The sequence below is a fragment of the Stenotrophomonas sp. CASM106 genome (genome assembly GCF_049384825.1).
Classification (GTDB): domain Bacteria; phylum Pseudomonadota; class Gammaproteobacteria; order Xanthomonadales; family Xanthomonadaceae; genus Stenotrophomonas; species Stenotrophomonas muris.
Map to the genome: position 1 here is coordinate 1 of NZ_JBMRFS010000016.1, position 46,022 is coordinate 46,022.

43 protein-coding genes are annotated in these 46,022 nt (G+C 68.1%); 29 read left to right on the top strand and 14 right to left on the bottom strand.

Annotated elements, in window-relative coordinates:
• Positions 1-570 precede the first annotated feature (570 nt).
• Complete coding sequence (gene tyrS / locus VG556_RS21490; protein WP_032961398.1) at positions 571-1,782, bottom strand: tyrosine--tRNA ligase; 1,212 nt, start codon at positions 1,780-1,782, stop codon at positions 571-573.
• A gap of 167 nt (positions 1,783-1,949) precedes the next feature.
• On the opposite strand from tyrS, the gene VG556_RS21495 reads away from it, so the two are divergent.
• On the top strand, positions 1,950-3,422 hold the full coding sequence (locus tag VG556_RS21495) for a M23 family metallopeptidase (RefSeq protein ID WP_032961400.1): 1,473 nt from the start codon (positions 1,950-1,952) through the stop codon (positions 3,420-3,422).
• 66 nt (positions 3,423-3,488) lie between these two features.
• Positions 3,489-4,616 carry an anhydro-N-acetylmuramic acid kinase gene (locus VG556_RS21500; RefSeq protein ID WP_100449251.1) on the top strand — a complete coding sequence of 376 codons (1,128 nt, stop codon included), beginning with the start codon at positions 3,489-3,491 and terminating at the stop codon, positions 4,614-4,616.
• Between the two features lie 106 nt (positions 4,617-4,722).
• On the opposite strand, the gene VG556_RS21505 is transcribed toward VG556_RS21500, so the two are convergent.
• The 3 genes from VG556_RS21505 to VG556_RS21515 form a co-directional block, all read right to left on the bottom strand.
• A complete protein-coding gene (locus VG556_RS21505; protein WP_014645678.1) occupies positions 4,723-4,953 on the bottom strand; it encodes a hypothetical protein in 231 nt (76 codons plus the stop codon).
• Between the two features lie 78 nt (positions 4,954-5,031).
• Complete coding sequence (locus tag VG556_RS21510) at positions 5,032-6,336, bottom strand: AmpG family muropeptide MFS transporter (RefSeq protein ID WP_014645677.1); 1,305 nt, start codon at positions 6,334-6,336, stop codon at positions 5,032-5,034.
• Positions 6,333-7,133, bottom strand: a complete 801-nt coding sequence (locus tag VG556_RS21515) for an exodeoxyribonuclease III (RefSeq protein ID WP_049405785.1) — start codon at positions 7,131-7,133, stop codon at positions 6,333-6,335. Before VG556_RS21515 ends, VG556_RS21510 begins: the two co-directional genes overlap by 4 nt.
• A gap of 162 nt (positions 7,134-7,295) precedes the next feature.
• Here VG556_RS21515 and pyrE point away from each other — a divergent pair, with 162 nt between their 5' ends.
• The 8 genes from pyrE (at position 7,296) to VG556_RS21555 (ending at position 16,791) form a co-directional block, all read left to right on the top strand.
• Positions 7,296-7,955, top strand: a complete 660-nt coding sequence (pyrE, locus tag VG556_RS21520) for an orotate phosphoribosyltransferase (protein ID WP_032961411.1) — start codon at positions 7,296-7,298, stop codon at positions 7,953-7,955.
• Positions 7,956-7,973: 18 nt separating this feature from the next.
• The gene (locus tag VG556_RS21525; protein ID WP_032961414.1) at positions 7,974-8,636 is read left to right on the top strand and encodes a hypothetical protein; all 663 of its coding nucleotides are present in this window, start codon (positions 7,974-7,976) and stop codon (positions 8,634-8,636) included.
• A gap of 220 nt (positions 8,637-8,856) precedes the next feature.
• The gene (locus VG556_RS21530; RefSeq protein WP_005407770.1) at positions 8,857-8,949 is read left to right on the top strand and encodes a potassium-transporting ATPase subunit F; all 93 of its coding nucleotides are present in this window, start codon (positions 8,857-8,859) and stop codon (positions 8,947-8,949) included.
• Positions 8,950-8,960: 11 nt separating this feature from the next.
• Positions 8,961-10,670, top strand: coding sequence for a potassium-transporting ATPase subunit KdpA (kdpA, locus tag VG556_RS21535; protein ID WP_100449249.1), 1,710 nt, complete (start codon positions 8,961-8,963; stop codon positions 10,668-10,670).
• A 10-nt stretch (positions 10,671-10,680) separates the two neighbouring features.
• The gene (gene kdpB / locus VG556_RS21540; RefSeq protein ID WP_049441858.1) at positions 10,681-12,738 is read left to right on the top strand and encodes a potassium-transporting ATPase subunit KdpB; all 2,058 of its coding nucleotides are present in this window, start codon (positions 10,681-10,683) and stop codon (positions 12,736-12,738) included.
• Positions 12,735-13,385 (top strand): potassium-transporting ATPase subunit KdpC, encoded by a 651-nt coding sequence (gene kdpC, locus VG556_RS21545; protein WP_100449248.1) that lies wholly within the window; start codon positions 12,735-12,737, stop codon positions 13,383-13,385. The genes kdpB and kdpC overlap by 4 nt, the downstream gene beginning before the upstream one ends.
• Before the next feature lie 51 nt (positions 13,386-13,436).
• Complete coding sequence (locus tag VG556_RS21550) at positions 13,437-16,097, top strand: sensor histidine kinase (protein ID WP_014645670.1); 2,661 nt, start codon at positions 13,437-13,439, stop codon at positions 16,095-16,097.
• Complete coding sequence (locus tag VG556_RS21555) at positions 16,078-16,791, top strand: response regulator transcription factor (protein WP_032961423.1); 714 nt, start codon at positions 16,078-16,080, stop codon at positions 16,789-16,791. Before VG556_RS21550 ends, VG556_RS21555 begins: the two co-directional genes overlap by 20 nt.
• Positions 16,792-17,186: 395 nt before the next feature.
• Here VG556_RS21555 and VG556_RS21560 read toward each other — a convergent pair whose 3' ends face one another.
• From VG556_RS21560 to coaBC, 3 genes are read right to left on the bottom strand one after another with little or no spacing between them, the layout of a single operon-like run.
• The gene (locus VG556_RS21560; protein ID WP_100449247.1) at positions 17,187-19,535 is read right to left on the bottom strand and encodes a phosphomannomutase/phosphoglucomutase; all 2,349 of its coding nucleotides are present in this window, start codon (positions 19,533-19,535) and stop codon (positions 17,187-17,189) included.
• Between the two features lie 12 nt (positions 19,536-19,547).
• Positions 19,548-20,021 (bottom strand): dUTP diphosphatase, encoded by a 474-nt coding sequence (gene dut, locus VG556_RS21565; protein ID WP_069118577.1) that lies wholly within the window; start codon positions 20,019-20,021, stop codon positions 19,548-19,550.
• A complete protein-coding gene (gene coaBC, locus VG556_RS21570) occupies positions 20,018-21,307 on the bottom strand; it encodes a bifunctional phosphopantothenoylcysteine decarboxylase/phosphopantothenate--cysteine ligase CoaBC (protein WP_014645667.1) in 1,290 nt (429 codons plus the stop codon). The genes dut and coaBC overlap by 4 nt, the downstream gene beginning before the upstream one ends.
• Before the next feature lie 199 nt (positions 21,308-21,506).
• Here coaBC and VG556_RS21575 point away from each other — a divergent pair, with 199 nt between their 5' ends.
• From VG556_RS21575 to VG556_RS21590, 4 genes are all read left to right on the top strand, one after another.
• Positions 21,507-22,133 (top strand): response regulator transcription factor, encoded by a 627-nt coding sequence (locus VG556_RS21575; RefSeq protein ID WP_014645666.1) that lies wholly within the window; start codon positions 21,507-21,509, stop codon positions 22,131-22,133.
• A 70-nt stretch (positions 22,134-22,203) separates the two neighbouring features.
• The gene (radC, locus tag VG556_RS21580; protein WP_014035697.1) at positions 22,204-22,908 is read left to right on the top strand and encodes a RadC family protein; all 705 of its coding nucleotides are present in this window, start codon (positions 22,204-22,206) and stop codon (positions 22,906-22,908) included.
• A gap of 112 nt (positions 22,909-23,020) precedes the next feature.
• Positions 23,021-24,709 (top strand): arginine--tRNA ligase, encoded by a 1,689-nt coding sequence (gene argS / locus VG556_RS21585; protein ID WP_032961431.1) that lies wholly within the window; start codon positions 23,021-23,023, stop codon positions 24,707-24,709.
• A 21-nt stretch (positions 24,710-24,730) separates the two neighbouring features.
• On the top strand, positions 24,731-25,627 hold the full coding sequence (locus tag VG556_RS21590) for an SPOR domain-containing protein (RefSeq protein ID WP_032961433.1): 897 nt from the start codon (positions 24,731-24,733) through the stop codon (positions 25,625-25,627).
• Positions 25,628-25,717: 90 nt separating this feature from the next.
• Here VG556_RS21590 and VG556_RS21595 read toward each other — a convergent pair whose 3' ends face one another.
• Positions 25,718-26,470, bottom strand: coding sequence for an SDR family NAD(P)-dependent oxidoreductase (locus tag VG556_RS21595; RefSeq protein WP_014035694.1), 753 nt, complete (start codon positions 26,468-26,470; stop codon positions 25,718-25,720).
• 160 nt (positions 26,471-26,630) lie between these two features.
• On the opposite strand from VG556_RS21595, the gene VG556_RS21600 reads away from it, so the two are divergent.
• Positions 26,631-27,098, top strand: coding sequence for a DUF1456 family protein (locus VG556_RS21600; protein WP_014645662.1), 468 nt, complete (start codon positions 26,631-26,633; stop codon positions 27,096-27,098).
• On the opposite strand, the gene VG556_RS21605 is transcribed toward VG556_RS21600, so the two are convergent.
• On the bottom strand, positions 27,067-27,954 hold the full coding sequence (locus tag VG556_RS21605) for a LysR family transcriptional regulator (RefSeq protein ID WP_014645661.1): 888 nt from the start codon (positions 27,952-27,954) through the stop codon (positions 27,067-27,069). The two genes, VG556_RS21600 and VG556_RS21605, sit on opposite strands and share 32 nt — an antisense overlap.
• Before the next feature lie 143 nt (positions 27,955-28,097).
• On the opposite strand from VG556_RS21605, the gene VG556_RS21610 reads away from it, so the two are divergent.
• Complete coding sequence (locus VG556_RS21610; protein WP_329768298.1) at positions 28,098-29,246, top strand: MFS transporter; 1,149 nt, start codon at positions 28,098-28,100, stop codon at positions 29,244-29,246.
• Here VG556_RS21610 and VG556_RS21615 read toward each other — a convergent pair.
• Entirely contained in the window at positions 29,243-29,941 is a 699-nt protein-coding gene (locus VG556_RS21615) for a TorF family putative porin (protein WP_100449250.1), read from the bottom strand. The genes VG556_RS21610 and VG556_RS21615 overlap by 4 nt on opposite strands.
• Positions 29,942-30,119: 178 nt before the next feature.
• On the opposite strand from VG556_RS21615, the gene VG556_RS21620 reads away from it, so the two are divergent.
• Positions 30,120-30,509 (top strand): DUF6165 family protein, encoded by a 390-nt coding sequence (locus VG556_RS21620; protein WP_010486915.1) that lies wholly within the window; start codon positions 30,120-30,122, stop codon positions 30,507-30,509.
• Between the two features lie 6 nt (positions 30,510-30,515).
• On the opposite strand, the gene VG556_RS21625 is transcribed toward VG556_RS21620, so the two are convergent.
• Both VG556_RS21625 and VG556_RS21630 read right to left on the bottom strand, forming a co-directional pair.
• The gene (locus VG556_RS21625; RefSeq protein ID WP_032961444.1) at positions 30,516-31,199 is read right to left on the bottom strand and encodes a response regulator transcription factor; all 684 of its coding nucleotides are present in this window, start codon (positions 31,197-31,199) and stop codon (positions 30,516-30,518) included.
• A gap of 198 nt (positions 31,200-31,397) precedes the next feature.
• Positions 31,398-31,970, bottom strand: a complete 573-nt coding sequence (locus tag VG556_RS21630; RefSeq protein ID WP_014645657.1) for an Ax21 family protein — start codon at positions 31,968-31,970, stop codon at positions 31,398-31,400.
• Positions 31,971-32,180: 210 nt separating this feature from the next.
• Between VG556_RS21630 and VG556_RS21635 the strand changes: the two genes are divergently transcribed.
• A complete protein-coding gene (locus tag VG556_RS21635) occupies positions 32,181-34,583 on the top strand; it encodes a S9 family peptidase (protein ID WP_100449246.1) in 2,403 nt (800 codons plus the stop codon).
• A 91-nt stretch (positions 34,584-34,674) separates the two neighbouring features.
• Positions 34,675-35,034: a DUF1428 domain-containing protein gene (locus VG556_RS21640; protein WP_014645655.1), complete on the top strand. Its 360-nt coding sequence runs from the start codon at positions 34,675-34,677 to the stop codon at positions 35,032-35,034.
• A 15-nt stretch (positions 35,035-35,049) separates the two neighbouring features.
• Here VG556_RS21640 and VG556_RS21645 read toward each other — a convergent pair whose 3' ends face one another.
• On the bottom strand, positions 35,050-35,736 hold the full coding sequence (locus tag VG556_RS21645) for a hypothetical protein (RefSeq protein WP_014645654.1): 687 nt from the start codon (positions 35,734-35,736) through the stop codon (positions 35,050-35,052).
• 107 nt (positions 35,737-35,843) lie between these two features.
• Positions 35,844-36,725: a histone gene (locus VG556_RS21650; protein WP_100449245.1), complete on the bottom strand. Its 882-nt coding sequence runs from the start codon at positions 36,723-36,725 to the stop codon at positions 35,844-35,846.
• 490 nt (positions 36,726-37,215) lie between these two features.
• Between VG556_RS21650 and VG556_RS21655 the strand changes: the two genes are divergently transcribed.
• The 10 genes from VG556_RS21655 to VG556_RS21700 all read left to right on the top strand — a co-directional run bounded on the left by VG556_RS21655 (position 37,216) and on the right by VG556_RS21700 (position 45,721).
• A complete protein-coding gene (locus VG556_RS21655) occupies positions 37,216-38,649 on the top strand; it encodes a Do family serine endopeptidase (protein WP_100449244.1) in 1,434 nt (477 codons plus the stop codon).
• Between the two features lie 101 nt (positions 38,650-38,750).
• Positions 38,751-39,116 (top strand): hypothetical protein, encoded by a 366-nt coding sequence (locus VG556_RS21660; protein WP_004153835.1) that lies wholly within the window; start codon positions 38,751-38,753, stop codon positions 39,114-39,116.
• A gap of 8 nt (positions 39,117-39,124) precedes the next feature.
• Positions 39,125-39,595, top strand: coding sequence for a phage holin family protein (locus VG556_RS21665; RefSeq protein ID WP_014645651.1), 471 nt, complete (start codon positions 39,125-39,127; stop codon positions 39,593-39,595).
• Positions 39,592-40,047: a protein sip-5 gene (locus VG556_RS21670; protein WP_100449243.1), complete on the top strand. Its 456-nt coding sequence runs from the start codon at positions 39,592-39,594 to the stop codon at positions 40,045-40,047. Before VG556_RS21665 ends, VG556_RS21670 begins: the two co-directional genes overlap by 4 nt.
• Positions 40,048-40,114: 67 nt before the next feature.
• On the top strand, positions 40,115-41,224 hold the full coding sequence (locus tag VG556_RS21675; RefSeq protein ID WP_032961455.1) for an AI-2E family transporter: 1,110 nt from the start codon (positions 40,115-40,117) through the stop codon (positions 41,222-41,224).
• Positions 41,225-41,315: 91 nt separating this feature from the next.
• Complete coding sequence (locus VG556_RS21680) at positions 41,316-41,783, top strand: hypothetical protein (protein WP_032961458.1); 468 nt, start codon at positions 41,316-41,318, stop codon at positions 41,781-41,783.
• Between the two features lie 74 nt (positions 41,784-41,857).
• Entirely contained in the window at positions 41,858-42,577 is a 720-nt protein-coding gene (locus tag VG556_RS21685) for an HAD family hydrolase (protein WP_014645647.1), read from the top strand.
• Between the two features lie 3 nt (positions 42,578-42,580).
• Positions 42,581-43,948 carry a leucyl aminopeptidase family protein gene (locus VG556_RS21690; protein WP_100449242.1) on the top strand — a complete coding sequence of 456 codons (1,368 nt, stop codon included), beginning with the start codon at positions 42,581-42,583 and terminating at the stop codon, positions 43,946-43,948.
• A gap of 136 nt (positions 43,949-44,084) precedes the next feature.
• Positions 44,085-45,188, top strand: coding sequence for a catalase family peroxidase (locus VG556_RS21695; RefSeq protein WP_032961465.1), 1,104 nt, complete (start codon positions 44,085-44,087; stop codon positions 45,186-45,188).
• Positions 45,185-45,721 (top strand): cytochrome b, encoded by a 537-nt coding sequence (locus VG556_RS21700; protein ID WP_032961466.1) that lies wholly within the window; start codon positions 45,185-45,187, stop codon positions 45,719-45,721. Before VG556_RS21695 ends, VG556_RS21700 begins: the two co-directional genes overlap by 4 nt.
• The last annotated feature ends 301 nt before the right edge of the window (positions 45,722-46,022 follow it).

Sequence of the window (46,022 nt, forward strand, 5' to 3'; positions counted from 1 at the left end):
TAGGCCTACCGCCAGCGTTCACTCTGAGCCAGGATCAAACTCTTCACTTAAAACTACATGATCCGAAGATCAAAATTTAAAGCTGCAGATGATTGATTCTGGCAACGTATCGCTTGCTTTAAAACAATTAATAGTTGCTTGATCAAACGTCTGCAAGATGGACAATCATCCTTCCTGCAGGCGCCTTCACAAGATACCTGCGCATACTTTCAAAGATCCGGGGAAGTGGCCTCAGCGCCACTCCCATGTGCTGCGAAGTTTCCTTCGTAGCGAGCCGCCCATTATGCCAGACTTTTTCAGTCCGTCAACACCTTCGTTCGATCATCTCGTTCGGCGGTGGTGGGCACCCTGTTGTCGCTGAAGCCCCTTGGTGGCGACCCCTGCGACGGGGGAGGAGAAGTATGGCCCCATCCACATCGTTTGTGAAGGGGTTGTGGCGATTTTTTTCACCGGATGTTGCATCTGTTCATCCGTCGCGCTGCGGTAGGAACCCGCGAAGCGCAGCCAAGCGTAGGCTTGGCTCTACAAGAGCATAAGGAAGGGCCGGCTGGCGCCGGCCCTTCCCTGCTGTCAGGCAGTGACCAGGCGCACGCGGGCGAAAGTACGCTTGCCGACCTGCAGCAGGCCTTCGAAGCCCGGCTGCAGCACCTGCTGGCCATCTTCGACCACTTCACCGTCGACCTTGACCGCGCGCTCCTTGAGCTTGCGGTTGGCTTCAGAGTTGCTCGGGGTCAGGCCGGCCGCCGTCAGCAGCGCAGCGATACGCAGGCCTTCGGCCGGAATCGCCACCTCCTGCAGCGGCAGCTGGGTAATGTCACCCTGCCCGGTCACCGCTGCTTCCCAGCCTGCAATGGCCTGCTCGGCCGCGGCGGCGTCGTGGAAACGGGTCGCCAGTTCACGCGCCAGGCGCAGCTTGACCACACGCGGGTTCAAGCCGCCATTGGCCACCTGCTCGCGCAGCTGCACGGCTTCGGCCTGGCTGATGTCGAAGGACAGCAGTTCGATCCAGCGCCACATCAGGGTGTCGTCCACCTTCATGGTCTTGGTGACGATGTCGATGGCCGGCTCGCTGATACCAATGTAGTTGCCCAGCGACTTGGACATCTTGTTGACGCCGTCCAGGCCTTCCAGCAGCGGCATGGTCAGCACCACCTGCGGCTTCTGGCCGTGGTGTTCCTGCAGGCCGCGGCCCATCAGCAGGTTGAACTTCTGGTCGGTACCGCCCAGTTCGACGTCGGCCTCCAGGGCCACCGAATCGTAGCCCTGCACCAGCGGGTACAGGAACTCGTGGATGGCGATGGACTGCTGGGCGGCATAGCGCTTGGCGAAGTCGTCGCGCTCGAGCATGCGCGCCACGGTGTGCTGGCCGGCCAGGCGGATCATGTCGGCCGCGCCCATCTTGCCGAACCACTCCGAGTTGAAGCGGACTTCGGTACGGCTGCGGTCGAGCACCTTGAACACCTGTTCCTCGTAGGTACGGGCGTTGGCGAGCACGTCATCGCGGCTGAGCGGTTTGCGGGTCAGGCTCTTGCCGGACGGGTCGCCGATCATGCCGGTGAAGTCGCCGATCAGGAAAATGACCTGGTGGCCCAGGTCCTGGAACTGGCGCATCTTGTTCAGCAGCACCGTATGGCCCAGGTGCAGGTCGGGCGCGGTAGGGTCGAAGCCGGCCTTGATCCGCAGCGGGCGGCCTTCCTGCAGGCGCGCACGCAGATCCTCGAGCTTGAGGATCTCGTCGGCACCACGGCCGATCAGGGCAAGGGCTTCTTCAATCGAGGACACGTGACTACTCCCGGCAACGCCGATTCTTGTGTGGGGTGTTAAAGCGAAGTTAACCCGATTGGCTTCACAAAAGCCAATGGGCACAAGGGTTTGACGCCGTTTTCTCAGGTGTCTATGGTAACCGGCGATCAGGCCCGCACTCCCAGGCCGCCAGGAAAAAACCGCCGATGCACAATTCCGAACAAGGGCGCGCACGCAAGCAGCGCTTCCAGGAACGCCTCCACGTCCTGCACGACAACACCCTGCATCGGAAGCTCAGGCAACATCTTCCCGCCGCCTTCAATGAGCGCTGGACCCGCCGCCATTGGATGCACGCCAGCCTGTTTGCGACCATCGGCGCCCTGGTGGCGACGATCGTCCCCGGTTTCTCGCACACCATCGATGCGCCTTACGCCGACAGCCACACCAGCCTGGCGCTGCCGTTGCCGCCGCTGACCATGGCCCGCCAGCAGCAGGTGCCGGGTGACAGCTGGCAGGTGCTGCGCGTGCAGCGTGGCCAGACCCTGAGCGACCTGTTCGACAAGGCTGGCATTCCGGCCACCACCCTGCACCGGGTGCTGGACCACCCCGGCGCGCGTGAGGCGTTGACCAAACTGCGCCCGGGTGCCGAGATCGCCTTCGACATGCCGCTGTCCGGCGACCTGCGCAGCATCCGTTTCGACCGCGATGCCGACAACCGCGTGGAACTGAGCCTGGCCGGCGATGACATCAAGGAGAAAGTGACCAAGCGCGAGTCCTCCACGCGCACCGTGGTCACCAGCGGCGAGATCACCAGTTCGCTGTATGCCGCGGCCCGACGGGCCGGGCTGTCGCCGTCGGCGATCGCGACGATGACCGACGACATCTTCAAGTACGACATCGACTTCTCCAAGGACCTGCAGCCGGGCGACCGCTTCAGCGTGGTGATGGATGAAACCTGGCGCGAAGGCGAGAAGGTGGACACCAGCAAGATCCTGGCGGCGACCTTCACCACCGGTGGCAAGACCTATTCCGGCTTCCGCTTCGACCGCAACGGCAAGTCCGAGTACTACGACATCAACGGCCGTTCGCTGAAGAAGAGCTTCATCCGCATGCCGATCCCGTTCGCGCGGCTGAGTTCGACCTTCGGCGCACGCAAGCACCCGGTGCTGGGCAAGATGCGCATGCACAAGGGCGTGGACTACGCCGCGCGCACCGGCACTCCGATCATGGCCGCGGGCGATGCCCGCGTGCAGTTCGCCGGCGTGCAGCGCGGCTACGGCAACGTGGTGATCCTCGACCATGGCCGCGGCCACACCACCCTGTACGGCCACATGTCGCGCTTTGCGAACATCAGGACCGGCCAGCGCGTGGCCCAGGGCACGGTGATCGGCTACGTCGGTTCGACCGGCCTGGCGACCGGGCCGCACCTGCACTACGAATTCCGCGTCAACGGCGAGCACCGCAACCCGCTGACCGTGACCATGCCGCCGCCGGAACCGCTGAAGGGCGCCGAGCTGGTCGCCTTCCGCGCGCAGACCGCGCCGGCGATGGCGCGCATCCAGGGCATGGAGAAGCTGATCTACGCCGACGCCAGCCCGGCACCGACCAGCCGCGACGAGGCTGCGCCCGAGGTGGCCAGCGCCAAGGACAAGCAGGCGACCGGCCGCAAGCGCGGCTGAGCGTCTTGCGTTGACGAAGAAGGACGCGGCAGCCCAAGCTTGCCGCGTCCTTTTTTTATGCCTGCCATGAACACGACTGCCGACGCTGACGCCCCCCTGTACCTTGGCCTGATGTCGGGCACCAGCGCCGATGGCATCGATGCCGCGCTGGTGCAGTTCCCCGCCGGCGGTGGCTGCCGCTTCGTGCACGGCCTGACCGCCCGCTGGGAGCCGGTGCTGCGCGCGCGGCTGGTGGCGCTGGGCGAAGGTGGCCCGCTGGAGTCGCTGGAGGAACTGGGCGAACTGGACGCGCGGATCGCGATCAACTTCGCCGGGGCCGCCAATCAACTGCTGGCCGAGGCCGGCGTGGACCGCAGCCAGGTGCGCGCGATCGGCTCGCACGGCCAGACCGTGCGCCACCGCCCGCTGGCCGACCCGGCGTTCACCGTGCAGCTGGGCGACGGCAACCGCATTGCCGAACTGACCGGGATCACGACGGTATCCGACTTCCGCCGCCGCGACGTGGCGGCCGGGGGCCACGGTGCGCCGCTGATGCCGGCCTTCCACCTGGGCATGCTGGGCACCGCCGACGAAGACCGCGCGGTGCTCAACCTGGGCGGCATCGCCAACCTGACCCTGATCCCGCGCGAAGGCGCGGTGCGTGGCTTCGATACCGGCCCGGCCAATGCGCTGATGGACGCCTGGTGCCAGCGCCATACCGGCCGCACCTTCGATGCCGATGGCGCTTACGCTGCCATTGGCACGTTGGACGAGGGCCTGCTGGCCGGCTGGCGCTCGGACCCGTGGTTCGCGCTGCCGCCGCCGAAGAGCACCGGGCGCGAACAGTTTCACCTGTCCTGGGCCGAAGCCCACATGGGGGAAGGCGAGTACGCCGCTGCCGATGTGCAGGCCACCCTGCTGGAGCTGACCGTGGCGACCGTGGCCGATGCGTTGCTGGCGCAGCAGCCGCAGACCCGGCGCCTGCTGGTCTGTGGCGGCGGTGTGCGCAACCGGCAGCTGATGAAGCGGCTGGCGGCGCGGCTGCCGGAGGTGCAGGTGGAGTCCAGCGCGGTGCATGGGCTGGACCCGGAGTACGTGGAGGCGATGGGCTTCGCCTGGCTGGCGCAGCGGACGATGGACGGGCTGGCGGGCAACCTGCCGAGCGTGACCGGGGCAACGGGCCCGCGGATCCTGGGGGCGATCCACCTGGCGTGAGGTGGGCCGTCCGCGCAGGTGAGGCGCCGTTGTAGAGCCGAGCCCTGCTCGGCTTCGCGCAGGCCGGGCCAGGAGCAGCCGAGCATGGCTCGGCTCTACAAAGGCGCTAATCGAAGCCCTGCCCTGCCGGCAGGGCCTGCAGGGCGGCAATCGCGGCGGAGAGGGCGTCCACTTCGGGATCGCCGAAGCCGGAGCGGACCTCCAGTTCACTGCTGAACAGCCCCTGCTCCAGCAAGGCGGCGCAGGTCTGTTCGTGGGTCCAGCCGCGGGCGACCGCGACCCGTCGGATGCGTTCCAGCAGCAGCGGGTCCAGGTCCCGCAGCACAACGTCGGCCATGCTCACTTCCCCGTTCGCAAGGCACCGCCCCCTCGGCGCGTCGGGGGCGATGATCCCGCAGTCCGGGCGGGCAGGCAATCAGGCGACCGGCGGCGGCCCGCGGTCGGCGATCCGCGGCCACAGCCACGCCAGCAGCAGCAGGGTTGGCACCACGGTGATCGAGCTGAGGATGAAGAACGTGCTGTAGGACGTGGCTTCGACGATGTAGCCGGAGACGCCACCGACGAACTTGCCCGGCAGGTTGGCCAGCGAGACCAGCAATGCGTACTGGGTGGCGGTGAAGTTGCGGTCGGTCAGCGACGACATGAAGGCCACCAGCACGGTGCCGGCAAAGCCCTGGAACAGGTTGTCGGCACTGAGCGCGGCGTAGAACGCCCACAGCTTGCCCGGATTGTGCGCCATCAGCAGGAAGGCCAGGTTGGACAGCGCCACGCCCAGCGCGGCCACCAGCAGCATGCGGCGGAAGCCGAATGCGGCCACCGCGATGCCGCCCAGGAACGCGCCGCCGATGCCCATCCACACGCCGAACAGCTTGGAGACGGTGGCGATGTCGGCCTTGTCGAACCCCGAGTCGAGATAGAACGGCCCGGCCATCACCCCGATCACCTGGTCGGGGAACTTGAACAGGCCGACGAAGGCCAGCAGCACCAGTGCCAGTGCCACGCCATTGCGGCTGAAGAAGCTGGAGATGGGCTGGACGAACGCTTCGGCAATGTCGATGCGGCGCTGCACGGCGGTGGCCGGGCGCTGCGGTTCGGCGCACAGCAGGGTGGTGACGATCGGCAGCAGCATCAGCGCGGCCATCGCCAGGTAGGCGACGATCCAGCCTTCGAACTGGGCCAGGTACAGCGCGCCGGCACCGGCCAGGATCAGGCCGATCCGGTAGCCCAGCGTATAGGTGGCGGCCAGCGCCGCCTGGGCGGTCTGCGGCGCGATCTCGATGCGGTAGGCATCGACGGCCGAATCCTGGGTGGCGCCGGCGAACGACGCCACCAGCACCCACATCACCAACGGCCACACGCCCTGTTCGGGCCGCACGAAGGCCAGCGCGACCAGCCCGACCAGCACCAGCACCTGCGACACCAGCAGCCAGGAGCGGCGGCGGCCGAGCCGCCCCAGCAGCGGGAAGGCGTAGCGGTCCAGCAGCGGTGCCCACAGGAACTTGAGCAGGTAGAAGAAGCTGGCCAGGCTGATCAGGCCGATGCTGCCCAGGTCCAGCCCGACGTCGCGCAGGCGCGTGGACAGGGTCTGCGAGGCGATCAGCAGGAACGGCAGGCCACTGCCGAAGCCGAGCATGGCCATGGTCAGCGCCGACGGGGTACCGAAGGCGCGCTTGATGCCGGCCCAGCCCTTGTAGCTGACCGGCGTGGCGGCCTCGGTCACAGGTCGTAGTCCACGGTGAACGGGGCGTGGTCGGAGAAGCGCTCGTCGCGGTAGATCGAGCAGCTGCGCAGTCGGTCACGCAGGCCCGGGGTGATGAACTGGTAGTCGATGCGCCAACCGACATTGTTGGCACGGGCGGCGCCGCGGTTGCTCCACCAGGTGTAGTCCTCTCCGGTGGGGTTGAGCAGGCGGTAGGCGTCGGCCCAACCACGGCCGGCGGCGACATCGGTGGCCTGGCCGTGGTCGGCGCACAGCGCGTTGAGCCAGTCGCGCTCTTCCGGCAGGCAGCCGGAGTTCTTCTGGTTGGACTTCCAGTTCTTGATGTCCAGCGCCGAACGCACGATGTTCCAGTCGCCGCACAGCACGTAGTCGCGGCCGCTGCGCGCCCACGCTTCGAGGATCGGCCGCAGCCATTCCATCACTTCGAACTTGAAGCCCTGGCGCAGGTCGCCCGAGCTGCCCGACGGGATATAGAAGGAGACCACGCTGAGATTGCCGTAGCGCGCCTCGATGTAGCGGCCTTCGTCGTCGAACGGCGCCCAGCCCAGCGAGGTGATGACCTGGTCCGGCTCGCGCTTGCTGTAGATCGCCACGCCGCTGTAGCCCTTCTTGGTGATGGCATCGCGATAGAAGCAGTGGTGGCCGTCCGGACGGAACATCGGGTCGGTCAGCTGGTCTTCCTGGGCCTTGGTTTCCTGTATGCACAGGACGTCGGCGTCCTGGGCACGGAACCAGTCGAGGAAGCCCTTGGTCGCGGCGGAACGGATGCCATTGGCGTTGAAACTGATGATGCGCATGCGGGGGACCTGCGGCGGGAAACCGGGCAAGCATACCGGTTGCCTGCAGGGCTGCGCAGTCCGCCAGGCCGGGCCTGGACGGGTTTCACATGGCGCTGGACGAGCGCAAAACGCCCAGCTGGATTAGGATTTGTGCTCCAAATGAAGATGAATCGAGTTTTGATGAGCGACCACCGCCACCGTTTCCTGCAGCTGGCCCTGACTGCCGACGCCCTGCGCTTCGGCCAGTTCACCCTCAAGTCCGGCCGGCTGAGCCCCTATTTCTTCAACGCCGGTCGTTTCGACTCCGGTTCGCTGCTGTCGCAGCTCGGCGCCTGCTACGCCGATGCCATCGATGCCACCGGGATCAAGTACGACGTGGTGTTCGGCCCGGCCTACAAGGGCATTCCGCTGGCCACCGCGATGGCCTGCGAGCTGGCTCAGCGTGGCCGCGACCTGCCGCTGTCGTTCAACCGCAAGGAAGCCAAGGACCATGGTGAAGGCGGCCAGCTGATCGGCGCCGACCTGAATGGCAAGCGCGTGCTGATCGTCGATGACGTGATCACCGCCGGTACCGCGATCCGCGAAGCGCTGGGCATCATCCGCGCTGCCGGCGGCACCCCGGCCGGCATCGTGGTGGCACTGGACCGCCAGGAGATCGCCTCGGAAGCCGACCGTCGCTCGGCGGCACAGTCGGTGGCCGAAGAAGCCGGCATTCCGGTGATCGCCGTGGCATCGCTGGCCGATCTGCTTGATTTCGCCTCCGGCAACCCGGAACTTGTCGGTTACCGGCAGCCGCTGGAAGCCTACCGGGCCCAGTACGGCGTCCGTTCGATCCGCTGACCGACCAGGGGAAAGGTCATGTCCCGAGTTCCTGCTGTTCTCTTTGCCGGCCTGCTGCTGGCCGTGCCGTTCACCGTGCCGGCGCAGTCGCGCGACGGCGGCAAGGTGGAAAAGAAGCTGTACTGCTGGAACGAGGGCAAGGAGCGGATCTGCAGTGATTCGCTGCCGGCCGATGCGGTAAATCACGCCCGCGAGGAGTTCAACGCGAAGAGCGGCCTGCGCAATGCGCAGGTCCAGCGCGCGTTGACCGACGAGGAGCGCGCCGCAGCCAGCACCGTGGCACAGCAGCAGCAGCTGGACCTGATGGCCGAGCAGACCCGCCAGCGCACCGAGCAGGCGATGCTGTCCACCTATGGCAGCGAGGACGACCTGCGCCGGGTGTTCGCCGAACGCCAGGAAGTGCTGGACAACAACCTGAAGACCGCCGAGTACAACGTCACCAGCCTGCGCGAATCGCTGGTGGCGCTGCTGTCGGCCGCCGGTGACCGCGAACTGGCCGGTGGCAAGGTGGCCGACAAGCAGGCCGAGGCGATCCGCCAGCGGCACGTGCAACTGCAGTCGCAGCAACGCCTGCAGGCCGGATTCCTGCAGCAGCAGCAGGCGCTGAAGGCCGAGATCGACAGCACGCTGCAGCGCTATCGCGAGCTGAAGGGCGTGGCGCAGGCGAGCCAGGCGCCGTGATTCGCCTGTAGCGTCGGGCCACGCTCGACTCCGCGTGACCTTGGGAAAGGGCAGCCGAGCATGGGCTCGGCTCTACAGCAGGCGGCGCCTGGTTACGGGTTGGCCCACGGAATTTATGCACTCTTTACGCGTCGGCCCGGTCCGGCGCGTAGTGCGTTTATGGGCGGCAGGACGACGATGACGGCCTGAGGTGGAGGGGTTCCACCAGGTCGCTATTGAAATGTCCCCCTGGCTGTCTTTGTTGTGTGGCGTGCTGGTGCTGGTCGCCGCCGCCTATCTTCTCTATGTCGTGCTGCGGCCCGAATCGTTCTAACGGAGCCGGCCATGACTGAGATGCTTGTCATTCTTGCCGCCAGCCTGCTGCTGGCGTGGCCGCTGGGCCTGTACCTGGCCCGCGTGATGCGCGGCACGCCGATGAAGGTCGACGTGCTGTTCAACTGGATCGAAAAGCCGTTGTACAAGGTGTTCGGCGTCGATCCCTCGCGCGCGATGTCCTGGCGCGGCTACGTGCTGGCCTTCGTGCTGAGCAACGTGGTGGTCGCTGTGTTGACCCAGGCGGTGTTCATGACCCAGGCCTGGTTGCCACTGAACCCGGACCAGATCCCGAACATGCGCTGGGACACCGCGCTGCACACGATGATCTCGTTCCTGACCAACACCAACCAGCAGCACTATTCGGGCCAGGCGCAGCTGTCCTACCTCTCGCAGATGACCGGCATCACCGGCCTGCAGGTGGTGACGCCGATGATGGGCCTGGCGCTGGCGGTGGCGACGCTGCGCGCGTTGTTCTCGCGTGCGCCGCAGGCTGCGGCGGCCACCGGTGCCGGCGATGACCGCCAGGTGGCGGTAGGCAACTACTACGTGGACGTGGTGCGCCTGTGCGTGCGTTTCCTGTTGCCGCTGTGCCTGGTGTGGACCCTGCTGCTGACCAGCCAGGGTGTGCCGTCGACGATGGCCGGTGGCCCGCAGGCCACGCCGATCGATGCCAGCGCCGGCATGACCGGACAGAAGCTGCCGCTGGGCCCGGTGGCGGCGATGGTCGCGGCCAAGCAGCTTGGCGCCAACGGTGGCGGCTGGTACGGCCCGAACAGCAGCTTCCCGCTGGAGAACCCGACCCCGCTGTCGAACGCGCTGGAAATCGTCGGCATCCTGCTGGTGCCGATGGCGGTGATCTTCATGATCGGCGCGTTCACCGGCCGGCGTCGCTTCGGCGCCCTGGTGTTCAGCTGCATGCTGGGCATGTCGCTGCTTTCCACCGGCGCGATGATGTGGAGCGAAGGGCATAGCGCCAGCGCCGCCACCCCGCTGCTGATGGAAGGCAAGGAGGTGCGCTTCGGCGCCGAAGGCACGGCGCTGTGGGCGGCGGTGACTACCCAGGTCTCCAATGGCTCGGTGAACGGCATGCACGATTCGCTGGCGCCGCTGAGCGGTGGCATCGCGATGGTCAACATGCTGGTCAGCGCGATCTGGGGCGGCATCGGCTGTGGCCTGCAGCAGTTCATCGTCTATCTGCTGCTGGGTGTGTTCCTGGCCGGGTTGATGACCGGGCGCACGCCGGAACTGTTCGGCCGCAAGCTGGAGACGCCCCAGGTGCGCCTGCTGGCCCTGCTGGTGCTGCTGCAGCCGATCACCCTGCTGGTGTTCACTGCGATCACCCTGGCCGTGCCCGGCCTGGCCGGCACCTCCAACCCCGGCTTCCATGGCATCAGCCAGGTGTTCTACGAGTATGTCTCGGCCTACGCCAACAACGGTTCGGGCTTCGAAGGACTGGGTGACGCCACGCTGTGGTGGAACCTGAGCTGCTCGCTGGTACTGCTGCTGGGCCGCTTCCCGCTGCTGATCATTCCGCTGGTGGTGGCCGCACAGCTGGCCGCCAAGCGCCAGGCGCCGGAGTCTGCCGGCAGCCTGCAGATCGAAACCCCGACCTTCGCCCTGACCCTGGTCTCGGTGATCGTCATCCTGACCGTGCTGCAGTTCATGCCGGCGCTGGTACTCGGCCCGATCGCCGATCACCTGAGCCTGGGACTGCGCTGAGGACACCCTGATGAGTACCCAAGCAAGTTCAACCCGTAGTACCCATGCACCGCGCCCTGCCCTGCTTGATGGCGCCGGCCTGCGCCGTGCGCTGGTCGAAGCAGTGCGCAAGCTGGCGCCGATGCATCTGGTGCGCAGCCCGGTGATGGCGGTGGTGATGGCCGGCACGATCGTCGCCGCGATCGTCACCCTGACCGGCAATGCACCGCTGGGCTTCGGCTTGGCAGTGACCGCCATCCTGCTGGTGACCGTGCTGTTCGGCAATTTCGCCGAGGCAGTGGCCGAAGCGCGTGGCCGTGGCCAGGCCGCCTCGCTGCGCCGTGCCCGCCAGGACCTGGTGGCGCGCCGGCTGGCGGCGCCGCAGCCGGGTGCAGCCGAAGCCCAGGTGCCTGCCGCCGAGCTGCGCCCGGGCGACCATGTGATCGTCAGTGCCGGTGAGCTGGTGCCGGCCGATGGCGAGATCGTGCAGGGCCTGGCCACCATCAACGAAGCGGCAGTGACCGGCGAATCGGCACCAGTGCTGCGCGAGGCCGGTACCGACCGTTCCGGTGTGATCGGTGGCACCAAGGTGCTGTCCGACCAGATCATCGTGCGGGTGACCGCCGAGCCGGGCCACAGCTTCCTGGACCGCATGATCGCGCTGGTGGAAGGTGCCAATCGCCAGAAGACCCCCAACGAGATCGCGCTGACGCTGCTGCTGGCGGCGATGACGCTGACCTTCCTGGTGGTGGTGGCCACGTTGCCGGCGATCGGCGCGGCCGTGGGCGTGCAGGTCGATCCACTGCTGCTGATCGCACTGCTGGTGTGCCTGATCCCGACTACCATCGGCGGCCTGCTGCCGGCCATCGGCATCGCCGGCATGAACCGTGCGCTGGCTGCCAACGTGCTGGCCAAGTCGGGCAAGGCGGTGGAAGTGGCCGGCGACGTCGACGTGCTGCTGCTGGACAAGACCGGCACCATCACCTACGGCGACCGCCAGGCCAGCCACTTCCATCCGCTGGCCGGCATCGACGCCAGCCAGCTGCGCGAGGCCGCACTGCTGTCCTCGCTGGCCGACCCGACCCCGGAAGGCAAGTCGATCGTGCGCCTGGCGCGCGAACAGGGCTGCGCCACCGCCGAGCCGGACCGTGCCGACTACCTGGCGTTCAGTGCCCAGACCCGGATGTCCGGCGTCGATCTGGAACACGGGCGGCAGATCCGCAAGGGCGCTGCCGATGCGATCCGCGCCCACGTGCAGGCGCTGGGCGGCAACGTGCCGGCTGAACTGGCCGGCCGCGTCGAGCAGGTCGCGCGCAATGGCGCCACCCCGCTGGTGGTGGCCGAGGGCCGCCACGTGCTGGGCGTGATCGAGCTGTCGGACGTGGTCAAGCACGGCATGCGCGAGAAGTTCGCACAGCTGCGGGCGATGGGCATCCGCACGGTGATGATCACCGGCGACAACCCGCTGACCGCTGCCGCCATCGCCGCCGAAGCGGGCGTTGATGACTACATCGCCGAGGCCCGTCCGGAAGACAAGCTGGCACGCATCCGCCAGGAACAGGCCGGTGGCCGCCTGGTGGCGATGGTGGGCGATGGCACCAACGATGCTCCCGCGCTGGCCCAGGCCGACATCGGCCTGGCGATGAACTCCGGCACGCAGGCGGCGAAGGAGGCCGGCAACATGGTCGACCTCGATTCAGACCCGGCCAAGCTGCTGGCGGTCGTGGAAGTGGGCAAACAGCAGCTAATCACCCGCGGTGCGCTGACCACCTTCTCGCTGGCCAACGACGTGTCCAAGTACTTCGCGATCCTGCCGGCGCTGTTTGCCGCTGCGGTTCCGGCCATGGCCGCACTGAACGTGATGCAGCTGTCGAGCCCACGCAACGCGGTGCTGGCGGCGCTGATCTTCAACGCGCTGGTGATTCCCGCGCTGATCCCGCTCGCCCTGCGTGGCGTGCGCTTCCGCCCGGCCACGGCCACCGCGCTGCTGCGCCGGAACATGCTGGTGTACGGCCTCGGCGGCGTGCTGTTGCCGTTCGCGGCGATCAAGCTGATCGACCTCTTCCTTGTCCTGGTATTCGGCGCATGAACCGTTCTGCTTCCACCTCCACCACCCTTCCCCGCGAACCGAAGGCCGAAGCCCGCGTGGCCAGCCTGCAGGACGGCGCCGGCTGGCGCCCGGCGATCGGCCTGGGCCTGGCCACCCTGCTGCTGGCCGGCGCGGTCTACGCCGGCATCGCCACCGGTTTCGCCGGCCTGGCCTACCCCACCCAGGCCGAGGGCAGCCTGCTGCGCGACGGCAACGGCCAGGTGCGCGGCTCGGCCTGGCTGTCGCAGCCGTTCACCGGTGATGGCTACTTCCAGGCACGGCCGTCGGCGGCCAACTACGACCCGATGGCCGCGGCCGGTTCCAACCTGGCGCGCAGCAACCCGGGGCTGGCCGAGCGTGTTGCCGCCAGCACGGCGGCGGTGGCCGCGCGCGAAGGTGTCGCCCCGGCGCAGGTGCCGGCCGACCTGGTCACCCAGTCCGGCGGCGGGCTGGATCCGCAGCTGTCGCCGGCGGCGGCGCAGCTGCAGGTGGCACGCGTGGCACGTGCCCGCGGCCTGCCGGTGGAGCGCGTGCAGGCCTTGGTGCAGGCACATACTGAAGGGCGCCAGTGGGGCGTGCTCGGCCAGCCGCGGGTGAACGTGGTGACGCTGAACTTCGCGCTGGACCATGCGGCCAAGGCGCCGTGATGCCGGCCTGCATCGGCTGCGCGCACAATGGCGGCCATGACAGCGGCCCCCATGACTGATGCGCGTACCCGCCAGGCCGATGCCCTGGTGGAAGGCCTGCAACGCGAAGCCGGTGGCAAGCTGACCGTGTTCCTCGGCGCTGCGCCGGGTGTGGGCAAGACCTACACCATGCTGACCCGTGCCCAGGAGCAGCTGCGCCGCGGCGTGGACCTGGTGGTCGGGCTGGTGGAAACCCATGGCCGCGCCGAAACCCAGGCCCTGCTGGAAGGCCTGCCGCAGCTGCCGTTGAAGGACGTGGCCTATCACGGCCACGCCCTGCAGGAGATGGACCTGGATGCCGTGCTGGCACGGCATCCAGCGCTGGTGCTGGTGGACGAACTGGCCCATCGCAATGCGCCCGGCAGCCGCCATGAGCGGCGCTGGCAGGATGTGATGGAGCTGCTCGACGCCGGCATCGACGTCTGGACCACGGTCAACATCCAGCATCTGGAAAGCCTCAACGACGTGGTGATGCGCATCACCGGCGTGCGGGTCAGCGAGACCGTGCCCGATGGCGTGCTCGATCGCCTGCACGACATCGTGCTGGTCGACCTGCCGCCGCGCGAACTGATCGCGCGCCTGCAGCAGGGCAAGGTCTATGTGCCGGAGCAGGCCGCGCAGGCACTTCAGGCGTTCTTCTCGCCGGCCAACCTGACCGCCCTGCGTGAGCTGGCGATGCAGGAAGCCGCCGACCGCGTCGACAGCAGCCTGCGTGAAACCCGCGCCGCACGGGGCGAAGGCAACCTGCCGCTACGGCGCGGCGTGCTGGTGGCCATCGATGGCGGCGGCCAGAGCGAGTACCTGGTGCGGGTGGCGCGCCGCATCGCCGAGCGCCGCGACGCACCGTGGACGGTGGTGACCGTGCAGGGCCGGCGCCAGGACGAGGCCACGCGGCGCGAGATCGATGCGGCCTTCGCCCTGGCACGGCGCCTGGGTGGCGACGCCGAACTGCTGCACGGATCGAGCATCGCCGATGCCCTGCTGGACCATGCAGCGCACAACGGTGTATCGACCCTGGTGCTGGGACGGACCCGTGAGCGCCCGCTGGCGCGGATGTTCAACCGAACCCTGACCCAGCAGCTGATCCAGCGCGGCGCGCACTACGAGATCACCATCATCAGCACGCCGCAGGCCCGGGCGCGCTCGCGCCGCGAAGGTCTGCTGCCACCGATGCGCGGCATCAGCTACGAGCCGGTACAGGCACTGATCGCCACCGCGCTGGCCTGTGCGGTGGCTTGGCTGGCCGAACGCTGGGTCGGCATGGCCGACCTGTCGATGGTGTTCATCGTGGCAGTGGTGCTGGTGGCGGCGCGCACGCGTGCCAGCGTGGCGGTGATGGCGGCGATCCTGTGCTTCCTGGCCTACAACTTCCTGTTCATCGCGCCCCGCTTCACCTTCGCCATCGGTGCGCGCCAAGGCGTGATCACCGTGTTCCTGTTCCTGGCCGCCGCCTTGGTGGCCGGACGGCTGGCCTCGCGCCTGCGCATGCAGGTCATTGCGCTGCGTGCGGCCAACCGCCATGCACGTGCACGCCAGCAGCTGGGCCGTCAGCTGGCCAGCGCCGCTGGCAACGGCGAGGTGGCACAGGCAGGTCGGCATGCCTTGGAGCAGGCGATGGATGTGCCGGCGTGGCTGCGGATCGGCGCGGACACTGCCGCCGGTGGCCGCAGCCAACCCGGCGATACCGACCTGGCTGCCGCCGACTGGGCGCTGCGCCACGGCCAGCCCAGCGGCCGCTTCACCGACACCCTGGCCGGTGCGCAGTGGTGGTTCCTGCCATTGCTGGATGGCGAAGATCGCGCGATCGGCGTGGCCGGCCTGTACCTGCCCGGCGCACAGGCACGCCTGCTGCCCGAACAGCGGCAGCTTGCCGAAGCGATGGTCGATGACATCGCGCAGGCCGCACTGCGTACCCGGCTGGTGGCCGAACTGGAACAGGCGCATGTCAGCAACGAGACCGAGCGGTTGCGCTCGGCCCTGCTCTCTTCGGTGTCGCACGACCTGCGCTCTCCACTGGCGGCGATGATCGGTTCGGCCGACAGCCTGGCCAGTTACGGCGCGGCGATGGACACGGCCGATCGCCGTGCCCTGCTGGACACCATCCTGGTCGAAGGCGAGCGGCTGGACCGCTACATCCAGAACCTGCTGGACATGACCCGCCTTGGCCACGAAGGTCTGAAGATCAACCGTGACTGGATCGGCGTGGACGAACTGATCGGCTCGGCCGCACGGCGCCTGCAGCGCTACCAGCCCAAGGTGCGGCTGGAGCTGGACATTCCGTCCACGCTGGCGCCGATCTGGGTACACCCGGCGCTGGTCGAACAGGCCGTGTTCAACGTGATGGAGAACGCGGCCAAGTTCTCGCCGCCCGACGCCGCCGTGCAGGTGCAGGCGCGCGAACTGGACGGCCAGCTGCGCATCGACGTGATCGATGCCGGCCCCGGCATTCCCGACGACGAGCGCGCGCGCATCTTCGACATGTTCTACAGCGTCGAGCGCGGCGACCGCGGCCGCCACGGCACCGGCCTGGGCCTGACCATCTGCCAGGGCATGATCGGCGCACATGGCGGCAGCGTGCAGGCGCTGCCCGGACGCGACGGTCGCGGTACCCTGATCCGCATCACCCTGCCCCTGCTCAAGCCAGCCTCCCACGATGAGCCCGACCCCGATTGATGCCAGCGTGCCGGCCGCGCGCGTGCTGGTGATCGATGATGAAACCCAGATCCGCCGGTTCCTGGACATCAGCCTGCGCGCGCAGGGCTACCAGGTGCGACAGGCCGCCACCGGCCAGGAAGGCCTGCAGCTGGCCGCCAGCGAGGACATGGACCTGGTGATCCTGGATATCGGCCTGCCGGACATGGAAGGCCACGAGGTGCTGGAACAGCTGCGGCAGTGGAGCCAGGTGCCGGTGATCATGCTGACCGTGCGCGCCGGCGAAGCCGAGAAGGTGCGCGCACTGGATACCGGCGCCAACGACTACGTGACCAAGCCGTTCGGCACGCAGGAACTGATGGCGCGGGTGCGGGCGCTGCTGCGCACGCGCAGCGTACCCAGTGATGGCACGCCACCGGTGTTCGACGACGGCCACCTGCGCGTGGACCTGGTGCGCCGCGAAGTCGCCCTGCAGGGTGAACCGGTGGCGTTGACCCGCAAGGAATACGCATTGCTGTCGCTGCTGCTGCGCAATGCCGGGCGGGTAGTGACACAGCCGCAGATCCTGCAGGAGATCTGGGGGCCGACCCACCAGCACGATACCCATTACCTGCGCATCCTGGTCGGCAAGCTGCGGCACAAGCTGGGCGATTCGGCGCTGGATTCACGCTACCTGTTCACCGAACCGGGCGTGGGCTTGCGATTCAAGGGGTGAGGGTGTGCCGACCAACGGTCGGCACCCACCAAAGCAAATTCGGAAGAGCATCCACGCATGGCGTGGATCTCTGCTGTGTCGACCAAGGTCGACACCTACCAAGAGCAGTTCATGCGGTTCGGACAGATCGCGGAAATCTGTCGAAGGCGGGGTGGGTCCGGTTGCGGGGGCGTGAGCCGCATGGATGCGGCGACCGAGCTTACATGGGTGAGGGCGCTTTGCTTGCGAAGCACTGCTTCGCAAGCGCCCGAACGCCCAGCCGCCAGCGGCTGGGCCGGGCCCCGGAGGGGGACTTGCAGCGTCCCCCGTAACCGGCCCCACCCCGCATCCTACGGATAGCCGGCCTTTGACGTTGACGTTGATTCGGCGGGTGCCGGGCGCCGCCCGGCCCCACCTCAGAACCCCAGCGGGGTGTCGCCCAGCACCGGCTGCAGCTGGCTGCGGAACAAGGCCTTGATGCGCTCCAGTGCGGCATCGTCGTTGCCTTCGAACCGCAGCACCAGCACCGGCGTGGTGTTGGAGGCGCGCACCAGGCCCCAGCCATCGGCGAAGTCCACGCGCAGGCCATCGATGGTCGACAGGCGGCCCCCCACATACGGGTTGTCCGGCGACTGCGCCGCCGCCACCAGCATCGCCACCAGCGCATGCGGCGTCCCGTCGGCCACCGCTACCTTCAGCTCCGGCGTGGCGACCATTTCCGGCAGTTCGCCCAGCACTTCGTCCGGGGTCTCCTCGCGCTGGGCCAGGATCTCCAGCAGGCGCGCAGCGGCGTACAGGCCGTCGTCGAAACCGAACCAGCGTTCCTTGAAGAAGAAGTGGCCGCTCATCTCACCGGCCAGCTCGGCATCGGTCTCGCGCATCTTCGCCTTCATCAGCGAATGCCCGGTCTTCCACATCAGCGGGCTGCCACCGTTGCGCAGCACATGGTCGGACAGCTTGCCGGTGCACTTGACGTCGTAGATCACCATCGCGCCCGGATTGCGCATCAGCACGTCGGCAGCGAACAGCATCAGCAGGCGGTCGGCATAGATGATCCTGCCTTCGCCGGTGACCACGCCCAACCGGTCGCCGTCGCCATCGAAGGCTACGCCGAGGTCGGCGCCGAAGCGCTTGACCGTCTGCACCAGGTCTTCCAGGTTGGCCGGCTCGCTCGGGTCGGGATGATGGTTGGGGAAGGTGCCATCGACATCGCAGTACAGCGGAATGACGTCGGCGCCGATTGCTTCCAGCAGCTGCGGGGCCAGTGCGCCGGCCACGCCATTGCCGGCATCGGCCACGACCTTCAGCGGACGGTCCAGCTGCACGTCATCGGCGATGCGCTGGATGTAGTCGGCACTGACATCGCGCTGCTGGTAGTCACCCGGCTCGGCGGACTGCACCAGGCGGCCCTCGACGATGCGCTGGTAGAGGTCGGTGATCGCATCGCCGGACAGCGTCTCGCCGCCGATCACCACCTTGAAGCCGTTGTACTCGGGCGGGTTGTGGCTGCCGGTGACCGCCACGCAGGTGCCGGTACGCAGATGGAAGGCGGCGTAGTACACGAGCGGGGTCGGCGCCAGGCCGATGTCGATCACCGCGCAGCCGGCACGGCGCAGGCCCTCGGCCAGCGCGGCCGTCAGCTCGGGTCCGGACAGGCGGCCATCGCGCCCGATCACCACCTCGCGCAGGCCCTGCTCCAGTGCCACGGTGCCGATGGCCTGGCCGATCAGCGCCGCGGTCTTCGGTGTCAGTTCGCTGCCCACCATGCCGCGGATGTCATAGGCGCGGAAGATGCCGGCGGCCAGCTCTTCGGCAGGCACCGGCGGTGGCGGCGGTGGCGTGGCATCGCCACTGCCGGTCACGGCGGCCACCGGTGGCGGCGCCTGCTGCAGGCTCTCGCTCAGGGTCGGGCCATGGTCGGCCTCGGACGCGGCGGCGCGGCGCGGCAACGGCAGCGACTTCGGTAGCCGGTCGCGCCCCACCACCAGCAGCACGGCAATGAACGCCAGCAGCAACGCCACAATGGCGCTGGCCAGCGCGCCCAGGCCGAGCGGACCGGCCTCGACATTCGGCACCGACGCGACCAGCCGCAACGGCGTGCCTGCAACCGGGCGCGCCAGCGCTTCCGCGCTTTCGGCCAGGCTCGGGTCGCCCTGGGTGACCAGATCGAATGCTCCCTGGCGCAGGCCGAGGAAGCCGGCGGACGGCGCGCTGACCTGGTCGAGCGGTGACGTCAGCCGCAGCAGCGGTTGGCGGACATAGATGACGGCCGGCCCCAGGCTGCCCAGCTGCACCGGCGCGGCCAGGCCCAGGCGGTTGCCGCCGCCGTCGCGGACCACGCGCAGGCTTGGCCTGGCCTCGGCCAGCGCCGCTTCCAGCAGCGCCAGGCGGGAATACCCGAAGGTGGCCGGATCGGCATAGGCGTTGGCCAGATCGGCCGCCAGCACCTCGACCTGCTCGACCCCGGTCCAGCTCTCGCGAACGGCCAGCGCCGCCGCAGCGGCGTCGCCGGCCTGCAGCGCCTGCTGCACGCGATCGTTCTTCAACTGCTGCTGCAGCTGCTGCAACTGGCCTGCAGCAGCCTGCTGCAGGCCCTGCACGGCCTGGTCACGCGCCTCTTCCAGCGCCTGCCCGTTGGCCTCCTGCCGCCATTGCTGCACCGCGCTCCATCCGAACCAGCCGGCCAACAGGATCAACAGCACCCCCAGTAGAGGTGCACTGCGACCCAACGACCGTCCCCGCTGTCCTTCCCCGATGCCGCTCATCGATGTCCCCTGTCAACGCACCCCGGTATGGCCGAATCCACCCGCGCCCCGCACGCTGTCGGTGAAAGTATCCACTACCTGCAGGCTGACGCGGGCGATCGGAACCACCACCAGCTGCGCGATGCGATCGCCCGGCTCGATGGTGAAGGCCTCGCGGCCACGGTTCCAGACGCTGATCAGCAGCGGCCCCTGGTAGTCGGCATCGATCAGGCCGGTGCCGTTGCCCAGCACGATGCCATGCCGATGGCCCAGCCCGGAACGCGGCAGGATCACCGCGCACAGGTTCGGGTCGGCAATATGGATGGCCAGGCCGCTGGGCACCAGCCCGGTGTCGCCCGGCTGCAGGGTCAGCGCGGTATCCAGCGCCGCGCGCAGGTCCATGCCGGCACTGGCCTCGGTGGCATAGGCCGGCAGCGGCCAGCTGTCGCCGAAGCGCGGATCGAGCAGCTTGACCTGCAGCGGGTGGGAAGTGGATGCCTGGGTCATGCCTGGAGTCTCCGCGCGATCAGCGCCAGCAGTTGTTCGGCCAGCTCGCGCTTGGAAGTGGCCGGGAATACCTGTTCACCGTCCTGCCAGAAGGCCGTGGCGGCATTGTTGTCGCTCTCGAAACCGCCGCCGCTGATGCCGACCTGGTTGGCGATCACCAGGTCCAGGCGCTTGTCGACCAGCTTGCCGCGCGCGTATTTCTCCACGTCGTGGGTCTCGGCGGCGAAGCCGACCACCAGCTTCAGCGACTGCGTCTGTGCAGCGACTTCGGCGAGGATGTCCGGCGTGCGCACCAGTTCGATCACCAGCGACTGGCTGTCGGCGGTCTTCTTCAGCTTCTGCGCGGCGACCTGGCGCGGCGTGTAGTCGGACACCGCGGCGGCACCGATATAGATGTCGGCGGGCAGCGACTTCAGTACGGCATCGCGCATCTGCGCGGCCGAGCGCACGTCGATACGCTGCACGCCCGGCGGCGTCGGCAGCTGTACCGGACCGCTGACCAGCACCACCTGCGCGCCCAGCGCGGCGGCAGCGGCGGCCAGGGCAAAGCCCATCTTGCCGCTGCTGCGGTTGCCGACGTAACGCACCGGATCGATGTCTTCGTAGGTCGGGCCGGCACTGATCAGCAGGCGCAGCCCCTGCAGGGCACGGGTTTCCGGCGCGGCAACCGTCGCAGCGGCGCCGCCATTGGCGGCCAGCGCGGCCACGATGTCGCCGGGTTCGGCCAGCCGGCCGGGACCGGATTCACCTTCGGCCAGCGGGCCATCGACCGGGCCGATCACCTGCGCACCACGCTGGCGCAGCAGGGCGATATTGGCCTGGGTGGCCGGATGCAGCCACATGCGATGGTTCATCGCCGGGCAGATCGTCAGCGGTGCGGTGCTGGCCAGGCACAGGGTGCTGACCAGGTCATCGGCATGGCCCTGGGCCAGCCGGGCCAGCAGATCGGCGGTTCCCGGCGCGACCACGATGCGGTCCGCCCAGCGGGCCAGCTCGATGTGGCCCATGGCCTGTTCGGCGGCGCTGTCCCACAGCGTGGTGCGGGTCGGCTGCCCGGACAGGGCCTGGAAACTGAGGGGGGTGACGAACTGCTGGGCGCCGGCGGTCATCGCCACCTGCACCTGGGCGCCCGCATCACGCAGGCGTCGCACCAGTTCCAGGGCCTTGTAGGCCGCGATCCCACCTCCGACGCACAACAGCAGTTTCTGGCCTTCCAGCGCGCGGCCGGGCGCGGGGGAAGCGTTGGGGGAGTCAGCCACCTGGAATTCCTGTGCAAACGAGGGCATTAGCTTACCCGATGGTCGGTAATGTCCCGGTGCACAGCGCACATAGCGGGCAGCTATCAGCAGATGGGACTTGCACCACAGCGCTTCCGGGGTTCAAGACACTGCGATTCGGAACTTTCCTATACCTGTAGGCCGGCCACGTTTGCAGAATCGTCAGTGGCCGCCGCAGGTGTGCCGCTTCGCTTTTCGAGGATTCCGCGTGCACCCGCGCATCATCATCGCCGACGACCATCCCGTCGTCCTGCACGGCATCCGCATCGTGCTGCAGACCCACCTGATGGAGGTCGTCGGCAGCGCGCGTGACGGCGCCGAGCTGCTGCAGCTGGTCGAGCACCACGGCTGCGACGCGGTGCTGACCGACCTCTCCATGCCGGGCACCGGCCCGGATGGCCCGGAACTGATCGCTGAACTGCGCGCACGCCACCCGCGCATGCCCGTGGTGGTGCTTACCGGCGCCCGCCACCCCGGCCTGCTCGATGGCCTGCTGCGTGAGGGTGTCAGCGGCTTGGTCGACAAGTGCGCCGATTTCGGCGAGTTGCCGCAGGCCTTGAACGCGGCCATGGCAGGGCAGGTGTTCGTCTCGCAGCAGCTGCGCCACCACCTGCAGGCGCGCGACCTGATGTTCGCGCGCGAACCGGCGGCGCTGTCCGCCCGCGAACAGGAAGTGCTGGACCTGTTGGCCGCCGGGCTGAAAGTGAACGCCATCGCCGTCCACTGCGGCCGCAGCCCCAAGACGATCAGCCGGCAGAAGGCCGAGGCCAAGCGCAAGCTGGGGCTGCAGAACAACCAGGAGCTGTTCGCCTACCTGCAGTCGCGACGCGACTGAGGCAATGGCCGACCCGGGCATGCGTCCTGCCCTGATGGGCCGCATCGCCCCCACTGGCGATGATGCAGGCATGCCCATCCACGACTGGCCCGAACAGGAACGTCCCCGCGAGAAGCTGATCGCACGCGGCCCCGCCACGCTGTCCGACGCAGAACTGCTGGCACTGTTCCTCGGCTCCGGCTTCGGTGGACGCGATGCGGTGCAGACCGCGCGCGACCTGCTGCAGGCGCACGGTCCCCTGCGTGTGCTGCTGGACCGCCCGGCCCGCGAGCTGGCCCGGTTGCCGGGGCTGGGCCCTGCTCGAAGCTGTGCACTGGCCGCCGGGCTGGAACTGGCCCACCGCTATCTGGCGGCCGAACTTCAGCAGGGCGAGGCCGTCGGCAACAACCCGGCTGCGGTCGGCCGCTATCTGCAGCACCGCCTGCGCGGCCAGGCCCGCGAGATCTTCATGGCGCTGTTCCTGGACAACCGCCACCGCCTGATCGCCTGCGAAGAACTGTTCCAGGGCACCATCAATGCCGCCCCGGTCTATCCCCGCGAGGTGGTGCGTCGAGCCCTGCTGCACAATGCGGCAGCGGTGATCCTCAGCCACAATCATCCTTCCGGCGACCCCGAGCCCTCCGGCGCCGACACCCGCATCACCGATGAACTGCAGCAGGCGCTGGCACTGGTGGACGTGCGCCTGCTCGACCACTTCGTCGTCGGCGAGGGCCGCCCCGTTTCATTTGCTGAACGGGGCCTGCTGTCCCCGCCCCAGCCGCGCCTGTTCGGCTGAACGGCCCTGGTCAGGGCCGGGCGGGCGCCCCGCAGGCATGTCCTGGTCAGCGTGGGCGCGGGCATCTGCGCTAAAATGGGCGATTCCGCCGCTCATTCTCACAGCAGGCCTCGTGAAAAATCTCCTCCGCGCCCTGATCAGCCAAGGCATCGAAGCCTTGCGCGCCAATGGCACCCTGCCCGCCGACTCCCTGCCGCCGGACTTCGTGGTCGAGCGCCCGAAGACCCGTGACCACGGCGACTTCGCCACCAACGCCGCGATGCTGCTGGCCAAGGCCGCGCGCAGCAATCCGCGCGCACTGGCACAGGCGCTGGTCGAGGCGCTGCCGCGCAGCGAGGACGTCAGCAAGGTCGAGATCGCCGGCCCCGGCTTCATCAACTTCCATCTGGCCCCGGCCGCGTACCAGCGCGAAACCGCCTCGGTCATCAAGGAAGCCCACGACTACGGCCGCAACCTGTCCGGCAATGGCCGCACGGTGGGCGTGGAGTACGTGTCGGCCAACCCGACCGGCCCGCTGCATGTCGGCCATGGCCGCGCAGCGGCGATCGGCGACTGCGTGGCCCGCGTGCTCGATGCCAACGGCTGGAACGCCAAGCGCGAGTTCTACTACAACGACGCTGGCGTGCAGATCGAGAACCTGGCGCTGTCCACCCAGGCGCGGATCAAGGGCATCGCACCCGATCAGGACGGCTGGCCGGAAGGCGGCTACCGCGGTGAGTACATCGCCGATGTCGCCCGCGCCTACATGGCCGGTGCCAGCGTCGACCTGGAAGGCAGCACCGTGGTCGGCGCCAAGGACCCGGACGACATGCAGGCAATCCGCCGCTTCGCCGTGGCCTACCTGCGCAACGAGCAGAACCTGGACCTGGCCGCGTTCGGTGTCGACTTCGACATCTACTTCCTGGAAAGCTCGCTGTACGCCGACGGCAAGGTTGCCGAAGCGGTGGCCAAGCTGCAGGCGTCCGGCCACACCTATGAGGAAGGCGGCGCGCTGTGGCTGCGCAGCACCGACTTCGGTGACGACAAGGACCGCGTGATGCGCAAGTCCGACGGCACCTTCACCTACTTCGTGCCGGACGTGGCCTACCACCTGTCCAAGTGGCAGCGCGGCTACGAGCGCGCGATCACCGAACTGGGCGCCGACCATCACGGCTCGCTGGCGCGCGTGCGCGCCGGCCTGCAGGCGATGGAAGTGGGCATCCCGCAGGGCTGGCCGGAATACGTGCTGCACCAGATGGTCACGGTCATGCGCGGCGGCGAGGAAGTGAAGCTGTCCAAGCGTGCCGGCAGCTACTTCACCCTGCGCGACCTGATCGAAGAAGCCGGCCGCGATGCGACCCGCTGGTTCCTGATCGCGCGCAAGCCCGATTCGCAGCTGACCTTCGACATCGACCTGGCGCGCCAGCAGAGCAACGACAATCCGGTGTTCTACGTGCAGTACGCGCACGCCCGTGTCTGCAGCCTGCTGCGCCAGGCGCAGGAAAAGGGCCTGGTGTACGAGCAGGGCAATGGCCTGGCCAACCTTGGCCACCTGGCCGACGATGCCTCGCTGCTGTTGATGAACGAGATCTCGCGCTATCCGGAAGTGGTGGAAGCGGCCGGCGTGGCGCTGGAGCCGCACCTGGTGGCGCAGTACCTGCGTGAATTGGCGCATGCCTTCCACACGTGGTATCACGGGACGCCGGTGCTGGTGGAAGACGCCGCCGATCGCAACGCCAAGCTGACCCTGGCCTGCGCGGCGCGCCAGGTGCTGGCCAACGGCCTTGAACTCCTGGGCGTGAGCGCCCCGGAAAAAATGTAAGCATCAGGAGACGCAGTACACATGGCAGCACGACGCGGCAAAACCCAGGCACGACGCAACAGCAGCAGCCAGGGCACACCCGGATGGGTGTGGCTGGTGGCCGGTGTGGCGATCGCCGCCGTGGTGTTCCTGGCGGCGCCGAACCTGTTCAAGGGCGAAGGCGACGGCTTCCTGCGCGCCGGTCCGCAGCCGAACCCGAACGCGCAGCCGGCCCCGGTTGCTGATGCAGACAGCGATGTCGGCAGCCAGCCAGCCGCGCAGCCGGCCACGCCGAAGCCGGCCGAACCGGAGAAGCCCGCGGCGACGCAGTACGACTTCTACACCCTGCTGCCGGGCAAGGAAGTGGAAATGTCCGACGCCGAACTGGCCGCCAGCGCGCGTGCCGAGGACCAGCGCCGGGCCAAGGCCGAAGCGTCGCGCGCGCAGGCCGCGCTGGAGGGCAAGCCGGTGCCGCCGGCGAGCACGGCCACGCCGGCACCGACCGCAACGGCCAGCGTCGCCAGCACCGCACCGGTGACCGCGAGCAACCGTCCGCTGCCGGCACCGCTGAGCGAGCGCCCGGCCGCGGCAACGCCGCCGGCCAGCACCGCACCGGCGTCGACCAGCACGGCCGCCGCCCCCGCGCCGCGCGCGGAAGCCGCGCCCACCGCGCCGGCGACCACTGCCGCACCGGCGCCCGCCGACAACGCGCGCTACATCCTGCAGGCAGGTGCCTTCGGTGCGTCCGGCGACGCCGAAGCCACCAAGGCCAAGCTGGCCATGATGGGCCTGGCGGCACGCGTGGAGTCGGCGCAGATCAACGGCAAGACCGTGTATCGCGTGCGCATGGGGCCGTACGGCAGCGCCGGCGAACTGTCTGAAGCGAAGCAGAAGCTGGATGGCACCGGCCTGCAGGCGATGGCCATCAAGGCGCAGTGACGTTCTGCGGGACTGCATGAAGAAAGCCGGGCATTGCCCGGCTTTTTTTGTTTCTGCCGAGTCGAGCATGGCTCGACTCCACACACGGCGTCAGCCCTCGCGGGCGACCTGGAACCCGGCGAAGGACTGGCTGACCGGCATCAGCTCCAGGCGATTGATGTTCAGGTGCGGTGGCAGCGTGGCCACCCAGAAGATCTGTTCGGCGATGTCTTCGGCGGTCATCGGATTGGCACCGCTGTACAGCTTGTCCGATGCATTCTGGTCGCCATGGGTGCGGACCACGGTGAACTCGGTCTCGGCCATGCCCGGCTCGATCGTGGTCACGCGCACGCCGGTGCCGTGCAGGTCCGAACGCAGGCCCAGCGAGAACTGGCTGACGAAGGCCTTGGTGCCACCGTAGGCGTTGCCACCCGGGTACGGGTAGACGCCGGCCACCGACGAGATGTTGATGATCGCACCCTTGCGCTCCACCAGCTGCGGCAGCAGGCGGTGGGTCAGGGTCACCAGCGCGGTGATGTTGGTGTCGATCATCGTGGTCCAGTCCGACAGCCTGGCGCTCTGTGCCGGTGCGGTGCCCTGCGCCAGACCGGCGTTGTTGACCAGCAGGTCGATCTCGCCGAAGGCCGGCGGCAGCGCCAGCAGGGCCGCCTCCATCGCCACCGGATCGCGGATGTCGAAGGCGGCGGCGTGCACCACGTCCTTGCCATAGCGCTCGACCAGCGGTTGCAGGCGTTCGCCGCGGCGGCCGGTGGCGATCACTTTCCAGCCGGCCTGGGCGAAGCGGTGGACGGCGGCGGCGCCGAAGCCGGACGTGGCGCCGGTAATCAGGACAGTGCGGGTCATCAGGCAACTCCAGGGGGAAAACCAGATCTCCATTCTGGCACCGTCCGGCAGCACCCGTGTTGCCGGATCGGCCGGATCCGGGGTCAGATCCCCTTGCGGAGCAAAGGGATCTGACCCCGGCAGCGACCCCACGTGTCGGGGTGACCGGTACAATTGCGCCATGATCAACAATGATGTCCTGCGCAGCGTGCGCTACTCTCTGGACCTGGGTGACCAGCACGTGGTCACCCTGTGCCAGATGGCCGACCCGGCCTTCGCCGTGGATACCGAGCAGGTGAAGGCCTGGCTGCGCCGCGAGGACGAAGCCGGTTTCGAGGCGATGAACGACAGCGCACTGGCGCACTTCCTCGATGGCCTGATCGTGCACCTGCGCGGTCGCGACGAGAGCCAGCCGCAGCGTGCGGTGGAAACCCGCATCGACAACAACCTGGTGCTGAAGAAGCTGCGCGTGGCCTTCCAGCTGCGCGACGTGGACCTGATGGAGATCTTCGCCAGCGCCGGCTTCAACGTGTCCAAGTCGGAAGTCGGTGCGTTGTTCCGCCAGCCCGGGCACACCAACTACCGGCGCTGCCTGGACCAGATGCTGCGCAACTTCCTCAAGGGCCTGAGCCTGCGCCTGCGCGGCTGAGCACGGCCTCGACGAAGGCGCGCGCGGCCGGCGTCGGCAGCCGCTGCCAGACCAGGTGTACGCGCCGGGTCGGGGTCGGCTGCAGTGGAATCTGAACCACGCCCTGGAAACCTTCGGCGATCAACGCCGGCACGATGCCGACCGCCAATCCGTGGCGGACGAAGCGCTCGACCAGTTCCATCAGGTTGACCTCGAAACGCACCGTGTGCGGCAGGCCAGCGGCGGCGAAGGCATCGTCGGTCTGCCGGCGCGCACCGGTACCGCGCGGGAAGTCGACCAGCGCTTCATCCTGCAGTGCGGTCAATGGCAACCGCGTGCGCCCGGCGAGCCGGTGCGACGGCGCCAGTACCGCTACCAGATCCTCCTCCTGCAGCACCTGGTGGCAGACGCCATCCAGCGCTGCCGACGGCGCCAGGCCGACCAGTGCCACATCCAGCGCGCGCGACTGCACCTGTGCGATCAGGTCTTCGCTCTTGTCCACGCGCAGCTGGAACTCCACCTGTGGGTGCACCCGCTGGAAGGCCGCCAGCATCGCCACGACGTCGATGTCGGTCAGCGAAGAAATCTGCCCGATGGCCAGCAGGCCACGCACTTCGCCACTGACGGCGGCCACGTCGGCGCGCAGGTGGCGCAGGCTGGCCAGCACCTGGCGTGCGTGCACCAGCAACGCCTCGCCGGCGGCGGTAGCCCGCACCTGGCGTGGCAGGCGCTCGAACAGCGTGGCACCCAGTTCCTGTTCCAGGTGGGCGATCTGGTGGCTGAGCGCGGACTGCACCACGTGGCAGCGCTCGGCGGCACGGGTGAAATTGCCCTCCTCGGCCAGGGCGACGGCAAACTCGAGCTGCTTGAGGTTCATCCAGCTATCTTGTTTTCAGATGACAAGGATGATGATGATTCATTTCCATCATGACCGCAGCAGGCGGACACTGTGCACCCCGCTTCCTGGAACACCGCGTGAGCCCGTCCCTTCCCCCTCTGCACCGCTGGCAGGTGCTGCTGATGTCGGTCGCCACCGGCGTGGCCGTGGCCAGCAACTACTATGCGCAACCGCTGCTGCACACCATCGCAGATGCCTTCGGCGTGCCGTTCGGCCAGGTCGGCATGGTGGTTACCGCAGCACAGCTGAGCTATGCCGCCGGACTGATCCTGCTGGTGCCACTGGGTGACCTGTTCGAGCGCCGCCGCTTGATCGTGGTGATGAGCCTGCTGTCGGCCGGTGGCCTGGTGATCAGTGCCTGCGCGCCGTCGCTGGCCTGGCTGCTGGTCGGGACCGCGATCACCGGACTGTTTTCGGTGGTGGCACAGGTGCTGGTGCCGTTCGCGGCCACGCTGGCCGCGCCGGAACATCGTGGCCGCGTGGTCGGCACGCTGATGAGTGGCCTGCTGCTGGGCATCCTGCTGGCGCGTACCGTGGCCGGCCTGCTGTCCAGCCTGGGTGACTGGCGCCTGGTGTATGCCATCGCTGCCGGCACCCTGGTGCTGACCGCACTGGCATTGCAGCGCGGCCTGCCGCGATTCCACCACAGCGCCGGCCTGGGCTATTTCGCCTTGCTGCGCTCGATCGGCGTGCTGTTCGTGCAGGAGCCGGTGCTGCGCCAGCGCACCCTGCTGGGTGCCTGCAGCTTTGCCATGTTCGCGATTTTCTGGACCCCGCTCGCGTTCCTGCTGGCGCAGCCACCTTACGCCTACAGCGATGCCACCATCGGCCTGTTCGGGCTGGTCGGTGCAGCCGGCACGCTGGCGGCCGGCCTGGCCGGGCGCATGTCCGACCGCGGCCAGACCGGACGCGCCACTGCCATCGCGCTGGTGCTGTTGCTGCTGTCGTGGCTGCCACTGGGGCTGTCGGCCCACTCGCTGCTGGCGCTGCTGATCGGCGTGGTGGTGCTGGACCTGGCCGCACAGCTGCTGCACGTCAGCAACCAGAACCTGATCTATGCGCTGCAGCCCGCGGCGCGCAACCGCCTCAATGCCGGCTACATGACCGGCTACTTCATCGGCGGCTCGCTGGGTTCGCTGCTGTCGGCGCAGGTCTACCAGCGCTACGGTTGGACCGGCGTCTGCGTGGCCGGTGCCGCCGTGGCCGTGCTGGCCCTGCTGCTGTGGCTGCCCGGCGCGCTGCGCGCGCGCCAGGCGGCATCGTCGAACTAGAAGCTGCCCTGCAGCGCCAGCTCCCAGCGTCCACCGGCATTGCCCGGGAACAGTCGCTTGGCCGCGCTGTCGGTGTCATGCACGGTGGCGCGCAGCTCCCATGCCGGAGTCAGCGTGGCAATGGCACTGAGCTGGCCATGCAGGTAATCCGGGCCCTGCGCGGTGGCCAGCCAGTACTGGCCCACCGCTGCTTCCAGGCGGACGCGTTCGTGCAGCGGCACACGCACGCCCAGCTGGGCATAGGTTCCGCGATGGCCACCGGCCAACGCATCGTTGGAATGCGCGACCTGCAGCCAGGCGCGCTGCTTCCAGGTCACGGTCGTGTTGAGTTCGGTCCAGTCCAGCGCACGAGCGGTACCCGGATACACATAGCGGGTCAGGTTCGCATCCAGCGTCCAGTCCGGTGCCAGCGCGCCGGACCAGCCCGCCACCAGGTCGAACTCGCTGCGCGCGCCATTGTCCGGCTTGAACGAGACGTTGGACCCCCACACGCTGGCGTACGAGCCCGATGGGATCGAGATCTTCGCGCCGGCTTGCACCGCCGGGTCACCATCGCTCTGCGAGCTGCCGCGCCACACGTAGTCACTGGTCAAGGCCGCACTGCCACTGACCTGCACCTGTGCCTGCGCGCTGCCCATGCCAAGCAGCCCTGCCAGGGCGGCCACCACCGCCGCCATCATCCCCTTGCTGTTCACTGCACGGTGTTCCTCGTCGAAGGCGGTCACGCCGCCGGGACGGCAGTGTCCAGCGCGTGGCCGTAACGGATCGAGGGTGCGGCCCGGGCCGCGGCGCAAATTCGGCGTAAATCCCGTGGATCGGGGCCATGCGCCAGCGGCGCGGTATCATGGCGCCCTGTTTCCAGGAACCAACCGCGTGGACGCCATCCTGACCCCGGTATCGATCGGCGAGCTGATCGACAAGATCACCATTCTCCAGATCAAGGCCGAGCGCATCGACGATGCCGCCAAGCTGGCCAACGTGCGCACTGAGCTGGACGGCCTGCTGCCCCTGTTGCAGCAGCAGCTGCAGGCACAGCCGGCCCTGGCCGCGCTGCAGCAGCAGTTGAAGGCGATCAACGAGCGTATGTGGGACATCCAGGACCAGCTGCGCGACAAGGAAGCGGCCCAGGTGTTCGATGATGCATTCATCCAGCTGGCACGCGGCGTCTATGGCACCAATGGCGAGCGCGTGCAGGTGAAGAACGAGATCAACCGCGTGGCCGGTTCGGCACTGGTGGAAGAGAAGCAGTACCAGGGCGAGTAACGCCGCTCATCCGCATTCCAGCAGGTGGCGGAAGCGGAACAGGTCACCGTCCCCGCGGATGCCGAGCTTGCGGTAGGCCGAGGTTTTCTGCGAGCTGATCGTGCTGGCTGAACGCCCCGATCGCAGGGCCATTTCGCTGGTGCTGACCCCTTTCAGCACCAGCCCGAGCACTTCCCGTTCGCGCTGGCTCAACGGCACCAGTGCCGGGGCCGGCATTCTGCGTGCACGCGTGCCCGGCAGGTTCAGTTCCGCGCGCAGCTCCGGTGGCACGAAGCGCCCTCCCCGGGCGACCACATCAATGGCACGCAGCAGCACGTCCGGTGGCGTCGACTTGGACAGGAAGCCGCGCGCACCGGCACGCATCGCGGTGGCCACCGTGCTGGCATTGCAGTGTGCCGAGAGCACCAGCACCGGCAGTGCCGGCCAGCGCTGCGACAGCACGTGCAACAGGGCCAACCCATCGCCCAGGTCGCCCATGGGCAACGCATCGATCAGCAGCAGGTCGACACACGTCGGGCTGCGCTCCAGCAGGTGCAGCAGGTGCGCCTCGCTGGACAGGCTCACCCGTACCTGCACACCCGCGTGCTGGCGCAGCAGCACTTCCACGCCCAACCGCAGTACCGGGTGCGGGTCCAGCAGCGCCAGGCGTCGTGGCCGATCAGGCAGCAGAGGCGGAAGGGTCAGCGGCATTGCGGCATGTCCAGGCAACATGGGACATCCAACGTAGGTCGGTGCCCGCAGCGGCGGAATCCAATTCCTTGCAATGGCTGGCCCGCGCATTCCGCCAGTCAGACAGCATTCCGGTTTGCCACGGCGCAAACGCAACAGGCCCGGCAAATGCCGGGCCTGTTGGGGCGTCTCCAGCGCGCAATCGCGCCGAGGCAGCAATTACCAGCTGAAGCGCGGGCCGACGGTGTATTCCTTGTCGCCGTGGCGGTTCATCTTCAGCTCGCCGTTCAGGCCCCAATTCTGGTTCAGCTTGACCTGACCACCCAGGCGGCCGTACCACTGGCCATCCGGATTGACGCCGTGCTTCTTGGCGTAGTCTTCGTAACCGACCATGCCGTAGACCTCGGCGTGGGCGCCGAAGGCAGTGCGGATACCGGCTTCAGCGCTGTAGCCGTTGAAGTCCAGACCGTGCTTGCGGTCGAACTTCTGGTAGGCAACGCGGGCAACGAAGTCGGTGCTCGGAGCGATTTCAACGTTGTAGCCGGCACCGACCTTCCACTGGTCAACCTTCAGGTTGGTGTGGTCGATTTCCTGGCGGCTGTATTCGCCGAAGGCGTGGAAGTTCGGCAGGAAGCCGTAGGAACCCTTCACGCCCCAGCCGTCGGCCTTGATGCCTTCAACGTCGGTCTTGGCGTAGTCGGCTTCGGCGTAGTTGTAGGACAGGTTCTCAGCAGCCGAAGCGGTGAACGGCAGGGCAGCGGCCAGGGCCAGAGCAATCAGCGAATTCTTCATGGGGGTACACCTTTACTTTCTTATGGTGTGCAGCAGCGCCAGGGCGCCATCGCATCGGGAATGTAAATTCTCCGTTATTCGCCACAACGCTCCCTGAAAACAGCGGTCTTCGCATTGCTGAATTTTTTGGCTTGATTCAGGCTGCGTCTGGCATACGCGCGCGGCGCGCGTGCATTCGAATTCCGCTGACCCTTGCAACAGGAGGTTGCCTTGCACGTACCTGCCCCGCTGCGGTTCCGGTTCTGCGCCGCCGTCCTCGCCTTCATCGGCGTGCTTTCCACAGCATCGGCTCGGCCGTTGCAGCCCTCCGATTACCAGCGCGCCGAGCGCGTGCACGACAGCCACCTGCGCGGTGCGCTGCGCAATGCCTCGCTCCTGCCGAACTGGCTGGCCGATGGCCGCTTCTGGTACGAACGCGAAGACGGCCAGGGCCGGCGCGAGGGCGTGCTGGTCGATCCGGCGCAGGCCTCCCGGCAGATCCTGTTCGATCGCGCTGCGCTGGACAGCGCTGCGGGGGCCCTGGGGGTGAACGGGCAACGGTTGCGGTTGGTCAATGTGCAGGTGCTGGCCGACGGCCTGCGCCTGCGCTTCAGCGGTGAAGCCGGCATCGACTGCCAGTGGCCACGTTGGCAGTGCCTGCGGACGCAGGGCGCCATGCCTGCTGCCGATGCACTGCCCGCACCCGACGGCGAGGCCTGGCTGCAGGTGCGCGACCACAATCTATGGCTGCAGCAACGCCGACAGGCACCGCGGGCGCTGACCACCGGCGGTGTCGCCGGCCATGGCTATGGTGTATTGCCCGATTTCACCCTGCGCGGTATTCCACGCAGCCAGGGCCGGATGCCGGCGCGGCCGTTCGCCGTCGGCTGGTCGCCCGATGGACGCTATGTTGCCGGCATCCGCTACGACGAACGTGCGCTGCGGGACTACCCCTATCTGGAAAGCACCCCGGCCGGCGGCGCGCGGCCCCGCGTGCACACGGTGAAACTGGGATTGCTGGGCGATGCACAGCAGGTGCGTGACAGCCTGTACATCGTCGATGTGCGCAGCGGCCGGCAGCAGGACATCACCCTGCCCGAGGGCTGGAACACCCTCAGCGAGGCCGGCGTGCTGGGCTGGGACGGCCACCGGCTGTATGCCGCGATCGCGCACTTCGGCGCGCCGCGACGGCTGCGCCTGGTGGAGATCGATGCCGGCAGCGGTGCGCTGCGCACCGTGCTGGAAGAAGCCGGCGACGCGCGCCTGCAGCTCAGCCTGTATTCCTACAACCGTGCCTCGGTTGCGATCCTGCCCGGCCAGGACACCGCCGTGTGGTTCTCGCAGCGTGATGGCTGGGGCCATCTGTACCGGGTGCGCCTGTCCGACGGCAAGGTGATGCGCCAGCTCACCCGCGGCCGGTGGGCGGTGCGTGACCTGCTCGGGGTGGACAGCGCAGGCGCTTGGGCATACTTCAGTGCTGGCGGTGTCGAGGGCGGCGATCCCTACGTACGTGGCCTGTACCGGGTAGCACTGCACGGTGGGCCGGTGCAGCGCCTGGCCGCCGATGGCAGCGACCACCTGGCCGATGCGGGCACCGGCATGCTGTTCGGCGGACGCGCGCCGCAGGCGCTGTCGCCCGGCGGCAGCTATCTGGTGGATACCGTGTCCAGCCTCGCGCAGCCGCCGCGCACGGTGCTGCGCGCCAGCGACGATGGCAGCGAAGTGATGGTGCTGGAGGCTGCGGATGCGCAGGCGATCATCGCTGCTGGCTGGCGGCCGCCGCGGCGCGAACGGCTGCTGGCCGCCGACGGGCGCACGCCGATCTTCGCCACCGTCTACCTGCCCCGCGACTATCGCGATGACGGCAGCTTCCCGGTGATCGACGCGATGTACGGCGGTGCCTTCATCAGCAATGCGCCGGTGACCTATGCCGAAGCGGTTTCGGCGCAGAACCCGGTATCGCGCGCCAGCCTGGCCGAGCTCGGCTTCGTGGTGGTCAGCATCGATGCCCGCGGCACCGGCGGCCGCGACAAGGCATTCCATGACAGCAGCTTCCTGCACGGCGCCGATGTGCAGCTCGATGACCATGTGGCCGCGCTGCGCCAGCTGGGCGAACGCTACCGGGGCATCGACCTGCAGCGGGTCGGCATCTACGGGCATTCGTTCGGTGGTTACAGCGCGGCGCGTGCACTGCTGCGCCACCCGGCGTTCTACAAGGTGGCTGTGGCCTCGGCCGGCAGCCACAATTTCCAGGGCATGTACGGCGGCGCCCTGCACGGCATGGACCGGCTGTTCGGTGGCGTGGTGCCAGCTACAGCCATGGCCGATGGCGTGCCGGCCCCCTTTGCCGGGCTCGACAATGCGGCACTGGCCGGCAACCTGCGCGGGCATCTGCTGCTGGTCTATGGCGAACTGGACGAGAACGCGCCACCGGCGCTGACCCTGCAGCTGGCCGCGGCCCTGAACAAGGCCCAGCGTAGTTACGACCTGCTGTACCTGGCCCGGCAGGACCACGAACTGTTCCGCAACGACGCCACCTACACGCACCGCATGTGGGACTACTTCGTGCGCCACCTGGCCGGCCAGCAGCCACCGGATACGGTGCTGGCCCCGCTCCCGGGTGGCCCGGGCTGAACAGGCGCACGCGGGATGTCGATTCCCTACGCGCTGGTTCGTCGTGTACCTGAAGGCCGTGCATGTGGCACGGTCCATCCGGAGGCAGGCAATGAGCTACATCGACGGTTTCGTCCTGGCGGTGCCCACCGCCAACAAGGAGAAGTTCCTCGCCCATGCACGCACAGGGGATCCCGTTTTCATCGAGTACGGCGCGCTGCGCGTGGTCGAGTGCTGGGGCGATGACGTGCCGCACGGCAAGACCACCGACTTCTTCGGCGCGGTGAAAGCCACGCCGGATGAGACGGTGGTGTTTTCCTGGATCGAATGGCCGGACAAGCCGACCCGCGATGCCGGCATGAAGAAGATGATGGAGGACCCGCGGTTTGATCCAACGAAGAATCCGATGCCCTTCGACGGCGCGCGGATGATCTACGGCGGCTTCGTGCCGCTCTACGAGCTGACGCGCTGAACCCGGCGGACGTGCTCAGCGCGCGTCCGTTTCATCGCTGGCAGCAGCATGGCCGGCGCCCAGTGCGGCGCCGGCACCGAGGCCCATGCCGCCCATGCCGGCGCCCATTCCACCACCACCGCCACCGCCTGCACGGCCGCCCTTGGCATCGCCGTCGTTACGGCCCTTGCCGCCACCACTGGCAACGGGCCGGGTCGGCCCCTGCGGTGGAATCTGCAGATCGGCCGGAATCGGGGCTAGATCCAGCGCTTCGCGCACGAAGTCGCGCAGCGAGACCACCAGTTCGTGGGTATGCACCGGCCGCCCCTGTGCCAGTTCGTTGGCGGCACGCGTGGCCAGCCGCACCTGTTCGTCGGTGCCCAGCAGCAGGATGTCCGACAGCGCGGCCTCGACCGCATCGCGAATGCGCCGCGCACGGTCCGAGCGCGGCTCGGCGATGCCGTCGGCATCTTCGCGCTGGCGCAGGTCGCGACGATGGCTGGGATCCACGCCCAGCTCGCCGGTGAACGAACCGCCCAGGGTCTTGTAGGCGGCCATCAGCGTGCGCAGCCGTTCGTTGATCTGCCGGTTCTCGCGCTCGCGGCGCTGCTGCAGGGTCTGCATCACCAGCAGGCGGATGCCGACGCCGAGCAGGGTGATCAGGACCAGGCCGGCCAACGTGGACAGCACGCCCTGCCAGGAACTGAAGTCGATACCGCGCATGGTCGGGGCTCCGGCGGGAAGAACCTGCATCTTGCCCCAGGTAGCGCCCCAGAAACGCGAAAGGCCCTACCACCCGGTGGGTGGCAGGGCCTTCGGTCACGGCGCGATTACTTGCGCTTGGCGACCTTGCGCACGGCCTTCTTGGCCGGAGCCTTCTTGGCGGCGACCTTCTTCAGCGGCGCAGCCTTCCTGGCGACCGTCTTGCGGGTGGCGGCAACCTTCTTGCCCACCGCCTTCTTGGCGACGGCGGTCTTCTTGCCGACAGCCTTCTTGGCGACGGCAGCCTTCTTGCCGACAACCTTCTTGGCGACGGCAGCCTTCTTGCCGACAACCTTCTTGGCGGCCGCGGTCTTCTTGGTGGCGACCTTCTTGGTGGCGGCAACCTTCTTGCCGACAACCTTCTTCGCAGCCACGGCCTTCTTGCCGGCGACCTTCTTGGCGGCGACGGTCTTCTTGGCCACAGCCTTCTTGGCGGTGGCGACCTTCTTGCCGACCACCTTCTTGGCGGCCGCGGTCTTCTTGGCAACGGTCTTCTTCGCGACGGCGGCCTTCTTGGTGGCGGCCTTCTTCACGGTGGCGACCTTCTTGCCGGCAGCCTTGGTGGCCTTCTTGGCGGCAGCGGCCTTCTTGGTCACAGCCTTGCCTGCAGCGGCCTTCTTCTTGGCCACTTCCTTCTTCAGGGCAGCGGCTTCGGCCTTGGCGTTCTTCTTGGCCGCTTCCAGCTTCTTCTTGGCATTGGCAACGGTCTTGCCGACCGACTTGGCGGCCTTGTCGGCCTTCTTGGCAACGGTCTTCTCGACCTTGGCCACGGCCTTCTTGGCCTTGGCAACGCGGGTACCGGCCGCCTTGGTGGCGCGCTTGACGGTCTTCTTGACCGACTTCACGGCGTCTTCGGCGGCGTGGGCGATGGTCTCGCCAACGTTGGTGGCGGCTTCTTTGACGTTCTCGACGGCGTCGGTCACGACCGACACACCATTACCGTTGCTCATGTTGCCCTCCTGGGGGCCTTAAGTATCAAAACGGGGCGATGCTATACCGACATTGACGATCGTGGAACGGGGCACGCGCCCGCAATCGCATCTGATGCGACGGCCATGGTGTAGCCCACCACTGCCGCAGAAGCGGCGGGTTGACAGGAAACCCCTTTTTTTAAGGACTACGCCACAGCAAGCGCGTGGTCGAAGATGGCCGTTGCGTGCCGTTGCACGGACGCGGCATCCGATGCGTGCTGTGGCGCATTGCGGCACCCGGTTGCGCGGAACTGCGCAGGTATCGGTCTGTGTCGGCGCCCCCGGCGATCGTCTTCGGTGGTGCAGGCGTCGCCTGTGCGGTGTCGCCACAGCCATGCTGTCAGCCTCCTCACTCGCCTTTCGCGGCCTGCGGTTTTCATGGCGCATTTATCCAGATCGCGACACACTCATTCAGCTTGTTTTACCGTAGGGCCGAACCGCCCCCACCCACGCCAGCGAACCGACAACCATGCGACCGCTTCCCACCCTGCTTACGCTCGCAATCACCGCCGCCTTCGGTGGCTTCGTTGCCACCGGCATCAATGCCCACCTGGACAACCGTGCCGATGCAGCACCGCTGCCAGCGGTGCTGCCGACCACCGCCGCGTTGCCGGCCGCGGTGGCCGGACAGGCGGTGCCTTCGCTGGCGCCGATGCTGGAAAAGGCGATGCCGGCCGTGGTCAGCGTCAACACCAAGCAGGTGGTGCGCGTGCGCAACCCGTTCTTCAACGACCCGTTCTTCCGCCGCCTGTTCCCGGATATCCCGCAGGAGCGCATCAACGAATCGCTGGGCTCGGGCGTGATCATCGACGCCAAGGAAGGCCTGGTGCTGACCAACCACCATGTCATCGACAACGCCGATGACGTGCAGGTGACACTGGCCGACGGGCGCACGGTGAAGGCCGAGTTCCTCGGTTCGGACCGCGATACCGACATCGCGCTGATCCGCATCCCGGCGCAGAACCTGACCGACATCAAGCTCGGCAACAGCGACCAGCTGCGGGTCGGTGACTTCGTGGTGGCCATCGGCAACCCGTTCGGCTTCAGCCAGACGGTCACCTCGGGCATCGTCTCGGCGGTGGGCCGCAGCGGCATCCGTGGCCTGGGCTACCAGAACTTCATCCAGACCGATGCGTCGATCAACCCGGGCAATTCCGGTGGCGCCCTGGTCGACCTGCAGGGCCAGCTGGTCGGCATCAATACCGCCAGCTTCAACCCGCAGGGCAGCATGGCCGGCAACATCGGCCTGGGCCTGGCGATTCCGTCCAACCTGGCGCGCAGCGTGGTCGACCAGCTGGTCAAGCACGGCGTGGTGGTACGCGGCACGCTGGGCGTGGAGAGCCAGAACCTGACCGCGCAGATCGCGCAGGGGCTGGGCCTGGGCGAAACGCGCGGTGCGCTGATCACCCGCGTGCTGGCCGGTTCGGCGGCCGCCGCGGCCGGGTTGAAGCCGGGCGACGTGGTGGTCTCGGCCAACGGCCAACGCGTGGACAGCGCCGAAGCCCTGCACAACGTGGAAGGCCTGGCTGCGGTCGGCAGCCCGATGACGCTGGACGTACGCCGCGAAGGCAAGCCCGTGCAGATCAAGGCCACGCTGAAGGAACAGGCGCGTGCGGTCACCGGCGAGAGCCTGGACCCGCGGTTGACCGGTGCCACCTTCGTCGACCTGCCCGAGTCGCTGCGACAGTCGGGTGTCGGCGGCGTGCTGGTCAGCGAGGTCAAGCGTGGCAGCCGCGCGGCCAGCAACGGCCTGCAGCAGGGCGACATCATCACCGACGCCACCGTGGGTGAATTCGCCGACCTGGCCAGCTGGCGCGCCAACTTCCAGCAGCGCCCGCCGACCCTGGTGGTGCGCGTGCTGCGCAACAATGGCCAGCAGCAGGGCCAGCTCGTGATGCGCTGATCGCCCTGCCGTAACACCCCCTATACCCCGGCAATGCTATTGCTGTCAGTCCAGGTCGGCACCGCCGACACCCGTTCCCCCATCGCAACAGGAGTGATTCGATGAGCCCCACCAATACCGAGAACCTGAAGGAACACCTGGGTGAAGCCGGTTCCCACCTGAAGCAGGCCGCCACGGCCGCCGGCGGTGCGATCAAGGGCGCAACCGGTGCCGCGACCGACGAGCTGCGCATCGGCAAGGCCAACGTCAAGGCCGAACTGTCCGACAGCGCACTGTCTGGTCTGGCCGCCGCCGAATTCGGTGGTGCCGCTGCCAAGGAACAGGTTGACGCGTTGATGGACAAGGGCAAGGACCTGATCGACAGCGCCGCCGAGTTGATCCGTGAGCGTCCGCTGGCTTCGTTCGGCGTCGCCTTCGCTGCCGGCTGGATCATCGCCAAGCTGGCCCGCGGCAGCAGCGACAAGTAAGCCGCGGCGTGAGCGAAGACAACGCGCAAGCCCCTGATCCGGCGGCCACCCCGCCGCTGGATGAGAGCATCCGCCAGGTCGGCGCGGCCGGTCGTGCCGCCGCCGATTCGGCCAAGCACACCGTGCGCTCGCTGCGCCGGCTGGCCTCGGCCGACTTCGCCCTGGCCCGCAGCGCCTTCGGCCGTGCGCTGGCCTGGGCCGGCGTGGCGATCGTATTTGGTGCCTCGGCCTGGCTGCTGATGGCGGCCACCCTCATCGCCCTGCTGCAGAGCTGGGGCCTTAGCTGGCTGCAGGCGCTGCTGATCACCTCGCTGCTGAGCCTGGCCGTCACCGGCTACGCGATCTGGCGGGTGTCCTACTTCTTCCACCACACCGGCATGCATGCCACCCGGCGCCAGCTGTCACGCCTGGGCCTGTTCGACGAGCCCAGCGAAGACGACCCCGATGCCGGCGTGCAGCTGCCCGAGGGCAAGCCATGAAGTTCGGCGCGCTGCAGCGGCGGGTGAAACGCTGCGAACAGGTGGTGACCGTGCGCCTGGGCGAGACCCAGGACCACTGGTCCACGCTCAGCGACGTCTGGCGAAAGGGCTGGTCGCCGTTGCGCATCGTGGTGGTCGGCTTGGCCGGTGGCTTCATCGCCGGCAAGCTGGAAGTGCCCGGCAAGGTCAACGGTGCGCGCTGGCTGCAGATGGTCGGTTCGGTCTCGAACCTGTTCGCCAGTGCCCAGGCGGCGTTCGCCACGGCGATGGCGGCACAGGCTGCAGCGACCGCCGATGACGCGGCCGAAGAAGCCGACGATGCCAGCGAACAGGCACAGGCGGCGGCCTCCGCCGCCAACGCACGGCCGGCACCTGCCCCCCGCCCGGAACCCGAACCGGAACCGTGCGAACCGCGCCCGGCCGAAGCCGCCACCGAGCTGTCCGAACGTTGATCCACGCACTCCGCCGCGCCGATCGCGGCCGGCGGATAATGCGCTCCCCTTCCCGGTTGGTGCGTCGATGAGCGAGTCCCTCCTGTCCCCGTCACCAGCCGATCCGCAGGGTGCGGAGGCGCCGCTGCCGCCCCCGTCGCGTCCACGCGGGCCGATGTCGCTGGTGGTCCTGGCCACCCTGGCGGTGGGCTACACGCTGTGGGCCGCGCAGGACATCATCCTGCCGGTGCTGCTGGCGATGTTCTTCGCACTGGTCGGCAACCCGATCCTGCGCCTGCTGCAGAAGCTGTGGATTCCGCGCGCGCTGGGCGCACTGCTGATCCTCGGCGCCGGGCTGGGCGTGACCGGTTCGCTGGCGGTGCAGTTGATCGGTCCGGCGATGGAATGGGCGCAGGAAGCACCGCAGCAGCTGCGCAAGGTGGCCCGGCAGGTGCAGGACCTGACCAAGCCGGTGCAGCAGGCCAACCAGGCGGCGGAAAACTTCGCCCGCGTGGCCGGCGGTGACAGCAACCACAAGGTGCAGGTGATCCGCACCCAGCTGGACGATCCATACCGCATGCTGACCCGTGCACCGCGCCTGGCCGCGTCGGTGCTGGCGGTGGTGCTGCTGACCCTGTTCTTCATGATCTACGGGCAGAGCCTGCAGCGCGCAGCGATCGCCCTGTTCCCGAACCGCCAGCAGCAGCGGTTCACCACCGACATCCTGCGTTCGATCGAACGGGAGGTCTCGCGTTACGTGCTGACCATCAGCGTCATCAACACCCTGGTCGGGCTGGTGTTCGCCGGCGTGCTGATGCTGCTCGGCATCGGCCTGCAGGAAGCACTGCTGTGGGGCACGGTGGCTGCACTACTGAACTTCGCCCCGTACGTGGGCCCGCTGATCGGCGTGGCATTGATGCTGTTGATGGGCTTCGTCGAGTTCCGCGACCCGCTGCAGGCCCTGCTGCCGGCCGCCGCCTACCTGGGCCTGCACACCCTGGAAGGGCAGATGGTGACCCCGATCGTGCTGGGCCGTCGGATGAAGCTGTCGCCGCTGGTGCTGATCCTGGCGCTGATGGTGTTCGGCTGGGCCTGGGGCATGATCGGGCTGCTGCTGGCAGTGCCGCTGCTGGTGTGCATCAAGCTGGTGCTGGCACGCCTGGATGGCATGCAGGGCTGGGCACGCCTGCTGGAGTGACGGCATCAACAACGGATGGACGCAGGTGGCGGAACCAGAAACAGGGACGAAGTGGCAGACTATGGCGCCCTACCCGGATGGATCCGCTCGTATGAACTCTCTCGCCACGCGTTGCCTTGCCTTGGCCTGCATTGCCGCTCCCGCGTTCGCCGCGACGCCGCCGACTGCCGATCAGGCGCGCACCCAGCTTGCTGAGGCGGTTACCTGCAAGCGGCACCTCACGCCCATGCAGTTCGACGCCATGGCCCGGATGCTGGCACCGGCCCCGGCAAGGGCGCAGGACGGCGAATCCAGCGGCGAGTTCCGGCTGACCACGCCCTTGATGGTGCTGGGCCAGCCCGTGAACCGGCTGCAGTCCTATGACGGCGACAGCGGCGAGGATGGCATCGACAGTTTCACCGCGTACTTCAGCTCGGCCAGTGTGGAACAGGTCGCGGCACTGGCGAAGATGTCCGACCCGGTAGCAGGCACCTACACGAAGGAAGTTGGGCGGCACAACCTGGACGTGCAGCAGTTCGACGGCCAGACCACCATCGCCTGCTCGTACAACCTGCGCTGACCCGGCCCAGCCACAGTGCCCACCCGCCCGCCGCGTCGCATGAAAGCCCGCGCGGGCAGGGGTAGAATGGCGAGGTGAATTTCCCCGTCCAAGCCATCACCCTCGACCTTGACGACACGCTGTGGCCGTTCGCTCCGATCGGCGCCCGCATCGAACAGGTCCTGCACGCCTGGATGTGCGAACACAGCCCCGCTACCGCCGCGATGTATCCGGTGGAGGCGATGCGCGAACTGCGCGAGCGGCTGTACCACGCCCATCCGTACCTCCACCACGACCTGAGTGCGCTGCGCCGGCTGACCCTGCACGAAGCACTGCACACCAGCGGTGCCAGCCTCGATCTGCTGGAGCCTGCGTATGAAGTGTTCTACGCCGCGCGCAACCAGGTGGAGTGCTATCCCGATGCGATCGACGCGCTGGCGCGCATTGCCGCACGGGTACCGGTGGCGGCGCTGAGCAACGGCAACGCCGACCTGGAGCGGATCGGCCTGGCCCATCATTTCGCCTTCCAGCTGGGTTCGCGCGAACACGGCGCGGCCAAGCCCGAAGCCAGCATCTTCCATGCCGCGTGCACCCGCCTGGGTGTGGCACCGGCACAGGTGCTGCACGTCGGCGACCATGCCGACATGGACGTGGCCGGGGCGATTGCCGCCGGCCTGCGCGGCTGCTGGATCAACCGCGACGCAGCCACCTGGACCCATCCGCAGCTGCAGCCGGACCTGCAGTTCGACACCCTTACCGGCCTGGCCGACTGGTTGGATGCCAACCTCGACGCCGCCGCACCCCGGAGTACCTGACGCATGAGCGAGATCACTGGTTTCACTGCCGACACCGCTGCGGCGCTGCCGTTGTACGTGCTGGACCGCGAGCAGTTCGCCGCCTGGAAGGACAGCCAGCCGGCTGCCACGCAGGCGTGGCTGGCATCGCAGGGCTTCAACGCCGGCGCCCACAGCGTGGCACTGCTGCCGGGCGCCGATGGCCTGGCCGGTGCCGTGATGGGCGTGGGTGATCGTGCCGATGCCTACAGCTATGCGCATGCGCCGCACGCGCTGCCGGAAGGCAGCGTGTGGCAGCTGGCCAGCGAACTACCGGCCGCCGAACTGGCGCTGCTGCAGCTGGGCTGGGGCCTGGGCAGCTACCGCTTCGACCGCTACCGCAAGCGCAACCGCGCGCCGGCCCAGCTGGTAGCGGCGCCATCCGGCGAGGTGGCCGACCTGATCGCCGCCAGCCTGCGCGTGCGCGACTGGGTCAACACCCCGACCGAAGACATGGGCCCGCAGCAGCTGGAAGACGCCGCGCGCGCGCTGGCCGATGCACATGGTGCGCAGGTCGAGGCGATTACCGGCGACGAACTGCTGAAGCAGAATTTCCCGGCCATCCACGCCGTGGGCCGCGCTTCGCATCGTGCGCCGCGCCTGGTCGTGCTGCGCTGGGGCAAGGACACCGATCCGGCATTGGTGCTGGTGGGCAAGGGCGTGTGCTTCGATACCGGCGGGCTGGACATCAAGCCAGCCGACGGCATGCGCAACATGAAGAAGGACATGGGCGGCGCCGCGCACGCACTGGCCCTGGCCGGCTTGGTGATGGCGCGCGGGCTGCCGGTGCGGCTGACCCTGCTGGTGCCGGCGGTGGAAAACGCGATCGGTCCGGATGCCTTCCGCCCGGGCGAAGTGATCGCCACCCGCAAGGGCCTGAGCGTGGAGATCGACAACACCGATGCCGAAGGCCGCGTGATCCTGTGCGATGCGCTGACCTTCGCCGGTGAGCAGAAGCCGGACCTGGTGCTGGACTTCGCCACCCTTACCGGTGCCGCACGTATCGCACTGGGCCCGGATCTACCGGCGCTCTTCAGCAACGACGACAGCGTGGCCCAGCAGTGGCTGCAGGCCGGCGACGCGACCCGCGACCCGGTCTGGCGCATGCCGCTGTGGCGCCCCTACCTGCGTTACCTGAGCAGCGGCATCGCCGACCTGGCCAACGCCGGTTCGCGCATGGCCGGCTCGGTGACCGCCGCGCTGTACCTGGAACGCTTCCTGGAAGACGGCCAGCGCTGGGCGCACCTGGATGTGTATGCCTGGAACGACGGCGAGCGCCCGGGCCGTCCGGCCGGTGGCGAAGCGCTGGCGCTGCGCTCGGCGTGGGCGATGCTGAAGCAGCGCTACAGCTGATCGGGTGGGTGCCGACCGTTGGTCGGCACCCCGTCCCCGGAAAATCTGACGAAAAATTGAATTTCGGCCCCGGCCGGGTTCTGCGAGGATGTGTGGGTCGACCACCCACACGCTCCGTGAAGGCAGGACTCCGACCATGTCGCTCTTCCGCTACACCCGCGCTGGCCAGACGCCGGGCGCGCCACGCAAGCATTCCCCCCTGCTCTGGATCGCACTGATCGCACTCATTCTGGGTGCGGTCGCGCTGGCCTTCGCCTGGCTGGCCGGCTGGATTGGAAACCGCCTGACCGCGCAGCGCTTCACCGACACCATCGAGGCCACCGGCCCGGCCCACCCGGGCTTCCGCCGCGCGCACAGCAAGGGCATCTGCGTGAGCGGCTGGTTCGAACCCAGCGCGCAGGCGCCCACCCTGTCCAGCGCACGGGTGTTCTCGCAGCGCCGCGTGCCGGTGATGGGCCGGTTGTCGATCGGCGGCGGCGACCCCTACGGTGCCGACAACACTGCACGCGTGCGCAGCCTCGCGGTGCAGATGGTCAGCGATGATGGCCAGGAATGGCGCATGGCGATGAACAGCTTCCCGTTCTTCGCCGTACCCAGCGCCGAGGCGTTCTACGAGCAGACCCGCGCCTCCATTCCCGACCCGGCCACCGGCAAGCCCGATCCGCAGAAGATGGCCGCGGTGCTGGCCAAATACCCCAGTGCGCAGGCTTTCCAGCAGTGGGCCAAGACCGCGCCGTGGACCAGCAGCTGGGCCGACACCACCTTCAACAGCGTCAACAGCTTCTGGTTCACCAATGCGCAGGGCCAGAAGCGCGCGGTGCGCTGGCGCTGGCAGCCGCAGGCGCCGGTGGTGGAGATGGATGCGGAAACCCGCAAGCAGGCCAGCGTCGATTTCCTCAGCCAGGAACTGCAGCAGCGCCTGGCCAGCGGCCCGGTGCGCTGGAACCTGGTCGTGACCACCGCCGAGCCTGGCGATGCCATCGATGATCCGTCGGTACCGTGGCCCGAATCGCGTGACCAGGTAGTGGCCGGCGTACTCAGCCTGGACCGCATGCAGTCGCAGGAACAGGGCGCCTGTGGGCAGATCAATTTCGATCCGCTGATCCTGCCCAGCGGCGTGCGTGGCAGTGACGATCCGATCCTGGCGGCCCGCTCGGCCGTGTATTCGCAGTCCTTCAACCGCCGCGAACGCGAGCGCGCCACCGGCAACGTCGAGCAACGGAAGGAGGCCGCACGATGAGCACCGGCAACGGCCACTTCAACCTGCTCGCGCGGGTGCTGCACTGGTCCATGGCGCTGATGATCGTCGCCATGCTGTTCATTGGCGTGACCATGGTCGCCTCGCTGCACCTGCGGCCGATGCTGATCGACCTGCACCGCCCATTGGGCATCACTATCGGCGTACTGGTGTTGCTGCGCCTGTACAACCGGCTGCGTCATCGCCCACCGCCGCTGCCGGCGGATCTTCCTGTGTGGCAGGTGATGGCGGCCAAGGCCTCGCACTGGATGCTGTACGCACTGATGCTGGCGATGCCGCTGATCGGCTGGGCGATGCTGTCGGCCGGCGGTTACCCGATCGTGCTGTGGGGTGGCCTGCACCTGCCGCCGATCGTGCCCCATACCCCGGCACTGTATGCCGCGTTGCGCAATGCGCACAGCCTGCTGGCGTATGTGTTGTTCGCCACGGTGCTGATGCATGTGGGGGCGGCGCTGTTCCATTTGTGGGTGCGGCGGGATGGCGTGTTCCAGGCGATGGCGCGCGGGAAGGATTGATGGGGTTCGCCGGGTGTTCCCGGCGGATTGTTTCCGCGACCGCGGGGGGTGTCACTTTCTTTGCGCGCAAAGAAAGTAACCAAAGAAACGCTCCGCCGGCCGCGAGCCGGCGTGCTTCGCACGCCGGTGCCCTGCGCTCAAGGCGGACTGGAAGGTCAAGATCAACAGCAAGAGCATCCACGCATGGCGTGGATCTTATCTCTTGCCGATCTGGCACCTTGGGGGCCGAGAGCCCGGCGTGGGCGACCGTGTGGATCCAGGTCTTGCGACCGAGAAGTAGCTTGGGTCCCCACGCCGGATT

What these genes read in the sequence shown, in the direction of transcription:
- VG556_RS21600 (WP_014645662.1), top strand. Translation starts at nt 26,631, where the DNA reads ATGATCAACAATGATGTCCTGCGCAGCGTGCGCTACTCTCTGGACCTG.
- pyrE (WP_032961411.1), top strand. Translation starts at nt 7,296, where the DNA reads ATGAGCGACCACCGCCACCGTTTCCTGCAGCTGGCCCTGACTGCCGAC.
- VG556_RS21560 (WP_100449247.1), bottom strand. Translation starts at nt 19,535, where the DNA reads ATGAGCGGCATCGGGGAAGGACAGCGGGGACGGTCGTTGGGTCGCAGT.
- kdpC (WP_100449248.1), top strand. Translation starts at nt 12,735, where the DNA reads ATGAACCGTTCTGCTTCCACCTCCACCACCCTTCCCCGCGAACCGAAG.
- VG556_RS21590 (WP_032961433.1), top strand. Translation starts at nt 24,731, where the DNA reads ATGGCAGCACGACGCGGCAAAACCCAGGCACGACGCAACAGCAGCAGC.
- VG556_RS21555 (WP_032961423.1), top strand. Translation starts at nt 16,078, where the DNA reads ATGAGCCCGACCCCGATTGATGCCAGCGTGCCGGCCGCGCGCGTGCTG.
- VG556_RS21505 (WP_014645678.1), bottom strand. Translation starts at nt 4,953, where the DNA reads ATGGCCGACGTTGTGCTGCGGGACCTGGACCCGCTGCTGCTGGAACGC.
- kdpB (WP_049441858.1), top strand. Translation starts at nt 10,681, where the DNA reads ATGAGTACCCAAGCAAGTTCAACCCGTAGTACCCATGCACCGCGCCCT.
- VG556_RS21660 (WP_004153835.1), top strand. Translation starts at nt 38,751, where the DNA reads ATGAGCCCCACCAATACCGAGAACCTGAAGGAACACCTGGGTGAAGCC.
- dut (WP_069118577.1), bottom strand. Translation starts at nt 20,021, where the DNA reads ATGACCCAGGCATCCACTTCCCACCCGCTGCAGGTCAAGCTGCTCGAT.
- radC (WP_014035697.1), top strand. Translation starts at nt 22,204, where the DNA reads ATGCCCATCCACGACTGGCCCGAACAGGAACGTCCCCGCGAGAAGCTG.
- VG556_RS21515 (WP_049405785.1), bottom strand. Translation starts at nt 7,133, where the DNA reads ATGCGCATCATCAGTTTCAACGCCAATGGCATCCGTTCCGCCGCGACC.
- VG556_RS21525 (WP_032961414.1), top strand. Translation starts at nt 7,974, where the DNA reads ATGTCCCGAGTTCCTGCTGTTCTCTTTGCCGGCCTGCTGCTGGCCGTG.
- VG556_RS21650 (WP_100449245.1), bottom strand. Translation starts at nt 36,725, where the DNA reads ATGAGCAACGGTAATGGTGTGTCGGTCGTGACCGACGCCGTCGAGAAC.
- VG556_RS21550 (WP_014645670.1), top strand. Translation starts at nt 13,437, where the DNA reads ATGACTGATGCGCGTACCCGCCAGGCCGATGCCCTGGTGGAAGGCCTG.
- coaBC (WP_014645667.1), bottom strand. Translation starts at nt 21,307, where the DNA reads ATGCCCTCGTTTGCACAGGAATTCCAGGTGGCTGACTCCCCCAACGCT.
- VG556_RS21690 (WP_100449242.1), top strand. Translation starts at nt 42,581, where the DNA reads ATGAGCGAGATCACTGGTTTCACTGCCGACACCGCTGCGGCGCTGCCG.
- VG556_RS21630 (WP_014645657.1), bottom strand. Translation starts at nt 31,970, where the DNA reads ATGAAGAATTCGCTGATTGCTCTGGCCCTGGCCGCTGCCCTGCCGTTC.
- VG556_RS21605 (WP_014645661.1), bottom strand. Translation starts at nt 27,954, where the DNA reads ATGAACCTCAAGCAGCTCGAGTTTGCCGTCGCCCTGGCCGAGGAGGGC.
- VG556_RS21680 (WP_032961458.1), top strand. Translation starts at nt 41,316, where the DNA reads ATGAACTCTCTCGCCACGCGTTGCCTTGCCTTGGCCTGCATTGCCGCT.
- VG556_RS21495 (WP_032961400.1), top strand. Translation starts at nt 1,950, where the DNA reads ATGCACAATTCCGAACAAGGGCGCGCACGCAAGCAGCGCTTCCAGGAA.
- VG556_RS21640 (WP_014645655.1), top strand. Translation starts at nt 34,675, where the DNA reads ATGAGCTACATCGACGGTTTCGTCCTGGCGGTGCCCACCGCCAACAAG.
- VG556_RS21670 (WP_100449243.1), top strand. Translation starts at nt 39,592, where the DNA reads ATGAAGTTCGGCGCGCTGCAGCGGCGGGTGAAACGCTGCGAACAGGTG.
- VG556_RS21595 (WP_014035694.1), bottom strand. Translation starts at nt 26,470, where the DNA reads ATGACCCGCACTGTCCTGATTACCGGCGCCACGTCCGGCTTCGGCGCC.
- VG556_RS21500 (WP_100449251.1), top strand. Translation starts at nt 3,489, where the DNA reads ATGAACACGACTGCCGACGCTGACGCCCCCCTGTACCTTGGCCTGATG.
- VG556_RS21645 (WP_014645654.1), bottom strand. Translation starts at nt 35,736, where the DNA reads ATGCGCGGTATCGACTTCAGTTCCTGGCAGGGCGTGCTGTCCACGTTG.
- VG556_RS21675 (WP_032961455.1), top strand. Translation starts at nt 40,115, where the DNA reads ATGAGCGAGTCCCTCCTGTCCCCGTCACCAGCCGATCCGCAGGGTGCG.
- VG556_RS21700 (WP_032961466.1), top strand. Translation starts at nt 45,185, where the DNA reads ATGAGCACCGGCAACGGCCACTTCAACCTGCTCGCGCGGGTGCTGCAC.
- VG556_RS21625 (WP_032961444.1), bottom strand. Translation starts at nt 31,199, where the DNA reads ATGCCGCTGACCCTTCCGCCTCTGCTGCCTGATCGGCCACGACGCCTG.
- VG556_RS21655 (WP_100449244.1), top strand. Translation starts at nt 37,216, where the DNA reads ATGCGACCGCTTCCCACCCTGCTTACGCTCGCAATCACCGCCGCCTTC.
- kdpA (WP_100449249.1), top strand. Translation starts at nt 8,961, where the DNA reads ATGACTGAGATGCTTGTCATTCTTGCCGCCAGCCTGCTGCTGGCGTGG.
- VG556_RS21530 (WP_005407770.1), top strand. Translation starts at nt 8,857, where the DNA reads ATGTCCCCCTGGCTGTCTTTGTTGTGTGGCGTGCTGGTGCTGGTCGCC.
- VG556_RS21695 (WP_032961465.1), top strand. Translation starts at nt 44,085, where the DNA reads ATGTCGCTCTTCCGCTACACCCGCGCTGGCCAGACGCCGGGCGCGCCA.
- VG556_RS21610 (WP_329768298.1), top strand. Translation starts at nt 28,098, where the DNA reads ATGTCGGTCGCCACCGGCGTGGCCGTGGCCAGCAACTACTATGCGCAA.